Source organism: Archangium gephyra (assembly GCF_049060025.1).
Classification (GTDB): Bacteria; Myxococcota; Myxococcia; order Myxococcales; family Myxococcaceae; genus Archangium; species Archangium gephyra_A.
Genome location: NZ_JBMEQQ010000002.1, coordinates 8408245 through 8465730, shown reverse-complemented (window position 1 = coordinate 8465730; position 57486 = coordinate 8408245). Strand labels below are relative to the sequence as shown.

Below are 57486 nucleotides of genomic sequence, written 5' to 3'. Positions count from 1 at the left end.
GCGATGGCCGCGGGCGTGGGCGCATCCAGCAGCAGGCGCCACCCGCAGAGCGCGAGCGCCGCCACCACGGTGAGCGGACGCAGCGACGCGTCCGGCGGCGAGCGGAAGAAGGCCCACAGCGCGCCGGGGGTGTGGTGCGTGAGCAAACCGAGCGCCAGCAGCAGGACGATGGTGCCCAGGTGGAGCGGGAAGCAGAAGAGCAGCAGGCCCACCCCGAGCCCCACGCGCACCGAGGGCCTCGGCCCCGGCATCAGCACGAGGGAGGCCACGAGGGGCGCGAGGACCCAAGGCGCGGCCCTCGTCTCGGGCACCAGCACCACGCCCGCCAGCGTCAGCGCGCCCTGCATCCACATGGACAACTGGCGCGCCAGCGTCTCCTCGGACGTGCCGAGCAGGAGGTGACGGGCGGCCGGCAGGTGCTCCGCGGCGCGCACCACCCCGAGGGCGAGCAGCGGCAGCGCGGCGGCCCAGGGCATGGACAGGTCCGTCCGGAGGACGAGCAGGAGCGAGAGCAGCGGCGCGAGGCCCGCGAAGAAGGGCTGGCGGTTGGCCCGCGTCCACACCAGGGGCAGCAGCACCGTGCCCGCGAGCACCGCCAGGGACACGCCCCCCCGGGCATCCCCGCACGCGAGGCTCAGGAAGCCCAGGGCGCAGAGCGTCGCCGAGAGCGCGAAGCGGCGCTCCCCGGCGAGGAGGCGGAAGGCCGCGCGGTGCGACTCGAGGAGGGCCAGGAGGCTCAGCAGCGTGGCCAGCACCAGCGCGTGCCAGGCCTGGGTGGACTGGAAGACGAAGACGGCGGCCCACAGGGAGGCGGCGACGACACTGACGGACGCGTGCAGCGCGCGCGCGGTGAGGAGGGCCACGAGCGCGGCCCCGAGCGCGAGCGGGTACGGCTGCGCTCCCCGCGCCGCGGCCACCACCACCAGGGGGTAGAAGAGCGCGACGAGGCCCGCGGTGAGGGTGCTGACACCGCGCCCCCAGCGCGCGGCGGCCACCGAGGCCCCCAGGGCCCAGGGGACGAAGAAGGCCACGGACAGGGCCGGCGTCATCCACGGCCAGGCGGAGAAGGCGCCCACGCGGGGCAGCAGCGCGAAGCCGGCGAGGAGGACCGCGAGCGGACGGAACGCGGGCGTGGCGCGCGAGGCCACGGCCACGGCGGCGGCGGCCAGGAGCACGGTGACGCCGAACCAGGGCACCTGGAGGGAGAGGCCCCAGAGGAACGCCAGGAGGGCATAGGCGACGCCGGGCCAGCCGAGCAGCCGCGCCCGGCCCCCGAGCCCACCCAGGGCGGCGAGCCCCAGCGCGGAGACGGCGAGCGCCACGGGCACCCAGGAGGGGTTGGCGAGGCTGGCGAGCTTGGGCACCACGGCGGCGGCGCCGAAGGCCGCGACGGCGAGCAGGTAGGGGTTGGCGAGGTTCCACGCCACGAGGAGCGCGGCGGTGCCACAGAGCACCAGGCCCGTCAGCGCGGAGGCAGGGGCTCCCGCGCCGAGGCTGTACACGAAGCCGATGGACGAGAGCCACGCCACCGCGCCGCTGAAGGCGAGACACGTGCGGCGGGTGCAGACGAGCGACAGCGCGGCGAACGCGAGCGCCACCCCACCGCACACGAGCGAGGCTCCGGCGGTGCCGAAGAGGGAGGTGGCGGAGAACGCGAGGAAGAAGGTGAGCGCGGCGCCGACGGTGGACAGGTAGAGGCGCTCGAGGAGCAGCCCGCTGCCCACGCAGACGGCGATGAGCCCGAGCGCGGTCCAGAAGGCCGGGCGCTGGTCGGAGCCCGCGTGGCCGAGGAGGACGAAGAGCGGGCTGGCGACGGCGGTGGCGCGCAGGAGGACCTCGGAGCACTCCGCGTCACGCGGCGAGGAGGTCCGCTCGGCACGGGAGCGCAACCACCCGGCGAGGACGGCGCCCGCGAGGACGAACGGCACAGCCGAGAGCGCGCCGTAGTGGAACGGGAGCTTGCCGGCGACGGGGTAGCCGAGCGAGGCCTTGAGCGAGTCGAGCAGGACCCGCACGGCGCCGGGGACGAGCTGGCCGGCGGAGGCATACGAGAAGTACGCCCCGGCATAGGCGAGGTACACCCAGCGCACGCGGGGCAGCTCGCCGCGGGAGAGGCCGAAGACGGTCCAGGTGAAGACGGCGGCGGTGAGGAAGAAGGCCGGAGGCGAGCCCGTGGCGGCGAGCGCGAGGCAGCCCACCTGGAGCGAGGCGATGCCCACGGAGAGCGAGTCTGCGGCCTCGTCGGGAGGGAGGCGGCGGAAGCCGAGGCAGGTGGCGAAGAGGAAGGCGAGGAGCGGGGCGTAGCTGCCAAAGGAGGGGGCGACACCCGCGGCGGCGAGGGCCAGGTGCAGGCGGATGGCGTAGAGCAGCAGCAGGTAGAAGGGCGCGGCGAGGACGAAGGCGAGCGCCTTGGAGCTCCGGGGCTGGGGGACGGGCCTGCGCGAGAGGACGAAGAAGAGGGCGCAGGGCAGCACGTCCAACCAGAACGCGAAAGCGCCCCGGGCGAAGAGCGGCGCGAGCCCCATCATCAACGTGGTGCCGATCAACGCGAGCTGGACGAGGGGGCGAGAGGGCGCGTCGAAGGACTCGGCGGGCTTGCGGATGAGGGCGGCGGCGGCCACGGACCAGCCGAGAAGCACCGGCAGGAGGAGTGCGAGCGGCACGCCATCGAGGCTGAGACCGCCGAGGGGCCCGAGAGCGACACCGGCGAGGGGAGCCACGGCGGCGCCGATGAGACCGAGGATGCGGCCGGCGCTGGCGAGGGCCTCGCGGCGGGCGAGCAGGGCGCCGCAGATGGAGAAGGCGGCGGAGTAGCCCGCGGTCATCCCGAAGACGACGAGCGAGCGCGAGAAGGAGGTGAGACCGGCCCAACTATCGAAGGCGAGGTAGAGGGAACCGGCGACGATGAGGAAGGCGCCGATGAACCAGCCGATGCTCTCATAGAGGAAGGGGCGCCAGACGGTGTCCCAGGTAGAGGCTTCCTCGACGATGCGGGCGGTGACGGTGCGAACGGGAGGAGGCTCGAAGAGGGGCTCGGTGACAACGGGAGGAAGCCGCGCCTCCACTTCGTCGTCCACATCCTCGTCCGTGTCCTCGTCCTCGTGCCCCTCCACTCCCTCGCCCTCCGGGAGAGGGTCGGGGTGAGGGTGCCGGGCCTCCTGGGTTGCGTCGGTGCCAACTCCCTCTCCCTCTGGGAGAGGGCTGGGGTGAGGGTCTACCTGGGCCTGTGCCTGAACCGGAACCGGCTCCACCGCGAGCGAAGCGTCCACCACCGCCGGAGCGCTCACGGCCTCGGGAGTCCCCACGCCCTCGGCCACGGGCTGAGCGGGAGCGGCCTCCTGGGCGGAACCAGCGGGAGCCTCCGCGAGGACGGAGAGAAGAATCCGCGCCTGGCGCTCGTAGCGCTGGGTCAGATAGCTCCGGGCGCCCTTGGTGACGTAGGTGGCGTCCCAGTGCTGCAACTCACCGAGGAGGAACTGAACGTGGGCGAGCTCTTGCTCCAGGGCCTCGCGAGGGCGCGGAGTCATGGGCTTGCCGCACGCGGCGCAGCGCAGGCCGCCGAGGCGTTCCTGGCGGCAGGACGAGCAGTACATGGTGGGTCAACCCCTCTACAACGACCATGCCGGGCACGAAGCCCAGGGAAATGAGGAACTTGAGGCCTGGGGTGCCACCCGTCTGACGCAGTGCGCCCGTGCCGATGCGCAGCGTACTGCACAAAGGGACGCGAACGCACGGGGCCCCCCCGGCGCCCTCGGCGCTGCCAGGGCTCGGTCTGGAGCACACAGAGCGGGACCATCGACGGAGCGGCATGGCGTGAGCCTGGCCGCTCCCGGGTCCGCGTGCCCTCCCCTACCCGCGCAGGAACGCGGTGCCCTGACTGCCGGGCATCTCGGCCTCGCGCAGCACGGCGTCGTTGGGCGAGATGCCCACGATGTGGATGGCCTCGATGCCCTCCTCGAGCATCTCCAGGCTCTCCTCCACCTTGGGAATCATGCCGCCCTGGATGACGCCGGAGGCAATCTTCGCGCGGGCCTCGGCGGGGGTGAGGGTGGGCAGGCGGGTAGACGGGTCGTCCTTGTTGGCGAGCACGCCGGGCACGTTGGACACGAGGAACAGCTTGGCCGCCCCGAGCTTCGCGGCCACGCGGGTGGCCACGGTGTCCGCGTTGATGTTGAAGACGTTGCCCTGCGCGTCACCCGACAGCGAGCCGAGCACCGGCACGAAGCCCGCGTCGGCGACGCGCTGGAAGGCCTCGGTGTTCACGCCGGTGACGTCGCCCACCAGGCCGAGGTCCACCGGCTCCGGGCCCGCACCGCTCATGACCTTGGGAGGCCGGCGCTTCGCGTCGATGAGCCCGGCGGACATGCCGGTGGTGCACAGGGCGGGCACGCCCGCGATGCGGAAGGCCGAGGCCACGTCCACGGACACCTGGCCCGCGAGCGTCATCTTCATCACCTCGAGGGTGGCCTCGTCGGTGTAGCGGCGGCCGGCCACCATCTTCGGCTGCAGACCGAGCTTCTTCTGCAGGTCCGTGGCCTGGGGCCCGCCACCGTGGATGACGGCCACGCGGATGCCCGCGTCGAGGAAGGCGCGCACGGCGGCGCCCACGCTCGCGGCGAGCTTCGGCTTGTCCATGGCCAGCTCGCCGCCAATCTTCACGACGAACCAGCGCCCGCGGAAGCCGGAGAGCCCGCTCACGGCCACAGCCCCGGCTCGGCGAGGGTGAGGCGCTCGTCCCAGCCCATCATGATGTTGAAGCTCTGGATGGCCTGGCCGGCGCCGCCCTTCACCAGGTTGTCGAGCGCGGAGAAGCACACCACGCGGCGGGTGCTGCCCGTCACGGGGCCGAGCGTGAAGCCCACCTCCACGTAGTTGCTGCCGGACACGCCCACCACCTCGGGCTGGCGGCCACCGCTCACCATCCGGATGAAGGGCTCGTTGCCATACGCCGTCTTCCACGCGGCGGTGAGCTGCTCCTGCGTGACGGAGGCGGGCACCTCGGCGAACGAGGTGGAGAAGATGCCGCGCGGAAGCGGCGCGGACACGGGCACGAACTCCAGCGACATGTCCTCCTTGCCACCGGCGATGCGCAGCGTCTGGAGAATCTCCGGGATGTGCTGGTGCTCGAGCGGCTTGTAGGTGCGCAGGTTGGCGGCGCGCAGCGGGTGGTGCGTCGTGATCTGGGGGTTGGCGCCGCTGCCCGAGGAGCCGGTGGCGGCCACGGTGTGGATGGGGCCGGAGAGCAGGCCCGCCTTGGCGAGCGGCAGCAGGCCGAGCGCGATGGTGGTGGCGAAGCAGCCGGGGCTGGCGATGTAGCGCGCCTTGCGGATGGCCTCGCGGTTGATCTCCGGCATGCCGTAGGTGAAGGAGCCGTCGGTGAGCATCTGCGGCGCCGGGTGGTCCACGCCGTAGTATTTGGCGTAGGAGGCCGCGTCACGCAGGCGGAAGTCGCCGGACAGGTCCACGATGCGCACGCCCGAGCCGAGGATGTCCAGCACCACCTTGGCGGTGGTCTTGTGGGGCATGGCCAGGAAGACCACGTCCGCGCCGGCCACGGCCTGGGCGGGAGGCATCTCCTGGAAGGAGAGGTCCGTGAGCCCGGCGAGGTTGAAGTGGACGTCGCCCACCTTCTTGCCGATGTTGTCCACCGCCGTGACGCGGGTCACTTCCACGTTCGGGTTGAAGAGGAGCCGGCGGAGGATCTCGGCTCCGCCGTAACCGGTACCGCCGATGAGGACTGCCTTGACCTTGTTGGCCATGTGCGTTGTCTCCGTGAAGGACTTCCCGGGCGCGTGTATAGGGGCGCCCCGGCCGGGAAATCCACCCCACCGAACGGCTGACGCGGCGGGCCATGCGGAGCTGTCATCTCCCCTACTCCGCCCCGCGGGCGCTCACACCCGGGGTATGAGCCGGGCGGACCCCCGCTCGGTGCTGGCCTCGGGGCGGGCACTGTGGAACGTTGGACCTCCCATGAGCACTGAACTGAAGCTGCGCCCCATCGAGCCGCGGGACGACGCGGCGGTGGCGGCGGTCATCCGGAAGGTCATGCCCGAGTTCGGCGCGAGCGGGCCGGGCTTCGCCATCCACGATCCCGAAGTGAGCGGGATGAGCACGGCCTACGCGCGCCCGGGTTGCGCCTACTGGGTGGTGGAGGACGAGACAGGCCGCGTGCTGGGCGGAGGAGGCATCGCGCCGCTGGACGGCGGCGACCCCGGCGTCTGCGAGCTGCGCAAGATGTACTTCCTGCCCGAGGTGCGCGGGCGTGGCGTGGGCGAGCGGCTGTTGCGCCAGTGCCTCGCGTTCGCCCGGGAGGCGGGATACCGCACGTGCTACCTGGAGACGCTCGAGGGGATGAAGCAGGCGCAGAAGCTGTACCAGCGCCTGGGCTTCCAGGCGCTCTGCGCGCCCATGGGAGCCACGGGCCACTTCGGCTGCGACCGCTGGTACGCGCTCGAGCTGCGCTGAGACGCCTCAGCCCCGGGTCGCCGAGGCCCCCCGCATCCGGCGGCAGAGCGCGGAGGCCGCCAGGAAGCCGTGGCTGAAGCCCTTGCGGAAGACGTTCGTGTAGAACCGGCCCACCAGGGGAACGGCGGCGATCATGTCGCCCAGGCTCCACATCTCCTCATGCGCGTGGACCACGGGCTTGAGCTTCTCCCGCCGTGGAGCCCACGAGGGAGAAGTCGTAGACGAGGATCGTCCGGAGTGGATAGGTGTACAGCCAGCTGAACTGCCGCAGGTTCATCACCCCGTCGACGATGGCCCGGCCGCCCGTGTGGCCCTCCTCGAGCTGGACGTTGAGCTGGAAGATGTCGAAGTCGAACGAGAACATGCAGTGGAAGCCGGCCGCCCCCCGCCGGTAGTTCTCGCGGCCTTCGCCCCGCTGCCAGGGGTCCGTGAAGACGATGTCCTCCCCGATGAAGGGCAGGACCTCCTCTTCCAGAACCCGGGGAGGAACGCTCGTGTCGTAGAGCAGCACGGTCATCCGCCGGAAGCGCTCCTCCAGATTCTGGATGAGTTCCCGCTCCGCCTTGCCCATGGGCTTGCCTGCCCGCTCCCTGTCACCAACGCCGCCTTCGAGCACGCACACAGGGTAGGCATCGTGACAACCCCCGGGAAGCCGTGCTCCGGGTCCGGGCCCGGCCGTCTCAGAGGAACTGCCGCGACAGCTCGTCGATGCGGCGCAGCTCGTCGGGCGAGAGGGTGAACTCCCCTGCCCCGACGTTCTCCTCGGCGTGGCGCCGCTTCGTCGCTCCGGGAATGACCACCACCGAGTCCCCGTGGAAGTGGATCAACCAGTTGAGGGCCACCTGCGAGGGGGTGACGCCATGGGCGGCGGCGATCTTCCGGAGCTCCTCGATGAGCGGACGGCTGCGCTCGAGCCCCTTGGTGCGGAAGTTCGGCAGGAACTTGCGCGGGCCCACGCGGTTCTTGATGAGCGTCGGGTCCTCGTGGAACTTGCCGGAGAGCAGGCCCTGCGCGAGCGGTGAGTACGCGATGATCGTAATGCCCAGCTCCTTCGCGGCGGCGAGCACCCCGTTCGATTCGATCCGCCGGTCCAGCAGGCTGTACTGCATCTGGTTGGAGACGAGCGGAACTCCCCGGCGGGCGAGCACGTCGTGGAACGCGCGCATCCGCTTCGCGGAGAAGTTGCTGACGCCCACCGTGCGAGTCTTCCCCGCCTGGACCAGATCCGCCATCGCGTTGGCCTGGGCCGCGACCGTGGCGAGCGAGAAGGGCTGGTGGACCTGATGCAGATCGATCCCGAAGGGGCTCAGGTGCGTGAGCCGGTCGCCAATCGTCTTGCCGATGCTGGAGGCGAAGCGCGGGAAGGGAAACCACTTCGTGGCGACGACGACGTCACCGGGCTTCTTCCCCAGCCGGGTGAGGGCGTTGGAGAGAGCCCGCTCCGAGCGCCCATTCCCGTAGGCCTCGGCGGTGTCGAACCAGTTGATGCCACCGCGCAGGGACGCGTCGACGATCTCCTCGACCGTCTGGGTGGGCAGCGCCTCCCAGAAGCCACCCGCCAGACCGGAGCCCTCGGAGAACTGCCAGCACCCCAATCCAATGGCGGAGATCTCAATGTCCGACCGCCCCAGTCTTCGCTGTTTCAACGCTGTTCCTCCAGGTTCTCGTGTGCCGTGCAACACCAACAAGGCACCCATGTGACGTCACTGCAACAGAGGATCTTCGGATTGCACTTTCCCATCCACATTAGGTACCGGAAGCGTCACAACGCATGACTCCCATGGCTTCCTACCGCTCCGTCCTCCCAGCCCTATTGTCGGGCGCCACCCTCCTGGTTTCTCCCCTTGCGCTGGCCCAGCAAGAGCAGGCAACGCAGCCGCCAGCCTCCGAGGCCGCGCCCCCTCCCGAGGCCAAGAAGGAGGAGAAGGAGTCTGCCTGGTACGAGCGCATCAAGTTCCGGGGCTACACACAGGTCCGCTACAACCGGCTCCCGAGCTTCCGCCGGAACGATGACCTCATCAACGATCAGGGCGACCGCTTCCTCGGGAAGAACAACAACTTCGGCATCCGGCGGGCGCGGCTCGTCATCTCCGGCGACGTCCACGAGCACGTCTCCATCTACCTGCAGCCCGACTTCGCCTCAGTCATCGGCGAGCAGTTCAACGTGGCCATCATGCGCGACTGGTACGCCGACATCTTCTTCGACAAGAAGAAGGAGTTCCGGCTGCGCCTGGGCCAGTCGAAGGTGCCCTTCGGCTTCGAGAACCTCCAGTCGAGCTCGAACCGCGCCCCCCTCGACCGCAACGACGCCCTCAACAGCGCGTTCCGGGACGAGCGCGACCTGGGAGGCTTCTTCTACTGGGCGCCCGAGGAGATCCGCCAGCGGTTCGACCACCTGGCCAACAGCAAGCTGAAGGGCTCGGGCGACTACGGCGTGGTGGGCTTCGGCATCTTCAACGGCCAGGGCGCCAACCGCTCCGAGCGCAACGACAACGTGCACGTCGTGGGCCGCGTCACCTGGCCCTTCCTCTTCGGCAAGCAGTACGTCGAGGTCGGCGCGCAGGGTTACTACGGCCGCTTCAACGTCGCCACGGGCAGCGGGTACTCCATCCGGGGTGGGAACGACATGGTGGATGCCCGCGCGGCCGCCACCCTGGTCATCTACCCGCAGCCCATCGGCTTCATGGCCGAGTACAACGTGGGCCGGGGACCGTCCCTGGGCGAGGGAGACGAGCGCACCGTCGTCGCCAGCCGCGCGCTGCAGGGCGGTTATGCGCAGCTCATGTACCGGCTGGACAACGTGCTCGGCGTCTCGCTCGTGCCCTACGTGAGGGGCACCTACTACGAGGGCGGCAAGAAGGCCGAGACGAATGCCCCCCGTTACCGCGTGCGCGAAGCGGAGCTGGGCGTGGAGTGGCAGATCCTCAAGGCCCTCGAGGTCACGGGCGCCTACCTCATCGCGGATCGCACCTCCTCGCGTGCCCCCTACGAGCAGGAGCAGGGGCACGTGACGCGCATCCAGGTCCAGGTGAACTACTGACGTCGGAGCGCTCTCCGTCCTCCGTCAGGCCGCCCGGCGGGCATCCGGCCTTCCGGCGCCTGGCCGTCCGCCCGCCCGGCGGAGCGGCAGCACCCGGGAGCCAGCCCCGGCGGGCATCCCCATGTTCTCCGGGAACAGGAGGTGCCCGAATGGCACAGGACCAGGACAAGGGAAAGCTGCAGTCCAGCGAGGACAAGGAGAGGCTGAACCCGAAGGTGGACTCGGGAGACGTCTCGGGTCAGGGCCGCGAGCGCCGGGACGACGAGGAGTACCCCAAGCACCGCAACGCGGGCGAGTTCGGCACCCACGGCGGCCCCAACAAGGCGGGCAAGGAAGACAAGAGAACGGTGCATGCCCCCGGCAGCTCGAAAGCGGGCTCCCAGTAGTCTTCGGGCCCCGGCGAGCCGCAGCGGACGGACGGCCCGCGAAGCCCCGGAGGCTCCTTCCCGTTCGGACAAGGAGCCCTTCGACATCGGCGTGGTGCTCGCGCGCGTGCGCGAGTCCACCCGGGGTTTCGCGGACGCCGCCATGTTCGAGCTGGCGGAGCGCGGCCATGCGAGCCTCTTCGAGCAGCTCGTGGGCTGCATCCTGTCCATCCGCACGCGGGACGAGGTGACGCTGCCCGTGGCGCTGCGGCTGCTCGCCCAGGCCCGTACCCCGGAGGCCATGCGCCAGTTGAGGCCGGAGCGCATCGGCGCCCTCATCCGCCCGGTGACGTTCCCCGAGCCGAAGGCGGGGACGATCCACGCCATCGCCACACGCACCGTGGAGGAGTTCGGCGGCGAGCTGCCGTGCGACGCCCAGGTGCTGCAATCCTTCAAGGGCGTGGGGCCCAAGTGCGCGCACCTGGCGCTGGGCATTGCCTGCGGACAGGCCCGCATCAGCGTGGACATCCACGTGCACCGGGTGACGAACCGCTGGGGTTACGTGCGGGCGGGCACCCCCGAGCAGACGCTGGCCGCGCTGGAGGCGGTGCTGCCCCGGGCGCACTGGGTGGAGCTCAACCGGCTGCTGGTGCCGTTTGGCAAGCACGTGTGCACGGGCACGCAGCCGAAGTGCTCCACGTGCCCGGTGCTGTCCATGTGCCGGCAGGTGGGCGTGCGCAACCCGCGCTGAGACGGCCGGGCCGCCCGGGCGCTTCAGCGGTCCGCGGCGAGCAACTGCGTCACCCGCCGCGCGAACCGCCGCCACGGGTTGGTGCGCCCCCCCCGGGCGAGGGTGATCTCCTTCGAGTGCTCCAAGTCCCGCGCCCAGCACGTCTCCAGACCGGAGGCGAGCCTGCGGTCGGCCACCACCAACGAGCCCTCGCGCATGCGGTGCAGCGACAGCGCATCCAGGTTGGTGGAGCCCACCACGCTCAACCAGTCGTCCACGAGCACCGTCTTGGAGTGCATCATGGAGGGCTGGTATTCCCACATCCGCACCCCGCCCTTGAGCATCCGCTCGTAGGTGGCGCGCTGCGAGGCCCGGACGATGCGCCAGTCATGCACGGGCCCGGCCGCGAGCACCCGCACGTCCACGCCCTGCTTCCGCTTCTCCAGCAGCTGCTCGAGGATGGCCTTGGGCGGGGTGAAGTAGGCGTTGGCGATCCACAGCCGCTCGCGCGCCTTGGCGAACACCATGCGCAGCATGCGCTCGGCGTTGGAGATGCCGGAGACGCCGCTGCTCTCCACGAAACCCGCCCAGGCCTCGCCCTCGTCGTGGGACGGCTCGGGGAAGCAGCTCTCCGGAAGCAACGCGCCGCCACACTCCTGCCAGGAGCGCGCGAAGGCCAACTGCATCTGGTGCACCGTGGGGCCCACCACGCGCACGTTGGTGTCACGCCACTCCTCGGGACTGCACCCCTCGCCCTGCCACGACTTCCAGATGCCGAAGCCCCCGGTGAAACCCACCTTCCCGTCGATGAGGACGATCTTGTGGTGCGTCCGCCCGAAGAGCCGGCCGAGCCACCGGCCCGAGAGCGGCCGGAAGTAGTGCACCTCGACGCCCCCCTCGCGCAGCCGCTTCTCCACCTTCGGGTTGAAGTCGTGCTCGCCGCGGACCTCCTGGCTGCCCACCGGGTCCACGATGACGCGGCAGGCGACTCCCGCGCGCGCCCGCTCGCACAGCGCCTCCACGATACGGTCCGACGGCTCGCTGGGACGCCAGATGAAGACGAGGATGTGGACGGACTCGGTGGCCTGGCGGATGGCCTCGATGAGCGTGTCGAAGATGGCCCCGTTCTCCACGAGCTCCACGCTGTGACCCGGCTCGAGCCGGACACGGGTGGACTGGTAGAGCGCGTGGTTGAAGGCCCGCAGACCGGGCGGCAGCGCCACGGGACCCGTCATCTCGTGCTGGCTGTTGCGGTGGTCAGGCGCCTCCCAGCCCTCTACTTCCGTCGGTGGCGATTCCATGACCGGGGGAAGGTAGGGACGACGCCCGTTCCGGGAAGCCCTCGCGGAGAAAACCCGAGCCCGCCTGCCTGCTCCCCTCCTGTACCCGGGAGCACGTCCTGGAGGACTACTGAACGGAGGACGGGGCGCGGAACACCTCGCCGTCCTGGCCCTCGAGCACGAGGCTGGCGTCGTCCTTGGGAGACACGCGCAGCGCGGCGCGGGGCTGGCCCTTGCGGTCCACGAGCAGCAGCCCGGGGGCACCATGCTCGTCGGCACCGAGGATGGCGCGTGGGCGCCCGTTCTCATCCCCGAGCTTCCAGGCGCGAGGAACCATCGGGCATCAATCCCACGGAGAAGAACTCGGTGCCGCCGTTGTTGCCGAGCACGAGGCGGGGGGCCTCATCCGAGTACACGGTGAGCTCGGCGAGCATGGTGCCCTCGGCGGTGGCGAAGCGCAGCCGGGGCGAGCCGCTGGAATCCACACCCAGCAGGGCGCGGGCCCGGCCCTCGGTGTCGTGCAGCACCAGACCGCCCTCGCCGCCCTCCTGGGCCGAGAGCGTGGCGCGGGTGCGGCCCTGGCTGTCCATCAGGGTGAGGCGCGAGGCCACCAACTCCCCGCCGTCCGAGGCCCCCATCGGGCGCAGCAGGGCCACGCCCATGCCGAGCCCCCCGAGCGCGAGCGCGGCGAAGGTGACGAACCGCAGGCGGCGGTAACGGCGCTCCAGCAACTCCAGGCGTGAGTCCAGGCTATCCATCCCGTCGAGACCTCCTGTCCGGACCTGGAGGACGGCACCGGATGACCAGAGGCTAACCGAGCCAGGCCCTCCGATGCGCGTCTCTGTCCACCATCGACCTCCCGCCCCGGGTGGGACTGGTGGGAGCCGGGCGCCGGACGTATCCGCCCTGGAACATGTCCCGACGACTTCTCTTCCCGTGTCTGTTGCTCGCCCTGGCCGCGTGTGTGCGCAATCCCGTCACCGGCAAGCGCCAACTCTCCCTCCTGTCCACGAAGGACGAGATTGCCATAGGCCAACAAGGCGCCCAGGACGCGCGGCAGTCCATCGGGCTGCTGCCCAACCCCGCGGTGCAGGAGTACGTGGCCCGGGTGGGCCAGAGCCTGGCGGCGAAGTCGGAGCGGCCGGACCTGCCCTGGAGCTTCCAGGTGCTGGACGATCCCACGGTGAACGCCTTCGCCCTGCCGGGCGGCCCCATCTTCGTCACGCGCGGCATCCTCGCCCACATGAACTCCGAGGCGGAGCTCGCGGCGGTGCTGGGGCATGAGATCGGCCACGTCACCGCGCGGCACTCGGCCACGCAGATAACGCGGGCGCAGCTCTCGCAGCTCGGCTTGGGGCTGGGCACGGTGCTGGTGCCGGACCTGGCCCGCTTCGGAGGGCTCGCCTCGGCCGGGCTGCAACTGCTGCTGCTCAAGCATGGGCGCGACGCGGAGACCCAGGCCGACGAGCTGGGCCTGCGCTACATGCTCGACGCGCGCTACGACCCCCGCGAGATGGTCGACCTCTTCCAGATGCTCTCCCGCGTGAGCGGCACCGAGGGCAGCCGCCTCCCCACCTGGCTCGCCACGCACCCCAACCCGGAGGACCGGCTGAAGGAGACGCGGCAGCGCCTCGCCGCGCTCAACGTGGACTTCTCCACGCTCCAGGTGGAGCAGGCTCCCTTCCTGCGCCTGCTCCAGGACATGCCCTACGGGCAGAACCCGCGGCAGGGCTTCTTCCAGGGGACGCGCTTCCTCCACCCGGAGCTGCGCTTCCAGATGGAGTTCCCCCAGGGCTGGCAGACGGCGAACCAGACGCAGGCGGTGCTCGCCGTCAGCCCCCGGCAGGATGCCCTCGTGGGGCTGGGGGTGGTGGGCAACGTCCCTCCCGAGCAGGCCCTGCAACAGTTCTTCTCGAACCAGGCCGTGCAGCCGCTCCCCGTGGCCCCCACGGGCCTGCCCCCGCTCACCCGCTACTTCGAGGCCCGCACGGAGCAGGGGGCCCTCCAGGGCGTGACGTCCTTCGTCTCGCATGGCGGGAGCACCTACCAGCTCATCGGCTACACCGCCGCCGGCCAGCTCGCCACGCATGAGCCGGCCTTCCGCGCCACGCTCGCCAGCTTCCGCGAGCTGACGGACCCGGCGGTGCTCGGCGTGCAGCCGGCGCGCATCGACCTGGTGACGCTCGGCGAGCCGATGACGCTGGAGCAGTTCAACGCCCGCAACCCCTCCACCATCCCCCTGGAGGAGCTGGCCACCCTCAATGGCCTCACCCCGGGTGAAACGATGCCCGCCGGCCGGAGCGTGAAGCGCGTCGTGGGGGGCGTGCCGCCTCGCTCGCCGTGAAGCGTCCCGGGCAGCGGAACGCTGGAATTCCAGAAGAGTTGATAAAATCCAGATAGGCTTGACAGACCCAATCCCCTTGGTGTTCAATGAACTCATGAGTCGCTGGAAAGACGGCTCAGTCCTGTTTTCCAGTTTTGAGTCCGGGTTTGCCCTCGGAACGGAGGATGCGATGTCGCTCGAAGCATTCACGAAGGTGACCGAGGCCTCGAAGCTGCTGGTGGAGCATGGATTCTCTGGCCATGCGGTGATGTCGGCCATCGAGATGGTGGGCAAGGCGATCGGGGTGGACCGGGCGGTGGTGTACGAGAACAGCACGGCGACGATGCCGGGCAAGCGCCTGGCGCCGCTGCGGCACGCGTGGGGCTCGGCGCCGATGACGCCGCTCATCCAGACGTTCCCGTTGAAGGATCAGATGGCGGGCTGGGTGGAAGTGCTCTCGCGTGGGCAGCCGGTCTGGGACCTGGTGCGCAACATCCAGGGGCCGCTGCAGGTGAACCTGGAGGCGCAGGGGGTGCAGTCGGTGCTGCTGAGCCCCATCAACGTGGGCAACCTCAACGGCCAGTGGTGGGGCTTCCTGCGGCTGGACGACTGCACCAAGGAGCGCCGGTGGTCGTCGGAGGAGATGACGATCGTGCGGACGCTGTCGCGCTCGCTGTCGAACGCGCTGCGCCAGGACATGCGGCGCGAGCAGCTCGCGCAGACGCGCCAGGATCTGGAAAACCTGATGCTGCGCTGCGCGGCGACGGGCACGCGCTGAGCGCACGCTCAACCCCCCTTCCTCAGCGCTTCACGAGCCCGGCCTGGAACCGCTGTTTTTCAGCGGTCCAGGCCGCTTCTTTTCGCACGAACACGTCGAGCGCCTCGGGAGGCCCGCTCCGGGTCACGAGGGCACGGGCATACAGCTCGAGCCGCTCCGCATCGGGCGAGCCCGGAGGACTACCGCCGGTCGCGCTGCAGGTCGGCGAGAACGCGGCGGAGGTACCAGGCCTCGGACTTGCCGGGGTGCTTCTCCTGGAGGCGGGCCACGTGGCGCGTGAGGGACTCCTCGGCCTGGGCGCGCGGCAACTGGACGCTGCGGAAGTACGCGTCACGCAGGCGGCTGGCCTCGTTGCCACTCAGGAGCCAGTAGAGGACTCCGAGGCACAGCAACGCGCCGACCACCAGGATGACGATGTCCGTATCGACGGCTTCTTGGTTCACGCGCCGGACCCTACCGCGAGTCCCGGCTCAGAACAGCTTCCACCACTTCTTCTTGGGCGGCTCGGCGGGCTTCTGCCCGGTGTCCGGACTGGCGGTGGGAGCCGCGGGAGCAGCCGCCGGAGCCTGTGCGGCCGCCTTCGCGCGCGGAGGAGGTGAGGGCCGACGCCCGTAGCGGGCCTCCAGCGCGCGGGCCTTCTGCTGCAGCGCCCTGCCCTTCACCGGGTCCACCATGGCGACATAGTTGGCGTAGCCCACGGCCGAGGCGATGACATCCGTGCTGTTGCCCCAGCGCTTGCCCTCGGGCCCCGTCTTCTCGAGCTGGTGCAGCAGGGCGCGGAAGCGCTTGAGCGTGTCGCGGTCCACACCGGGCTTGTCGTTGACGACGACGCCCGTCACCTCCTGCTGGCGGCCCCGGCGCAGCACGCGCGTCTTCTCGGGGTGCGGAGTGAAGTCCTCCTCGCGCACCAGCCAGCGCACGAAGCGCAGCAGCTCGCCGGCATCGTGCGGCCCGGGACCGTGGGCGGAGAAGGTGAGGTCATCCGCGTAGCGCGTGTAGACGAAGCCCAGCTTGCGCGCCGCGCCCGAGAGCCTCCGGTCCAATCGTCGGCAGAGGATGTTCGTCAGCGCGGGCGAGGTGGGCGCGCCCTGGGGCAGCCGCCGCCCGCCCTGGGTGACGAAGAAGCGCTGCCCGTCCAGCTCCACCTCTTCCACGTCCGGCTCGGTGCACAGCAGCGCCAGCACCGTGGCGGCGGCCTCGCTGTAACCCAGCTTCGCGAAGACGCCCTTCACCCGCGGGTACAGCACCGAGGGAAAGAAGTCCTTCAAGTCCAGGTTCACCACCACGCCCGCGCCCACGTGGGGCCGGGCATTGGTGACGATGGAGCGCCCCGCGCGGAAGCCGTGGGCCGCGTCGTGCACGGGCACCTTCTCGAGGATGTTCTCCAGCACCCAGGCCTGTGCCGCCTTCAGACGCGGCAGGGGCGCGGAGATGAGCCGGGTGCCGCCCGTCTTCTTGAGCAGCCGGAAGCGCACGTAATTGCTGGTGGTGGACGCGGTGCGCGTGAAGCACAACGCCCGGAGCTTCCCCACGCTCAACCCCAGCGCCTGCGCCAGTGCCTCCGGGGTGGCCAGCACGGGCAGCCCCAGGCGCGCCAGCTTCGCCTCGTCCGGGGTGCGCTCGCTCAGGCCGCCGGACACGCCCCGGCCCAGGAAGAGCACCTCCTTGCCCTTGCGCTCCTTCCAGGCCTCGGCCCGCGCCAGCCGCTCGCGCTCGCGCCGCTCCTTCGTCTCCTGCTGCTTGCGCCGGCTCTCCTCCAGCCGCCGCTTGCGCAGCTCGCGCTTCATCGCCTCCAGGTTGCCCAGGCGGCTCTGCTCGGTGGTGAGCGCGCGCAGCTCCGCCTGCAACTCGTTGCGGCGGTGCACGACGTCCACCGGGTCCCCGGGGCGCTCGCTGCGCGCCGGCCAGAAACCCAGGCGCACCATCTCCTCCAGGACGACCTCGTCCTTGGAGCCGGCGCGGATGCGGTCGTACAGCTCCTGTCGGCTACGCGGAGGCTGGGAGGACATGGCGGGCCTGGTGAGAAAGGGAGAGTCCGTCCACGCGGCGGTCAGAGAGCACCTTCGTACTGCTCTCGGGACTGGACCGTCTCAACTCAAGCGGTACCCCCTCCTGGTGGCGCGCAGGACCGACGAGGTCGACAGCGCTGCCGCCACCAGGAGGGAGGTACCGCACAGTGAAGAGCGGGCCAGTGATGCATGACAGGCCATGAGGCATGGACGGCGAAACACCGTCCGGGTTGCAAGGTACTGCCCCCTGACCGCCGCGTGCGCGGACCCTCCCCCTACTCATGTGCGAAACAGCCGTGAGTGCTCGAGCCGCAGCGCGAGCAGGTGCTCGCACGGCCCCCGGAACAACTTGTTCTGCTGGAAGAAGTTGCACGTGCACTCGCCGAAAACCATACGCTGGTCCGCGTCGAGCCGCAAAGTGGGACGAAGCACCTTCGCGCCCTCCCTCACCGAGCCGCTCAGCTCCAGCGAGCCATCCGCCCCGGGCCGCGCCTTCAGGTCCACCGCCCGTGCGTCCAGAAAGCGCGTGGCCTGTGCCTCGCGCTCGTTGGAGAAGCGCAACGCGTCCAGGGGCAGGGGCTCGCGGCTCAGCTCGCGCGCCCGGTACACGCCCTTGTTCAAGTCCCAGATGGCCCGCCCCGCCTGCGTCCAGGCCGACAGCGCGCCGAGCACCGCGCCCCGCTCCAGCCCCAGCTTCGAGGCCAGCGCCTCGGGCGTGGCGGACCACGTCTCCTTGAGCGCATCGAAGACGCGGCGGCGGGTGAACTCGTCCACCTGCCCGCGCGGGGCCAGCAGATCGAAGTTGCCCGCGGTGGCCCAGTCATTGGCCGTCCACCCGGACAGGCCCAGGGTGAAGGACAGGTCCCCCAGGTCCGCCACATAGAAGGAGGGCAACCCCGTGCCCAGCAGGTGCACGGTGAAGCGCTTCGCCACGGGGATGAGCCGCTCCAGTACGCCGAGGCGCCGGCGGCCCCACACGCGGATGTCGTGCGTGCCCTCGCCCTCGTACACCGAGCGCCGGCACACCACCTCCGTGCCCCACGGCTCGAACACCACCTTCACCGGCTGCCCCGGCGCCAGCACGTAGCGCATGGAGCGCGGCCCCTTCTTCTCCTTGTGCCGCTTGAGGATGAAGAGGAAGTTGTGCACGTCCATGGGGTGCAGCGTGAAGCGCACCGCTGGCAGCGCCATCGCCGAGTTCACCTGCAGGAAGCCGCGCACCCACGAGTCCGGGAGGTCGATCTTCACCTCCTTGTATGCCGTGTCCGTGCCCGTCTGCGTGGTGAAGCCGCTCGGGTCCACCTCGAAGCGCGTGCGCTTGTAGGACCTTATCTTCTGGAACTCGTCGTACAGCGGCGACGAGTAGTCGATGTTGGTGGTGCCGCAGGAGAACTCGCCGACGTTCTGGAACACCTCGTAGCTGGCGCCGAGCCGGCCGTAGCTGGACTCGTCCTGGCTGAAGCACTCGAAGAAGCACTCGTCCGGGTGGACGGTGATGACCGGGTCCAACACGAACCAGAAGTCGCGGTTCTTGTCGTAGAGGTAGCGGAAGTAACGCGCGCGGGCCTCGTAGAAGGAGCCCATGCGGCGCAAGCTCTCCTGCTCCAGCGCGGTGAGCTCCTCGCGCAGGGCCTTGAGACGGCTGGCCACCGACTGGCGCTGCGCGGCGATGGCCACCAGGTCCACCTCCTCCTGCTGCGCCGCCCAGAGCTTGTAGGCCGTCTTGTCCTTGGGCTTGAAGCGCAGGTCCGACACCACCACGTCATGGAGGGCGGAGATGGCCTCGCGGAAGGCCACGTTCTGGCGCAGCTCGCCGGAGAAGAAGGTGGGCGGCCGCTTGACGTCCGGCGCGAAGGACAGCGCGGTGCTGTCCCCCTGGTTCCGCACCGTGCTGCTGCCCGCGTAGGAGTACTCAAACTGCACGGCGGACCTCCACCGGGCGGACGACGAAGGGAATGGGGAGAGACGGCTGCGCCTTGACGATGGAGAGCATCGCCTCCAGCGCCGCGGCCCGATGCTCTATAGCAATGGTGGCTGACATCCGGTGCAACACCTCCAGGGCCACGCGGCCACTGGCCTCCGTGCTCCGGCCCTCGCGCTGGAGGAAGCCCAGCACACGCTGGCGCGCGATACGGCCCTTGTTCACCTGACTCAGCACGCGGATGAAGTACGGCGCGAGCTGCTCCGCCAGCTCCGGCTTGCCGCTGGCGAAGCGGTCCAGGTACGTGGTGGCGAAGAGCTGCACGGCGGGCGCGGGGTGCTCGGACAGCCGCAGGAGCAGCGCGGGCCCGTCCTCCTCGCGAAAGGAGCGCGTGAGCATCTCCCGCCCGAAGGCCTGCACGTCCTTGCGCACGCTGTCCGCCACCGAGACGAGCACCTCCAGGGAGAAGTCCTCCGGGGTGAAGCGCTCGCGGAAGTAGCGGAAGCCGAAGGCGCGGGCATCGTCCCAGCGCGAGTCCAACAGGCCCACCGCCGTGGCCAGCTCCGCGCGCACCTCGGGGACATGGGCCTCCAGCCAGCGCCACGCCCACTCGCGCACCGCCAGCACGTCATGCCCGGCGAGCCTCACCGCGCGCGGCACGTCCACCGTCAGCACCGCGCCATGGCGGGCGAGCAGCGCCGCGCCCACCGTCTGCGCGTCACCGTCCTCGGACTCGAGCAACCGCCACGCCGTCTCCGCCGGCAGGGCGGCGAGCGCGGGCGCCAGCTCTCCGGAGAGGAGCGCGGCGATGTGGGCGGGAATGCCCTCCGGCAGGCGGCGGCGCAGCAGGGCGGCCAGCAGGGACTCCACGGCCCGGGCCCCGGCAGAGGAGCTCGCGGCCACGAGCCTCCCGAGCAGCGGGCGCACCGCGGCGCGCACGTCCGGCACGGGGCTGGTGGCCAGCCGGATGAGGAGCTCCTCCTGGGCGAGCAGCGTGGCCTCGGACTCGGCGAGGAGCGCGAGCAGCCGCAGGCCCAGGGCCCGGAGCGGCGCGTGCTCGGACTGCACGAGGAGGAGCAGCAGCGCGTCCGGCACGGGCTCGGTGCGCAGGTCGCGGCGCAGGAGCAGCTCGCCGCCCAGCTCCTGCACCTCGGGCATGGGGTGGGCGAGCAGGTCGCGCACCACGTCCAGCCCCACCACGCGGGAAGAAGGTCCCACCGCGGCGAGCACCACCCGGGCCACGTCCGAGGCGATGGGGCCGTCCTCCTTCGTCTTCAGTTGCAGCAACGCCGCCACCAATCGGCCGACGAGCGTGCGTGCCGTCTGCTCGGAGAGCACGGAGCCGCGCACCAGGTTGGCGGCATAGGCGCGGGTGTCCGCCTGCCGCGCGGTGGCCAGTCCGGCGATGAAGCCGGAATCCTCGATGAGGACGTGGCGCAGCTCGTCCATCCAGCGGAAGGCCTGCTGGCGGGCGGGGGCGTACGAGGAGCGCGCCACCGCGAGCAACAGGGCCCGGGGCTCGCGCCGCGCATCCAGCCGCTGCAACGCCAGCTCAAAACCGAGGCGCGCGGTGGACTCGTAGGGGCGCTCCAGCAGCATGGCCACCGCGTCCACGTCCAGCCGCGCGAGGAAGTCCGGGCAGGCGCGCAGCGCGCGGGAGGCGAAGTCGTGCACCGGGGCGCAGACACTCTCGTCCAGCAGGTGCAGCAGGCCCGCGGGGGTGCGCTCCCACAGCTTGGGGAAGGATTCCTCGCGAGCCTCGGGCGCCCGCTCTCCGGGGCGGTAGGCGCCCTTGCAGCGGAAGGCGAGCGAGTTGTCCACGGGCTCGTAGCGCGGGCTCTCGCGGAACAGAAGCTGGTTGAAGGCCCAATAGGGCCACCAGGTGTCCCAGTGCTGCTGGTGACGGCCCCAGCCGGTGGTGCGAGGGCCGGCGGTGTCCTCGTCACTGAAGGCGAGCAGCACGCCCACCGCCATCCTCACGAAGTCCGGGCTCTCCAGCTCGCCCAGGCGGCGCAGCGTGCGCCACACCCGGCGCCGGAGGAACTTGCGCGTCTCCCAGGTGTAGGCACGCGGCCGGCTGGACCCGAGCGTGCGCTCCTTCTCGTAGCGCCAGGCGATGAGGCCGAAGACCTCGCCGTCATAGCGGTACTCGGCCGCCTTGAAGAGGTGGCGCAGCACCTTCACCGACTGCACGGAGAAGGGCACGGTGCGCAGCACACGCAGCAGGGCGGGGCGCACCGCTTCCGAGTCCACCAGGTAGAGGGGCTCGAGGACCTCGAGCGCGTCCGCCTTCCCGGAGGCGAGGTGCGCATCGAGCGCCTTGCCGAAGGCCTCCGCGTCCCCGGCCCGGGCGGGCTCGCGCACCGCGGGAGGCAGCTTCTCCAGCACGTCCCGGCGGAAGTCGGCGCGGGTGGCCTCGTCGGAGAGTTGCAGCAGGGCCTCGGTGGCCATGCGGCGCACCATGTCCGGTGCCCGGGCGTCACCGTAGAGCCGCCCGAGCGCGGACACGGACTTCTCCGAGCCCAGGCGCCCCAGGGCGGCGGCAACGGTGTAGGCCCGCAGGGGCGTGGCCCGATCCAGCAGGGGCAACAGCAGGGGCTCGGCGGCGCGCAGCCGCAGCTCGCCCGCGCGCCAGATGACGCGCTCCAGGGCGCGGGGCTGGGCACGCACGTCGGCGCGGCGGAACCACCGCCTGGCACTGGTCTCCTGTTGGAGCTGCGCCAGGAGAGCACTCTCCCGGGGCGACATACCGGCCGGGGCCTCCACCGTCGGAGGCGGGGCCGCGGGAGCCCGAGGAGCGGGCGGCGACACGGGCGTCCCGGGCGCGCCACCGCGCACGTAGCCCGAGTCCAGCTTGGACTGGACGAGCTTGTCGAAGACGCGCTTCGCCTCGGCCTGGGGCACGGGCACGGGCGTCTTCGAGCCGTCCTTGAGCGGGGTGCCCCTCCGCCCATAGCGGAAGTTGACCACGCACTGGCCCGGGGAGACTTCCAGGAGGTCCACCTCGTACACCTTGTCGCTCTTCCCCTCTTGGAAGAGCAGCGCCACCTGCTCGAGCAGTTTCACGTCAGCTCACCAGCCTGCGGATGTCGCCATAGGCGCGGTAGAAGCCACCGCGCGCGGACTCACGGACACCCTCCACGACGTAGCGGCCGCCCGCATCGCGGATGTCCTTGGGGAACTGCACGTGCCAGTCGGAGTGGTAGCCGGGGGACACCACGCGCACGCGCAGGTTGGGCCCGTCCTGGTAGCACTCCACGACGACGCCGGTGCCCGCCTCGCGCGTCGTCTCCACGGTTCCGGAGGGGACAGCGGCCACGGGCTTGGGGGCCTGGATGCTGCGCGCCTGCGGCACCGAGCCGGACTGGGCGGACTGGATGGCCTTCTCGCTCGCGTCGATGCAGGCGAGCACGCCCTCGGTGGTGACGAGGTAGAGCCGGTCCTGGAAGAACTGCATGGAGAAGGCCGAGCCGCAGCCGGTGGACAGCTTCCAGAGCCGCTGGCCCTTGTCGTTGAAGCAGTAGACGCTGGACATGTTGTCGCCAGCGAAGACGTAGCGGCCGTCATCCACCGCGGCGCAGGAGAACACCGCCGCGTCGCACTGCATGACGGGCCCCACGTCCCCCTTCTTGGTGAAGCGGTGCACGAAACCCAGGTTGGTGCAGGCGTAGAGCGAGGACTCCTCCTGCCAGCCGAACAGGACGTTGCCCTGGGTGGAGCGGTGCCAGATTTCGCGGCCGTCCTCCCAGTCGTACATGGTCAGACCGCGCCCGTGGCCGTGGTACATGCCCAGCTCGTCGCAGCGCACCATCCACCCGTGGGTGCCGACGCTCTGCTTCGCCCACTGGGACTCGTCCTCGTGGTTGATGGCGGTGAGCTTGCCGCCCGCGTCGGACACGCCCAGGACACCGTCCTTGATGTCCAGCCAGTAGATGTCCAGGTCGTCGGAGATGTTGTAGGCGACGCGCGGCACCTTGCCGCCGAGGTCATAGACGCGGCCGTCGTCGCACCCGGCGTAGATCCAGCGGTCATCGGCGACGATGCACTTCACCCCATCGGGGAGGCGGAACTGGGAGAGCGTGCGGCCCTCGTGGTCCACCGAGTAGATGGAGCCGCTCTCGTTGCCCACCCAGCAGCGCGAATCGTCCACGAAGACGCCGAAGGCCCGGTCGCCCGAGTTGAACTTCCAGAGGAGCGGAGCCAGGTTCGCGTTGGAGCGGCCGCTGGTGATTTCGCGGCGGGTGATGGAGCGCTTCTGGCGCTGGCCCATGACGGCGGGGGCATAGCCCTTGCGGACCTTCTCGTTGATCTTCTTCCGGGCTTCGGCGATCGCCTTGTCCTCGGAGGGGAACTGGGAGACCTGCGTCTGGCCCTTGTCGCCGATGCGGCCGTAGCGGACGGTGAGGGAGTTGCCCTCGACCTTCACCTCGTAGAACTTGTGCGACCCGCCCCCCGCCTCCGACAGCTCCAGGTACGTCCGTTCCTCGGCCATGCTCAGGTCTCCCTGCTGATGCGGTACGTGCAGAGTAGTCCGAGGAACTGACAGCACGGAAGCATTCCAGCGAGCGGCGCCACATCGTCAGCGCCCACTACGCCCAGGTCATCGAGCACCTGTTCGAGCGCGCGGGCGCTGGCGACTGAGCGTCCCTCACGCGATGACGTCGGGGGGAGAGCCCATCGGCGCCCCGCCCGGGTCCGGGGCCTCGTGGATGCCCGGAGGATTGAACTCCGGCTCGGTCTGACGGCCCGGCTCTTCCATGGGCGGCTCGCGCCGGGAGGGAGGCTCTATCTCCGGCGGCTGGCGCGAGGGCGGATCGATCTCCGGCTGGTGCCTCCGGGTGGGCGGTTCGATCTCCGGTGAGGGCTGCGGCCCCGGCTCCCGCTGCGGGGGCTGCTGGGGATTGGGCTCCTTCGTCGGTGCTCCGGGAGTCGTCGGCGTCTTCTCTGGCATGTCTCCCCTCCTTGGGTCTCCTGGCCTCCGGGCCAGCGTCACCAATCTGCTCATCCGGGTGGGTACAGGTATGAGGCGGCCAGGGAGGGAACCCCTCGCCCGCTTGCTGTCGCGCACGCCCGCCAGCCCCACGTTGGGGACTCGGGAGTTCCAAGGAGGGCAGGAAATGAGAGTTCCGATGGGAGTTCTAGGGTCGCTCGTGGGAGGCATCGGAGTGGGCGCGGGGCTCATGTACCTGGGAGACCCGCGCAGTGGCCGGCGCCGCCGGGCCGGGGTGCACGACAAGGCCCTTCACGCCGTACACGAAACCCAGGAGGCCGCCCGCGTGGTGGTGCGCGACATCGCCCACCGCACGCGCGGCTTCTTCTTCGAGACCCTCCACCGGATGCGCCGTGAGGAAGTGGACGACCGGACCATCGAGGCCCGCATCCGCTCGGCGCTCGGCCGGGTGTGCTCGCATACGCACGCCATCCACGTGAGTGTCGAGCAGGGCCGGGTCCGGCTCGACGGCGTCGTCCTCGCGGCCGAGCACCCGCGCATTCTCTCCCGCATCGCGCACGTGCGCGGTGTCCTGGACCTGACGGACAACCTCCAGGTGTTCAAGGAGCCGGACCGCCATCCGGACCTACAGGGCGGCTCGGTCCGTCCCGGGGACCGGCCCGAGTTCTTCCAGCACAACTGGTCGCCCGCGGCGCGCTTCGTGGCGGGGCTCGGGGGCGCGAGCCTGCTGACGTGGGGCCTCACCCGCCGCGGCGTGGGGGGCATGGGCTCGGCCTTCCTGGGCTCGCTGCTCACCCTGCGCAGCATCACCAACATCGAGCTCAAGCGCCTCACCGGCCTGGGCGGCGAGCGGCTGGCCATCGAGGTCCACAAGAACATCATCGTCCACGCCCCGGTGGAGGAGGTGTTCGGCTTCTGGCGGGCCATGGAGAACTTCCCGCGCTTCATGAGCCACGTGGAGGAGGTGCGCACCAGCGGGGAGGACCGCTCGCACTGGCGGGTGCGGGGCCCGGCCGGCACCGTCTTCGAGTGGGATGCCATCGTCACCCGGCTCATCCCCCACCAGGTGCTCGCCTGGAAGAGCGTGGAGGGCTCCACGGTGGAGAACGCGGGCATCATCCACTTCGGCCCGTCCCACGACGGCCGCTCCACGCGGTTGGACATCCGCATGTCCTACAAACCGCCCGCGGGCGCGCTGGGCCACGCCTTCGCCCGGCTGCTGGGCGCCGACCCCCGGAAGCAGATGGATGACGACCTGATGCAGCTCAAGTCGCTCATCGAGACGGGCAAGGCCCCGGGGCGTGAGAGCGTCTCGCGCGAGCGGACCTCCCCCTCCACGCCGGAGCGGCGCGGGCCCCGGCCGGTGCACTGACGGCATGCGCGAGGCAACGGGACGTGTAGAGATAGGAGCCACCGCATGCGCTCCATCTCTACCCGCTTCCCGCTCCAGCCCCTGCTGCTCGCCGCCGCGCTGCTGCTGTCCTGTGCGCACCCCGGCGGAGGACCCGCGCGTGCCCGCCCCCGCACGGTGTCCGTCCAGGTGCTGGCCCTCAATGACTTCCACGGCCACCTCGCACCGCCCTCGGACACCTCGGGGGAGATTCGCACGGGCAGCAACCCCGACGGCAGCCCCGTCCGGGTGAAGACGGGGGGCATGAGCCACCTCGCCCACCACCTCGCCCGGCTGCGCGCCCTCGAGCCGAGGAACACCCTCATCGTGTCCGCGGGAGACCTCATCGGCGCGAGCCCGCTCGTCTCCGCGCTCTTCCACGACGAGCCCACCATCGAGGCGATGAACCTCGCGGGGCTGGCGCTCAACGGCGTGGGCAATCACGAATTCGACGAAGGGGCCGCCGAGCTCCGGCGCATGCAGAGCGGAGGTTGCCACCCGGTGGATGGGTGCCAGGACGGCACGCCCTTCGAGGGTGCGCGGTTCCAGTTCCTCGCCGCCAACGTGACGGACGCCCAGGGCGCTCCCCTCTTCCCGGCCCACGCCGTGCGTGAGTTCGACGGCGTGAAGGTGGCCTTCATCGGCATGACGCTCGAGGGCACGCCGGAGATCGTCGACGCTGCCGGCATCCGGGGGCTCCAGTTCCGCGACGAGGCCGAGACGGTCAACGCGCTGGTGCCCGGGCTGAGGAAGCAGGGCGTGCGGGCCATCGTGGTGCTGCTGCACGAGGGCGGCGTCCAGACGGGCACGTATGACGGATGCGAGGGCATCTCCGGGCCCATCGTGGACATCGTCCGGCGCATGGACGCGGAGGTGGACGCCGTCATCACCGGCCACACCCACCAGCCCTACAACTGCGTCATCGCCGGCAAGCGCGTCACCAGCGCGGCCTCCTATGGACGGCTCATCACGGACCTGGACCTCGTGCTGGACGCGGCCACCGGGGACGTGGTGGAGAGCACCGCGCGCAACGTGCTCGTCACCCGCGACACGGAGGGCGTCCCCGAGGTGCAAGCGCTCGTCGAGCGCTATGACGCCCTGGCCGCCCCCCGGCGCAACCGTGTCCTCGGCCAGGTGACGGAAACCCTGCGGCCGCCGGATCCCCAGCGGTGGCCCTCGGGCGAGTCCCCCCTGGGCAACACCCTCGCCGATTCGCAGCTCGCCGCGACGAAGGACGCGGGGGCCCAGGTGGCCTTCATGAACCCCGGCGGCATCCGGGCGGACCTCGAAGCGGGCGACGTCACCTATGGCGAGGCCTTCGACGTGCAGCCCTTCGGCAACACCCTGGTGACGATGACGCTCACCGGCGCGCAGCTCCACACCCTGCTGGAGCAGCAATGGGAGGGGAGCCTCGTGCGCGTCCTCCAACCGTCTCGGGGCTTCGGCTACACGTGGAAGGCCTCGGCGCCCGTGGGCCAGAAGGTGGACCCGGCCAGCCTGCGGCTCCACGGCGCCCCCGTGGACCCGGCGGGCCGCTACCGCGTGACGGTGAACAGCTTCCTCGCCCAGGGCGGAGACAACTTCCGCGTGCTCCCCACGGGCACCGAGCGGCGCGGCGGCCCGTTGGACCTGGACGCACTGGAAGCGTGGCTGAAGGCCCGCTCGCCCCTGTCCCCGCCCGGGACGAACCGCCTCCAGCGGGTGGAATAGCCGGCAGACGACACTCGCGCCGGACAGCGGGCGACATTTTCCGCTCGGGACACGGGCAACCCGCGAGGGGAGACACCACATAGGGGCCATGCGTTTCCCGCGTCTTGGACTTCTGGCTTGTGCCGTCGTGTGCGCCCTGGTGACCGCCTGTGCGCACCACGCGCCCCGCTCCGACACCCATCCCGGGCCCCCGCTGGCCCCGGGCGAACACCAGCGCATCGTCAACGGCGTGCGCCTGTACTACCGCATCGCCGGAGAGGCACCGGAGCAGCGCGCCCCGGTGCTCTTCCTCCATGGAGGCCCCGGCCACAACAGCTACAGCTTCGCCCGGCTGATGGGGCCCCACCTGGAGAAGGGCCGGCGCATGGTGTACCTGGACCAGCGCGGCTGCGGCCGCTCCGAGCGCCCGTGGGACACCCGCTACTCGCTGGAGGTGCTGGTGGCGGACCTGGAGGCGCTGCGCCAGGAGCTGGGCGTGGAGCGCTGGGTGCTGCTGAGCCACTCCTTCGGCGGGACGCTCGCGCTGGAGTACGCGGCGCGCCACCCCGGGCGCGTGGCGGGCCTCGTGGTGGTGAGCGGCTTCTCGGACGCGGAGAGCACCTTCGCCACCTGGAAGCGGGAGCTCGAGCGCCTCCACCCCGAGCGGATGACGGCGCCCGCGAGCGCCTCGGGAGACACCTCGGACTACGCGCAGGTGATGCGAGCCCTGCGGGGCATGGACGCGCAGCGCTTCTTCCACCAGCTCCAGTTCCGCAGCCCCATGTACCAGCAGCTGCAGGAGGCGGTGGACGCGGAGAGCGGCCTGCGCAACACGGGCGAGCTGTCCCGCACCCTCTTCGCCACCGAGCTGCTGAACTACCGCTTCTCGTCCGCCGCGCGCGTCACCGCGCCGGTGCTCGTCATCGGCGGCAAGTACGACCGCTCCATCGGCGTGGAGAGCATGCGGGCCCTCGCGCAGTCCCTGCCCCACGCCACCTTCCTCGAGTACGAGCAGAGCGCGCATTACCCGTACCTGGAGGAGTCGGAGCGCTTCGCCTACGACGTGAACCAGTTCCTGTCGTCCCTGCCGTAGGCGCCTTTTCCCTCGCCCTCCGGGTGAGGGGATGGGGCCTCTCTAGGGAGCCGGCGTCCCACGGCCCGCCGCGCCACCCACCTCGGTAGTGCCCACGACCTGGCGCTGGGCCTGGTCGAACTCGACCTCCAGCAGCCTGCCCGAGCCCCGAGGAGCCAGGCCGAAGCGGATGCGCCAGTAGTTGGGACGTGTCTGTACGGCCTCGGCGACCTCGACGACCTCATAGCCGGAGGAGGCGGCGTATTCCTGGCCGATGCGGATGACGTCGTTGTAGCCCAGCTCCTGCTGCACGGTGTTGGGCGGCTCCGGGTACATCCGGCGCTCCTGGGTCGGTCCGGCACAACCGATGCCGAGGAGGGTCGCGGAGAGAAACAGGGCAATGGCGGGACGGAGAGGGACCATGACAGTCCAAAGGTGAGCATGGTCCGTGCCACGGGAGGCTCCCTCGCGACGCGACGAGAGCCCCCGCGCCCGGCACGCAAGCGTTGCGGCCCGGGGAATCCCAGGCCGCAGCCGTTGCGCCCACCGTCCGCGCCGGGGTGAGGCTACTTGTCCTTGTTGGTATTGACCGCGGGCGAGAGCACCTGCTTGCTCACCACCTCGTCGAGGATGCCGTACTGCCGGGCCTCCTCGGCGCTCATGAAGTAGTCGCGCTCGGTGTCCTTCTCGATGCGCTCGATGGTGTGGCCCGTGTGCTTCACGATGAGGCCGTTGATGTAGGAGCGCAGGCGGAGGATTTCCTTGGCCTGGATGTCGATGTCCGAGGCCTGGCCCTGCGCACCACCGAGCGGCTGGTGGATCATGATGCGCGAGTTGGGCAGGGAGTACCGCTTGCCCGGCGCCCCGGCGAGCAGGAGCAGGGCGCCCATCGAGGCCGCCTGCCCGACGCAGATGGTGGACACCGGACACTTGACGTACTGCATCGTGTCATAGATGGCCAGGCCCGCCGTCACCGAGCCTCCGGGCGAGTTGATGTAGAGGCTGATGCCCTTGTCGGGGTCCTCGGACTCGAGGAAGAGGAGCTGGGCGACGATGATGTTGGCCACATCATCGTTCACCGGCGTGCCGAGCATGACGATGCGGTCCTTGAGGAGCCGGCTGTAGAGGTCGTATGCGCGCTCACCCCGATGGGTGGTCTCGATGACGAAGGGGATGTTCATGGCTCCCCAACACTAATCCGCCTTCCCGCCGGGCGCCCGTCCGTTCTTCATGGACCGTGCTCCAGGTTACGCTCGGGGCCCACCCCAGGGGACTGCCATGAACGCCTCCGACATCGATGCCATCCTCGCCGCCACGCTGGAGGACCGGACGCTCACCCGCACCGAGCGGCAGGCGCTCCAGGCCGTCCTGGACGACCGCAAGGCGGGCGAGGCGGTGCTGGCGCTCTTCCGCTCGCGGGCATTCGAGCTGGCCCGCGACTCGGTGAGCGACCCCCGGGCCCGCGAGGTGATTGGTTGGCTGGAGGACACGGTGAAGGCCCTGCAGCCCTCGCGCGAGCTGCGGGAGACGAGCCGGATGGATGTGCACTTCAGCCCCGGGGAGGCCCCCCTGCGGGCCATCGTGCGGCTCATCGGCGAGGCGCGGGGAAGCGCGGACGTGTGCGTCTTCACCATCACGGACGACCGCATCACCCGGGCGCTGCTGGAGGCCCATGAGCGGGGCGTGCGGCTGCGGGTGGTGACGGACGACGACAAGGCGATGGATGCCGGCTCGGACATCCACCGGCTGCTGCGCTCCGGGGTGCCCGTGCGGGTGGACCGGACGGAAGCGCACATGCACCACAAGTTCGCCGTGTTCGACCGGATGCGGCTGCTCACCGGCAGCTACAACTGGACCCGCTCGGCCGCGGCCGAGAACCACGAGAACGTGCTCGTCTCGGATGACCCCCGGCTGGTGGTCCCCTTCTGCCGGGCCTTCGACGACCTCTGGACGGCCCTGGGCTGAGCTATACCTCGGTGAAGCGGATCCCCCCCACCTGCTCGTCTTCCAGGGCGTCTTTGAGACGCTCGGAGACCAGGAGGACAGAGTTCCACCCCCTGGGCCGGAAGATGTCGGAATCGCCTGCTCGGGAAGGGTCGATGCGCAGGCCCCTGACGAGGCGGTAGTCCCCCACTCTGTCAGGCGCCCCATCTTCGGGCCGCCAATATTCCACCCGCTCGCACCGGGCATCGTCGATGCAGGGGAGGACTCGGAGGACGTTGACGAGGAAGTAGGGCTCCGTCCGCCCTGTCACCTCGACCGGGAGGAGTTGTACTTGTTGCCCCAGACCCAGGCGCTCGAAGAGCGGGGCGAGCCGCGCGTGGACGATGGGGATGCTGAGCGTCGTGAAGCTGAAGTCGAGTGCACGTCCAGGAGCATCCACGGGTATTCGAGGCGTCCCCGACAGAGCGATGGGGCGTCCGCTGAAGAACTGCCAGGGGTCTATCTCCTCGCCCTGTCCGTCGATGGGCTCCGCCAGGACCCACTGCTCCCGGATGCGCGAGTCGAAGAACAGCTCATGAAATCGCATGTTCGCCCATCTCAGTTCCTGGGTTTCGTCGTCAGACCGTGGAGCCGTGTGCCAGGAGTGCAGACCTCGTCCGCAATCCGCTTGAGCTCCTCCAACAGTCTGGCCCTGCATTGCTGTTGCGGTCTACAGAACCTGATGGCGTCTTCGAGACGCCTGAAGATCTCTCCGTGGTACTCCTCGGGGTGCGGTCCGAAGTGGCCCAGCAGGTTCACCTTGTTCGCATCGTCGTCGAGGTCCACACCCGCCTTGGCGAAGATCTTCTCGAAACGCGGCGTCCATGGGCCGCCCCGCACTTCGGAGTTGTCGTTCTTGTTGGTGGCAAGGTGGTGGCGCGAGTAACCGGGTGCCCTGGCCGAGAGTTCCTTGCAAGCACTGCGCAGGGCGGAACTGGCTGTACCAGCGGCGACTCCCGCGACGAGGAGGGAGCCCTCTGCCGAGCTGGCCTGGGCCAAGGTGACGTTGCTCCAGTTGAAGCCCCCTGGCAGGGCCAGGCGGCGGGGCCACAGCCTCCCCAGACCCCCCTGAGGAACCTGCGCGTTCTTCCCAACACCCCGCATCGCCACGAAAGCGAGGATGCGGACCCCGGCGCCGCCCAGGTACCTGCCGAAGTGCTCGGCCGCGGCCTCGACTTCTTTCAGGCTCCGGGCGTCGCGGGTGCCCTGGTAGAGGCGGAATGTCACCATGCCGAAGTGGGTGAGCTCCGCGACGGAGAAGACGGTGAGAAGCACCACGGAGACAGAGGCGGCGAACGCCTTGGTGAAGAGCGGCTCGGGCGCCGCCCAGGCGAGGCCGTACACGACGAGGGCCGTGGCCATGCTCGCGAGGAAGGCTGGATCCTTCACGAGAGTCTCGAACCCCTCCTGCATCCCCCGAGGCATGTACCGGGGCGACAAGCGCAGCGCCATGAGAAGCGGACTTCCCTCCAGACAAGGCGGCAGGGGGAAAAGCGCTTCGCCATAGCGCGCGGAGAATTGCTCGCGCAGCGTGCGCTCCAGGGGTGAGGACTGAGGGGAAACAGGGAAGGAAGCAAGCCGGACACCCGAGGCGCAGAGCCCGCCCCCTGCTCCTCGAAGAAGAGCAGGCTCCAGGCTCGCGAGATCCTCATGGAATCGAGCGAGCACCCGGCGTGCGTCCTCCGCCGAGAAACGTTGGAAGGTGGGCTCCTCGGGCAGAAGAGGAAAAGTGAGCAGGAGCCTGCCATCCGGCAGCGGGGTGACGCGGATGGTGCCGGCCGGCGCAGGACCTCGAGGACCGTCAGGGAGTGGCTCGTCGAGGGTGGCACACGCGGAGGCGAAAAGCAGGCCCAGGGCTACAGGCAGGTGCAGAGGCAGAGGACCCTTCCTCATCTCGAGCATGGGGTGTCCACGATAGCCTCAGGACGAGCCCCCCTGCCTGCTCTCCGTCCAGGCATGGGACGGGGATTGGCCGGACCCCCCACCCCACCCCACCGTGTGCTGCCGGGGGAGGTGCGCATGGGAATGTTGGGTGAAACGGTGGGGCAGACGGTGGGAGCCCTGTTGTCGCCGCAATTCCGAGCCATCTCGGGGCTGCGCCACGCGCGGGCCGTTCATGCCGAGGGCATCTGCCTCCAGGCCGAGGTCGTCCCCGTGAGGACCGATCCGCCCTTCCTGGCCGTGGCCTCGCGCCTCGCGGGCCCCGCCTTCGTGCGGCTCTCCACGGCTACCTGGCGGGGCGGACGCGAATGGCCGGACATCCTCGGGGCCTCGGTGCGCTTCCGGCGCGACACGACCCTCACCGAGGAAGCTTCCCCCGGCGACCAGGACGTCCTCTTCGCCACCCTGCGCCACGTCTGGACGCTGGCCCCCGCCTTCCTCACCACCCGCGTGCACGACTGGCTCCAGAACGACTACTACGGCCTCGCGCCCTTCACGGTGCAGGGACTCGGAAAGACGAAGCTGCGGCTCACCTCGCCACGAGGCCCCCGGCGGCAGGGCTCACGCGTGGCGAGGCTGCGTGACGCCATGCACGACGGCAACGCCCTGCTCACCTTCGAGGTGCTTCCCCTCGAGCACGGGCTGCCCCGCACCTGGACGCCCCTCGCCGACATCTTCCTGCGGCAGGAGGTGGTGCTGGACCCGGCGCGCCTGCGCTTCAACCCCTTCCGCGATGGGCTCGGCATCCGCCCTCGCGGCTTCCTGCACGCCATGCGGCTCCCCGTCTACCGGCAGAGCCAGAAGGGCCGTGTCGAGCACTGAGCGGCGCGCTACTTCACGTCCAGGATCATGAAGCGCTGGACGTGGACGAGCTTGTCTCCGTGCTTGACCTCGAGCCGGTACTGGCCGATCGGCCAACCCACGGACGGCCGCGGCAGCGTGAAAGTCGCCGCCATCTTGTCCTGGGCCGTCACGGTGGCGGAGGCGATGACGATGTTCTTCTCCGAGCCCTTCTTCGCCAGTTCCTCGGCGATGAAGGTTCCCGTGAGCTTCGTTCCCCCCGGCGCCCGGAAGTAGAAGGTGACCTTGGGCAGGCTGGTGGGCAGGACCATACCCATGGGGTCGATGACCGCGGGCGGCTCGGCGCGCGACGAAGACGGAGCCAGAACAGCCACGGCAACACCAAGGGCGAGAACGGCGAACACGGACAGCTTCTGCGTCTTCATGGGGGCTCCCTTTCGTGGAGGCCAGAGCAGGCGCCCCACTATAGAGGCAGACACCAGGGACGGAGGCACTACGCCGGTCCCCGGCCCCGCCCCGTCACGTCCCAGCGGCCCACCACCTGCCCACCGCGCACGGCCCACAGCTCGTCCTGCAGGTTCACCGAGACGCAGACGTGGTTGGGCACCACCCGCACCCGCTCGCCCACGCGTGGCCTCCACGGGGTCCGCGACAGGTCCAGCATTCCGTGCTCCTCGGACAGCGCGTGCACCACCACCTCCGGCCGCTCCAACAGCGCGCCGTAACCGCCCACCGGCAGCTCCTCCTTCGCCAGGGCCTTGGAGCCCGCGTCGATGACGGCCTGTCCCGGTACCGCCGTGCTCACCACCGTCGCCAGCACCGAGTAGGCCACCTCGTCCCAGCCACACACGCCCATCCACGCGCTCGCCCGGTCGAAGAAGGGCGTGATGCCCGGGCGGATCTCATTCATCCCCACCACCTCGTGCGAGCGCCAGAGCGTGGGCGTGGAGCCGCCGCTCACCACGCCCGGCTTCAACCCCGCGGCCCCGAGCGCCTCCAGGAACGTGCCCAGCCGCCGCGACACCTCCACGAGCGCCGGGCCCTGCTCGGCCAGCGGCAGGCGGATGTGCCCCGGGTAGAACATCACGCCCTGGTACTCGAGCCCCTCCGCCCCGGCCACCTCGCGCGCCAGCGCCACCGCCTCCTCCGGCACCGGCACGCCCACGCGGCGCATCCCCAGGTCCAGCTCCACCAGCACGCCCACGCGCCGCCCCGCCCCGCGAGCGGCCTCGGCCAGCCCCGCCAACACCTCCCGCGAGTCCACCGCCACCGAGAGCCGCACCCGCCCGGGCAGCGCCATCAACCGCGCCAGCTTCGAGGCCCCCACCGGCGAGTAGGCCAGGAGCACGTCCTCCGCCACCGTGCCCATCACCTCCGCCTCGCGCGGCGTGGCCACCGTGACGCCCGATGCCCCGGCCTGGAGCTGCCTCGCCGCCAGCTCCGGCACCTTGTGGGTCTTCGTGTGGGGCCGCCACCGCAGCCCGTGCTCGCGCACGTACGCCGCCGCCTTCTGGAGGTTCGTCTCCAGGCGGTCCTCATCCACCAACGCGGCCGGGGTCTCGATGCTGGCCAAGGATCTGTCCAAAGAGGGAAGGCTCATACGGGCTCCGGACGGTACTCCTGGACCCATACCGTCTCGAAGCCCCACGTGAAGAGCATCCGGTGGGTGGACAGGGTGACGAAGCCCCGGCCCTCGATGGGCCGCGTCACCACGATGAAGCGCGTGCCCGGACGGCAGGCCCGGAAGCGCTCGACGAGGCGGGCCTTCGTCTCGGGACCCAGCGCCGTCCAGTTGGAGAAGACGTGGCTGGCATCCCCCAGCTCCTCGCGCGTCGCGTCCCCCACCGTGAGCGTGATGCCCGCGGGCCGCAACTGCCCCGCCACGCTCGCCACATGGTCCACCAGCAGCTCCACGCCCCGCGCCTCCGCGCCCAGCCACCGCGCCGCGAGCAGCACCCTCCCCCGCCCCGCCCCCACGTCCACCACCCGGCTGCCCCGGCCCACCCCGGCCCTCCGGAACAGCCGCACCGCCGTGAACAGCGGCGTCTCCCCGTAGATGAGCTCGCGAAACCCCTGCCCGCTCTCCCGCAGCACCCGCGTCACCTCGAAGGTCCGCCGCGGCCGGTAGGGCGAGTGCATCCACTCCGCCAGCCAGATGCCCAGGTAGGGCCGCAGCAGCCACGGGCGCACGCACAGCACCAGCACATCCAGGAGGCGCGTGAAGAGCGCGATGGCCAACACGGACACCTGCAGCGCCACGGCCTGGAGCAACGGCAGGTCCAGGTCCTCCAGCGAGTCGTCCTTCTCCCTCCCGGGTGGGGGCACCGGCTCCTTCATTGTGCCTCCCAGGGTCTCCGGAACCCGGGCCACACGCAACGATCACCAGTGGGCAGTGCCGGACGGGGCCGTTTTGCCTGGAGGTGCCGGGGTTCCTCAGAATCCCCCCATTCGCCGAAGGGGGACAGCCATGAAGACGATGCATCGGGTCCGGCCACGCCGTGGGGCGCAGCGCAACTCCGCTCCACCCACGAGCCCACGAGGGGAACCGGTGGGCATGCGCCGCCGGACATTCATGAAGTCGGTGATGCTCGGGAAGCTCCGCGCTCGCGCTCGCGGCCTGCCGGCAGGAGCCGGTGCCCTATACGCCGCAGCCCGGCCCACCCCCTCCCGGCGTCTACATCCCCTCGGTGAATGAAGGGGAGAGCCTCTTCGCCTACCTGGAGCGCACGCGGGGCGGTTTCGACCCGACGCTCTACCGGCAGCTCATCGGCGCGGCCAACGAGTACAAGGAGGGCGACGAGGCCGCGAGCCTGGCCGCCGCGGACGACACCTCCCGCGCCAACGCGCGCCTCCTCCTCTCCAACACGCGCATCGGAGAGCTGCGCGCCCACCCGCTCTTCGAGGACGGCCTCTTCACGCTCATCGAGCAGGGGGTGGACGCCTCGGCGGCGGACGCCGTGAAGGGCTGGACGATGGGCCAGCTCAAGCGCTTCCTCCTCGATGGGAGCGAGGCGGACATCAAGGCCCTCATGCCCGGGCTGAGCAGCGACGTCATCGGCTGCATCGTGAAGCTGATGAGCAACACGGAGCTCATCGCCGTGGGGAGCAAGGTCTTCAACCCGCTGCCCGGCAGCAAGATCGGCTCCAGGGGCTACCTGGGCGCGCGCCTCCAACCCAACTCGCCCACGGACCACCCGGACGACATCCGCTGGCAGGTCTTCAACGGCTGGGCCTATGCCGTGGGCGACGTGCTGCTCGGCACCAACCCCGTCTCCAGCGAGGTGGCCTCGGTGCGGACGGTGCAGAACACGCTGCGGGACGTCCTGGAGACGTTCGGCATCGCGGACGTGATGCCCCACTGCGTGCTGTCCCATATCGACATCCAGGCCGAGGTGGAGAAGCTCGAGCCCGGCTCCACCGCGCTCTGGTTCCAGAGCCTCGGCGGCACCGAGGGCGCCAACCAGACGTTCGACGTCACCCTTCCCAAGATGCTGGCGCACGCGGCCGAGCGCACCGGCAAGTACGGCCTCTACTTCGAGACGGGCCAGGGCGCCGACGGCACCAACGGCCACGGCAACGGCTTCGACATGGTGGTGCACGAGTCGCGCAAGTACGGCTTCGCGCGCGTGCTCCAGGAGCGCGTGGCCCAGGCCCAGCTCGGCGCGGGCAGGCCCGCCGCTCCCTGGGTGCACCTCAATGACGTGGCCGGCTTCATCGGCCCCGAGGTGTTCCGCACCCGCGAGCAACTCGTGCGCTGCTGCCTCGAGGACATCGTCATGGGCAAGCTGCACGGGCTCACGCTCGGCCTGGACGTCTGCTCCACGCTGCACATGGAGGTCAACCTGGATGACCTCGACTGGTGCCTGGAGCAGATCATGCCCGCCAACCCCGCCTACCTCATGGCGCTGCCCACCAAGAACGATCCGATGCTCAGCTACCTGACCACGGCGTTCCAGGACCACGTCCGCCTGCGCGAGAAGTTCGGCTACAAGGTGGATGACCGGATGTGGGCCTTCTTCATGGAGCTCGGCATCCTCGACGATCAGGGCAGGCCCACCGCGCACTTCGGGGACCCCACCTGGGTGTACCTGCAATACCAGCGGCGCAAGGGCGACACGCGCCCGGACGGGGAAATCCTCGCGGAAGCGCGCACGCAGATGGCCGAGGTGCGCAAGCGCGGCGTGTGGCTCGCCGAGGGCCACGGCGTCAACCGGTGGGACCTGAACCCCGTGCTGGACCGGGAGATCCGCTACCTCTACGACGACGCGAAGAAGAGCATCCACGCCGAGCTGCCCACGTCCTTCGCGAGCACGCTGCCCGGCGCCATCTCCGTGGCCACCGGCTCCAAGAACCGCGAGGACTACATCCTCCACCCGCCCACGGGAGAGCAGCTCTCCGACAAGGCGCTGGAGGCCCTGCGAGTCCTGCGGGAAGCGCATGCGGGCCAGTACGACGTGCAGCTCGTCATCTCCGACGGGCTCAACGCCTATGCGCTCACGGACGAGGGGCACCTCGCGCCGTACCTGGAGCGGGTGCGCTCGGAGCTGGCGTCCGCGGGCTACAAGGTGGCGCCCCACCCCATCGTGGTCAGGTCGGGACGCGTGCGCGCCGGCTACCACATCGGCGAGGTGATGTACGGCTCACTGCCGGACAAGGACTCGCACCGGGCCATCCTGCACATCATCGGCGAGCGGCCGGGCTCGGGGCACCACGCCTACTCCGTCTACATCACCGCGCCCAAGGTGAGCGCCTGGGCCCGGGAGGGAGAGGTGGACCACGACATCACCCGCGTGGTGTCCGGTATCGCCGACACGGCCCTCTCCCCCTCCACCGCCGCGATGGACACGGTGAGGATCCTCCAGGGGCTCACCTCGCCCTGAAGTGACACCCGGCGCCGGCGCCGGTAGGCCCCGGGGACCGCGAGCGCCGTCGGCCCGGGTCTTGCGAAGAAGCCACCGTGGACGGAGGAACGGATGGGCATTCGCACAGGCGCGGTGGGAGCGGGTCTCGCGGTCATCTCATTGCTCACCGGGGGTTGTGATGACCGGACCCGGACAGTCGACCCTCCGGTGAACCAGGAGACGGGTCCATCGGAGGGAACCGAAGTTCCCCCGGACCCACCTCCCCTTCCATCAGAGGATGCCGGCATACCCACGCCGGATGAGGATGGAGGGACGCCGCCCGATACCGGCGAACCTCCGGATGCGGGGACTCCGCCCGATACCGGCGAGCCTCCGGATGCGGGGCCGTGGCCGGTGGACGCGGTGCTCGACTACACGCGGTCGTTTGGCGTCGGCACCCCGCAGAGCGTTGGGCTCGATGAAGGGCTGAACCTGTGGCTCCTCGATGGCAACCGCATCGGCGTGATCCGTCCGGGCGACACGGCGCCGAAGTGGACCACGGGCGTGGGCCAGGCGCGCCTGCCGTTCGGTTCGGATTCGCTCGCGGTCGGCTCGACGGTCATCTGCGGCGGTGAGGCGGGGCGCGCGTACGTGGGGTATCGCGCTCGCGAGATGCAGCGGGCGCCGGGGATCTCCCAGCGCACGTACATCCCCGGACCGGGGGAAGCGAACTACACCCCCGAGCGCTACGCCGAGTACCAGAAGGGAGATCTCGACGCGGTCCGCCTCCAGGAGGATGGGACCGTCGCGCTCGAGGAGCACATCTGGCGCACCACCGGCTCGTCGAACGCGGGCAAGCAGCTCGGCATCCACAACACGAACGACTTCCACTACGAGGAGGATCGCAGCGTCCTCAACTGCGCCCGCGTGACGCGCGGCCCGTACCGCGGCGACCTCTACATCACGACGAACCACGGAGTGACCCGCATCCAGGGGCTCACGTACAACAGCCACCGGCATCCGGGCTGGTACCTCATCACCACGAACCCGGACGGCTCGAAGGACGAGTCGCTCCAATGCCCGCCGATGCACGGGCTCGGCATCGCGCCGAACGGAGACGTCCTCGTCGCGAACGAGCAGATGCTCGGAGTCCTCATCCCGAGTGCGAAGCTCGAGGAGTGGGACCGCGAGTACACCTGGGCAGGCCCCACGCCCTGGCGGTTCAAGGGCTTCAACGAACAGCTCAACGGGCAGGCCTCCGATGATTACTGGCGCGCCTTCGAGCAGACCACCTCGGGCCGCTACTACCTGGGGAGCGCGGAGTTCGGCGTCTGGGCGATGACGCCGAAGTCACGCTCCGCGGGCAACTGGTCGAAGCTCGCCGGGCTGCCGACGAATCAGATCCTCGCGCTCAAGGCGACGGACGATGGCGCGCTCTACATCGGCACGAATGGCGCGGGCCTCTGGCGGCTGGAGCCGGACGGCACGACGCTGACCCAGGTGCGGCAGGTGCCGGGCCAACGCGTCCTGCAGCTCGTCTACGAGCCCACCGTGACCCCGAGCATGCTGCTCGTGCTCACCGACCGGGGACTGACCGTGCTCCGGGGGCCATAGTCCGCCCCACCTGACAGGCTCGAAAGAATCTTCCAGCCACTGCGAGCGCACCGGCTGTCCCGTCACCCATCCACTGCGGCACAGGGGGGAGCATGAGCCCCCCGGGTGTGTGTTGGTTACTCAAGGGTTGAAACCCATGTCCCCCCCATGCGAGGGAGTGGCCCCTTGAATGCCCGGGGAGGAGTCACGAAAACACCCCGGCGGCACACCTTCCACGGGAACGGGCACCATGACGCAACGTACGGAGGGTCCCGGGTGGCTCGCGGGTGGCGGCCGGATGGCGCAGGACATCCGCGCCATCGACTGGTCGCAGACGCCCCTGGGGCCCATCGACTCCTGGCCGCAGAGCCTCCGGACGACGGTGAGCCTGTGTCTCGCGTCCAACTTCCCCATCTCCATCGCCTGGGGTCCCCAGCACACCCAGCTCTACAACGACGGTTACTGGCCCATCTGTGGCGCGAAGCACCCGCGCTCCATGGGCCAGGACTTCAAGGAGTGCTGGGCCTCCGCCTGGCCCGTGGTCGGCCCGGCCTTCGAGCGGGCCCTGGCCGGAGAGACGACGTTCCTCGAGAACCAGCGGATGTTCCTGGACCGCAACGGCTACCTCGAGGAGGCCTTCTTCACCTTCTCCTTCAGCCCCATCCGGGATGAGTCGGGGGGCGTGGGCGGCCTGTTCCACCCCGTGACGGAGACGACCGCGAAGATGTTGAGCGAGCGCCGCTCACGGGTGCTGCGCGACGTCGCGGCGCGTGCGGGCAAGGCGCAGACCGTGGACGAGGCCTGCGCGCTCACCATCAAGACGCTCGCCGACAACGAGTTGGATCTGCCGTTCGTGCTGCTCTACCTGCTCGAGGAGGGAGGCACACGGGCGCGCCTGGCGCAGAGCACGGGTCTCTCCCCTGGAGGTCCGGCCAGCCCCACCGAGGTGGACCTGAGCCAGGAGACGTCCCAGGGTTGGCCCCTCGCGCACGTGGTGGAGTCGGGCCGCGCCGTGCACGTGAAGGACGTGAGCGAGCGGTTCGGTCCCGTGCGGTGCGGGCCGTACGAGGAGCCCCTGAAGTCGGCCCTGGTGCTCCCGTTGACCCTGCCCGGGCTCGCGCGTCCCACCGGGGTGCTCGTCGCCGGGGTCAGCACCCGGCTGCCCCTGGATGACGTGTACCGCGTGTTCTACGAGATGCTGGCGGGCGCCATCTCGGTGGCGCTCAACAACGCACGCGCCTACCAGGACGAGCACAAGCGCGCCGAGGAGCTGCACGGAGCTGGATCGCGCCAAGACGGCCTTCTTCAGCAACGTCAGCCACGAGTTCCGCACTCCGCTCACGCTGATGCTCGGACCGCTCGAGGATCTCCTCGCGTCACGCGGGTTGGGCGAGGCCGAACGCCAGGAGCTGGCGGTGGTGCACCGCAACGCGGGCCGGCTGCTGCGGCTGGTCAACACCCTGCTCGACTTCTCGCGGCTGGAGGCGGACCGGGCCGATGCGAGCTTCGAGCCGACGGACCTCGCCGTCCTCACGAGGGATCTCTCGAGCACCTTCCGCTCGTCCGTGGAGCGCGCCGGCCTCACCTTCACGGTGGACTGCCCGCCCCTGAGCCAGCCCGTCTACGTGGACCGGGAGATGTGGGAGAAGATCGTCCTCAATCTCCTCTCCAACGCGTTCAAGTTCACCCTGCGCGGGGGCATCACGCTGCGCCTCCGGGAGAGCGAGGGACAGGCGGTCCTCGAGGTGAGCGACACCGGCACCGGCATCCCGGCGGAGGAGCTGCCCCAGCTCTTCGCGCGCTTCCATCGGGTGAAGGGCGCCCAGGGCCGGACGCACGAGGGGACCGGCATCGGGCTCGCGCTCGTGCAGGAGCTGACGAAGCTCCACCGCGGCGAGGTCCGGGTGACGAGCACGGAGGGCCAGGGCACGGCCTTCACCGTGTCCCTGCCGCTGGGGAAGGAGCATCTCCCCGCGGAGCGGCTCCAGGCACCGCGGGCGCTCGCCTCCACCCGCCTCGGAGTGAACCCGTTCGTCGCCGAGGCGGAGTTGTGGAGGGCCACGCCTCCGTGCGCGCAGGGAGCCGTGCCCCCGGCAGCGGAGCTCCGAGCGGCGGGGACGCCCACGGGCCGCGTGCTGCTCGCGGACGACAACACCGACATGCGGGAGTACGTGGCCCGGGTGCTGTCCTCCGCCTTCGAGGTCGAGGCGGTCGCCGATGGCCAGGCGGCGCTGGAGGCGGCGCGGGCCCGGCCGCCCGACCTGGTGCTCACGGACGTGATGATGCCCCGGTTGAACGGTTTCGGCCTGCTCGAGGCGCTCCGGAAGGAGGAGCGGACACGCGCCATTCCGGTCGTGATGCTGTCCGCCCGGGCCGGGGAAGAGGCGTCCATCGAGGGGCTGGAGGCGGGTGCCGACGACTACCTGGTGAAGCCCTTCAACGCGCGGGAGCTGGTAGCCCGCGTGCGCTCCAATCTGGAGCTGGCGAGGATGCGGCGGGAGATCGCCCGCCAGGAAGCCCTCACCGGGCATCTGCGCGAGGCGGTGCAGCTACGCGATGACTTCCTCTCGGTCGCCAGCCACGAACTCAAGACGCCGCTCGCCGCGTTCGGCCTGAGCCTGGAGTTGCTGGAGCGCGAACTGCCCGCCGAGTCGCGGCTCCGGGTCCGGGACAGGCTGCTCTCGGCGGGACGCCAGGTGAAGCGGCTGCATTCCCTGGTGGAGACGCTGCTCGACGTCTCGCAGCTCTCCTCCGGACGGCTGGTGCTGCACCTCGAGGGCGTCGAGCTCTCCTCGGTGGTGGCGGAGATCGTCTCCCGGCTGGAAGCGGAGCTGCAGCGTGCCGGCGTGTCCGTCCGGATGGAGCTCGGCGGGAGCGTTCGCGGCCAGTTCGACCGGGTCCGCATCGCGCAGGTGGTGACGAATCTCCTCCAGAACGCGGCCCGGTACGGCCAGGGCAGGCCCGTCGATGTGCGCGTGGAGGACGCCAGCGGCGTGGGCTGCATCACCGTGATGGACCACGGCATGGGCATCGCCGCCGAGGACCGGGTGCGCATCTTCGAGAAGTTCGAGCGCGCGGTCTCGGCGCGTCAGTTCGGCGGGCTGGGTCTGGGCCTCTGGATTACCCGGCAGATCATCGAAGCCCACGGTGGGCGCATCACCGTGGGGGAGACCCCGGGCGGGGGTGCCACCTTCAAGGTCGAGCTTCCCCTGGCCCGGTGACGGAACGACGGCGCTACAGGTTGCCGGTCATCTTCTCCGGGCGCACCCACTGGTCGAACTGCTCGGCGGTGAGCAGGCCCAGCTCCACCGCGGCCTCCTTGAGCGTCTTGCCCTCCTTGTGCGCCTTCTTGGCGATCTTCGCCGCGTTGTCGTAGCCGATGTGCGGGTTGAGCGCGGTGACGAGCATCAGCGAGCGCTCCAGGTTCTCCTTCAAGCGCCCCAGGTTCGGCTCGATTCCCACCGCGGCGTGGAGCCGGAAGCTGCGCATGCCATCCGCCAGCAGCCGGCAGCTCTGCAGGAAGTTGTGGATGATCAGCGGCTTGAAGACGTTCAGCTCGAAGTTGCCGGACGCGCCGCCCAGGGAGATGGCCACGTCGTTGCCCATCACCTGCGCGCACAGCATGGTGAGCGCCTCGGACTGCGTGGGGTTCACCTTGCCCGGCATGATGGAGCTGCCCGGCTCGTTCTCGGGGAGGGAGAGCTCCCCGATGCCCGAGCGCGGCCCCGACGCCAGCCAGCGCACGTCGTTGGCGATCTTGAAGAGCGCGGCCGCCAGCCCCTTGAGCGCACCGTGGGCGTGCACCAGCGCGTCATTGGCCGCGAGCGCCTCGAACTTGTTGGGCGCGGTGACGAAGGGATGGCCCGTGAGGCGGGCGAGCTCCTGGGCCACGCGCTCGGCGAAGCCCTTGGGCGCGTTGAGGCCCGTGCCCACCGCGGTGCCTCCGAGCGCCAGCTCGGACAGGTGCGGCAGGGAGAAGCTCGAGGTGCTTGCGCGCATGCTCGAGCTGCGCCACGTAGCCGCTGAACTCCTGGCCCAACGTCAGGGGCGTGGCGTCCTGCAGGTGCGTGCGGCCAATCTTCACGATGTCCCGGAACTTCTCCGAGCGCTCGGCGAGCACGTCGCGCAGCGCCAGCAGCTCGGGCAGGACGTTGCGCACCACGGCCTCGGCCGCGGCCACGCTCATGGCGGTGGGGAAGACGTCGTTGGAGCTCTGGCCCTTGTTGACGTCGTCGTTGGGGTGCACCTTGCGCCCCTCGCCGCGCTCGCCGCCCAGCAGCTCCGAGGCGCGGTTGGCCAGCACCTCGTTGACGTTCATGTTCGTCTGGGTGCCGCTGCCCGTCTGCCACACCAGCAGCGGGAACTCCTCGTCATGCTGGCCGTCGAGCACCTCGTTGGCGGCCTTCACGATGGCCTCGCCCTTCTCCCCGGGCAGGGTGCCATTCTCCATGTTGACGAGGGCCGCCGCCTTCTTCACCAGCACCAGGGCGTGGATGAGGGCCGGCGGCATGCGCTCGGTGGAGATGGCGAAGTTGTGCCGGCTGCGCTGCGTCTGCGCGCCCCACAGGCGATCGGCTGGGACCTCGATGGGACCGAACGTGTCCTTCTCGATGCGGACGTTCTGGTTGCTCACGTGGCTGCCTCCTCGAAGGGAGCCGGTGCGATAACAGCATCCGCCCCTCGGTGGGACGAGGCCCTGGCCCGGATTCTGGAATCGGACACTCCGTCGCACCGTCCCGCTCACTGGAAGTGCGATTGACGCGGGAGGGCCGTGGAGGCATCTGCTGGAGGCATGTCCGAAAACACCCCCGCCCGCCCGGTGGACGTCTCCGAGCGGGTGACCCTGCTGGACGTGCTGCGAGGCTTCGCGCTGTGCGGCGTCTTCGTCTCCAACAGCTTCATGTGGTTCAGCGGCCGCGTCCTCCTGCCGCGCGAGCAGGCCCGGGCCCTGGCCGCCCCGCCGCTCGAGACCGTCGTCACCTCCCTCTACAACTTCTTCGTGAACCAGAAGTTCGTCACCCTCTTCGCCTTCCTCTTCGGGCTGGGCTTCTCCATCCAGCTCGCACGCGCCGGGGCCCGGGGGGTGTCCGTCGTCCCGGTGTACTCGCGGCGGCTGCTGGTGCTGCTGGGCATCGGCCTGACGCACATGTTCGCGATCTGGGTGGGGGACGTCCTCTCCACCTACGCGCTGGTGGGCTTCGCGCTGCTGCTCTTCCACCGGTGCTCGGACCGGACGGTGCTGGTGTGGGTGCTGGTGCTGATGGTGGGGGTACCGCTGCTGGTGCCCGCCCTCCAGCACTTCGGCCCCATCCTGCTGCACGGCGCCCAGGCGGCGGCCGAGGCGGCGAAGGCCAGTGATGCCCAGGAGGCCCAGGCACGGGCGCGGCTCCTGGCGGGGCTCTCCAGCGGCTCCTTCTGGACGACCCAGGAGGCCAACGCACGCTACGTCACGTTCATGCTCCCGCAGACCAAACGGCTGCTCTGGATGAGCGTCATCCTGGGCCGATTCCTGCTGGGCCTGCTCGCGGGGCGGCACCTGCTGCTGCAGGACGTGGAGCGCCACCGCCCCACGCACCGCCGGCTGCTCGTCTGGGGGCTGGTGCTGGGCCTGCTGGGCAACGGCACGTGGCTGGTGGTGCAACGCCTGCGCCTCGCGGGGCTGGTGGACCCGGCGAAGGACTCCTGGATGGTCGTCCTGTCCGCCATCCAGGAGCTGGGCTACCTGGGCCTGGCCGCGGTGTACGTGGCCGCCTTCGCCCTGCTCTTCCAGCGCGAGCGGTGGCGCAGGGTGATGCAGGTGCTGGCCCCGGTGGGCCGCATGGCGCTCACCCACTACCTGCTGCAGTCCGTGGTGAGCCTCTGCGTCTATGACGGCTGGGGACTGGGCCTCATCGGCAAGCTGCCGCCGTCGCGCGTCGTGGCGCTCTCGCTGGCCATCTTCGCGCTCCAGGTGCCCCTCAGCCATTGGTGGCTGTCGCGCTTCCGCTTCGGCCCTGCCGAGTGGCTGTGGCGCTCGCTCACCTACGGCCGGGCGCAGCCCATGCGCCTGCTGCCCAGGAGTGCGGCAGAGCCGGCGGCGAGCTGATGGCTTGCGGCGGCACGAGGCCCCACGCAGGATTCAGCGCGTGGACACTCCCACCGGCACCATCCGCGCATTGCTGCTTGCCCAGGAGCGGGGAACCCCCATGAAGCGTGTCCCCGAGGCCCAGGCCCTGGAGGGCCGTGGCTTCGTGGGGGACCGCCATGGGAAGAAGAAGCCGAACGGCAAGCGGCAGCTCCTGCTGCTGGACGAGGCCTCCCATGGCGCGCTGCGGCTCGGGCCAGGAGAGCTGAAGGAGAACGTGGTCATCTCCGGAGTGCCACTGGAGTCCCTGCCACCGGGGCAGCGCCTGGCCCTGGGCACCGAGGTGGTGGTGGAGCTGACCGAGCCCTGCGTACCCTGCTCGAAGCTCGAGCGGCTCCGCCCGGGCCTGCTCAAGGAGTCGTGGGGCCAGCGGGGCCAACTGGCCCGGGTGCTGCGCGGAGGCACGGTGCGCGAGGGGGACGGTGTGCGCCTGCTCGACGTCAACCCGGACGTGCCCCGCCCCATCCGTCCCAAGCTGCCCTGATCAGCGCTCCCAGAGCGCGCCCAGCTCCAGGGCCAGCGCCTCGAAGGGCTCCACGTGCACCGTCACCGTTCCGGCGTGCGTGCCCAACAGCGACCAGCGGCCGCTCTCCAGCCGGTAGACCTCCAGCGTCCGCAGCACGGGGTCCACGAGCCAGAAGTGCTTCACGCCCTCGCGCGCATACACCGCCATCTTCCGCGTCCGGTCGAGCGTGGCTGTGGAGGGAGAGAGCACCTCACAAGTCCAGTCCGGAGCCAGCAAGAGGCCTACCGTGGGCGGTATCTCCGGCATCCGCTCCCGGCGCCAGCCGGCCAGATCGGGCACCAGCACGTCCTCTCCCAGGTGCAGCTCCGGCTCGTCCAGGATGACCCAGCCACCAGGCCCGCCCCGCCCCCGGTCGAACGGCCCCGCGAGCTCTCCTCCAAGCCGCGAAGCCGCCCGGGTGTGCGGCAAGGCGGGCCTCGGGCTCACATACAGCTCGCCCCCAACAATCTCACCTACGACGTTGGATGGGAGCTTCTCCAGCTCCGCGTACAGCACATCCCGGTGCGACCGCTCGCCACTCATACCCACAGGATGCAGTTCCACCTCGGCGGCCGCAAGCCGCTCTCCCCACTCCCCACCGGTTTCCGGATTCATGCGGCCAGGATGAACCTGACCTCTGACATCCTGTCGCGGCACGGGCAGGGGGAAGACCCTCACCCCCACCCTCTCCCAGAGGGAGAGGGGGCGCACACTTTCAGACCCGGCGCTCCATCCGGGGCTCCTCCACGGGGGTGTTCGCCACCCGGCCCACCCACCCCATCACCCGCTGCACCGGCGCCCGCCCCAGCGCCGACGCCGGCGTGAGCACCCACAGCAGCAGGTAGAACCCCAGCGCCGTCCCGCCCGTCACCACCAACGCGAGCACGAAGGCCACCCGCACCAGCGCCACGTCCAGGCTCAGCAGCCTCGCCAGCGCCGTGCACACCCCCGCCACCACCCGTCCCGGCCCGCCCCGGTGCATCGGCTCCGCTCCCCCCTGCCGCTCCCGGCAGTGCGGGCACTTCGAGGCATCCCCCCGGATGTCCATCCTGCACGCCACGCACTGCTTCGTCTCTTCCATGGCTCCGCTCCTCCTGGAGGCCCTTGCCTCACCGGCCTCATCCCTCCCTACGCGCCAGGTCCGCCCCCATTGCATCGCCCCTCACCCACTGTTTTCAGGTCAGTGAATTTACAAATTTAATCCCGGTCATGTTGACATCCTTACATAGCTGTCGACTTCTGAGCGTGAGGACTTCACACTTCCTCGGGACGGACACAGATTGGAGCCCGTTGGGGGCTTTTACAACGCACCCCGTCAAGGAGCTTTGCATGGACGCGGCCGTCCCCTCCTCGTCGTCGCCGCAACGTACTGAAGGGCATGAGACTCCAGGACAGGGGGTCAGCCTCCGGGGGCCCTGGCATGCGGATTACGCCGCTGTCCTGACGCCCGAAGCCCTGGAATTCGTGGCCAGGCTGGCGCGCACCTTCGGGGCCCGGCGCGAGGCCCTGCTGGAGCGGCGCAAGGCCGTGCAGGCCGCCTACGACCAGGGCGAGCGTCCCCACTTCCTCCCCGAGACGAAGGACATCCGGGAATCGGACTGGACGGTCGCTCCCCTGCCCCAGGACCTGCTCGACCGGCGCGTGGAGATCACCGGCCCGGTGGACCGGAAGATGATCATCAACGCGCTCAACTCGGGCGCCAACGTCTTCATGGCGGACTTCGAGGACGCCAACAGCCCCACCTGGGACAACGTGGTGCGCGGGCAGCTCAACCTGCGGGACGCGGTGCGCGGCACCATCAGCTACACCGCCGAGAACGGCAAGCACTACGCGCTGCACGAGAAGACGGCCGTGCTCCTGGCCCGGCCGCGCGGCTGGCACCTGCTGGAGCGCCACCTGGAGGTGGACGGCAAGCCGGTGTCCGCCTCGCTCTTCGACTTCGGCCTCTACTTCTTCCACAACGCGCGCGCCCTGCTGGAGAAGGGCAGCGGCCCCTACTTCTACCTGCCCAAGATGGAGAGCCACCTGGAGGCCCGGCTGTGGAACGACGTGTTCCACCAGGCCCAGAGCGAGCTGGGCATCGCCCGCGGCTCCATCAAGGCCACCGTCCTCATCGAGACGCTGCCCGCCGCCTTCGAGATGGATGAAATCCTCTACGAGCTGCGCGAGCACTCGGCGGGGCTCAACTGCGGCCGCTGGGACTACATCTTCAGCTTCATCAAGAAGCTCCAGGCCGACCCGAAGTTCGTCCTGCCCGACCGCGGGCAGGTGACGATGGACAAGGCCTTCCTGCACAACTACTCGCTGCGTCTCATCCAGGTGTGCCACCGCCGCAACGTGCACGCCATGGGCGGCATGGCGGCCTTCATCCCCATCAAGGGAGACCCGGCCGCCAACGACGCGGTGATGGCCAAGGTGCGCGCGGACAAGGAGCGCGAGGTGCGCGACGGCCACGACGGCACCTGGGTGGCCCACCCGGGCCTCATCCCGGTGGCCCGCGCCATCTTCGACCAGCACATGCCCGGGCCCAACCAGCTCACCCGGCAGCGCCCCGACGTGCGCATCTCCGAGGCGGACCTCATCGCCATGCCCGAGGGCACGCGCACCGAGGAGGGCCTGCGCCACAACATCCGCGTGGGCGTGCAGTACATGGCCGCCTGGCTCGGGGGCCTGGGCTGCGTGCCGCTCTACAACCTCATGGAGGACGCGGCCACCGCGGAAATCTCGCGCGCCCAGGTGTGGCAGTGGATCCACCACCGCGTGCCGCTCGCCGACGGCAAGCCCGTCACCGTGGAGCGCTTCCGCCAGGTGCTCGCCGAGGAGATGAAGAAGGTGGAGGCCGAGGGCGCCAACGAGCGCTACGGCGCCGACCGCATGAAAGAGGCGCGCGAGCTCTTCGAGAAGCTCTCCACCGCACCGCGGTTCGAGGACTTCCTCACCCTGCCCGCCTACGAAGCACTGATGTCGCACGGCTGAGCGGCCGTGCCCGCGCGACACGAGGTCCCTTTCGCTTTCAGACCCTGATTCATATCTCTGGTTCGAGGAGCCGAACATGTACGACGCCGTGACGACCACGAATGACGCCTCGCCCCACGCCAAGCTGCACTCCCAGCGTTTCGAGGGCATCACCCGCAACTACTCGGAGGCGGATGTCGAGAAGCTGCGCGGCTCCATCCGCATCAGCTACACGCTGGCCGAGATGGGCTCCAAGCGGCTGTGGGAGCTGCTGCACACCAAGGACTATGTCCACGCGCTCGGCGCCCTCACCGGCAACCAGGCCGTGCAGATGGTGCGCGCGGGCCTCGAGGCCATCTACCTCTCCGGTTGGCAGGTCGCCGCCGACGCCAACACCGCCGGGCAGATGTACCCGGACCAGAGCCTCTATCCGGTGGACAGCGTCCCCAACGTGGTGCGCCGCATCAACGCCTCCCTGCGCCGCGCGGATCAGATCGACCACGCCGAGGGCAAGCGCGACCGCTACTGGTTCGCCCCCATCATGGCGGACGCGGAGGCCGGCTTCGGCGGCCCGCTCAACGCCTACGAGCTGATGAAGTCCATGATCGAGGCCGGCGCCGCGGGCGTGCACTTCGAGGACCAGCTCGCCAGCGAGAAGAAGTGCGGCCACATGGGCGGCAAGGTGCTGGTGCCCACCAACAACTTCATCCGTACGCTGACGGCCGCGCGTCTGGCCGCGGACGTCATGGGCGTGCCCACCCTGCTGGTGGCCCGCACCGACGCCGACAGCGCCAAGCTGCTCATGAGCGACGCGGACGAGTACGACCACGCCTTCATCGACCGCAAGGCGGGCCGCTCGGCCGAGGGCTTCTACCGCATCAAGGGCGGCCTGGAGTGCGCCATCGCCCGCGGCCTGGCCTACGCGCCCTACGCGGACCTCGTCTGGTGCGAGACCAGCACCCCGGACCTCGACCAGGCCAAGAAGTTCGCCGAGGGCATCCGCAAGAAGTTCCCCAACAAGCTGCTGGCCTACAACTGCTCGCCCTCGTTCAACTGGAAGAAGAACCTGGACGACAAGACCATCGCCAAGTTCCAGCGTGCAGCTCGGCGCCATGGGCTACAAGTTCCAGTTCGTCACCCTCGCCGGCTTCCACGCGCTCAACTACTCGATGTACGAGCTGGCCCGGACCTACAAGGACCGCGGCATGGCGGCCTACTCGGAGATGCAGCAGAAGGAGTTCGCCTCCGAGAAGGACGGCTACACCGCCACCCGCCACCAGCGCGAGGTGGGTACCGGCTACTTCGACAAGGTCGCCGAGGTCATCTCCGGCGGCTGCTCCAGCACCCTGGCCCTCAACGACTCCACCGAGGCCCACCAGTTCTGACACGGTGCGGGGTTCAACCCGGGTGAGCGGATACCCTCACCCCGTCCCTCTCCCGGTGGGCGAGGGGAAATTGGCCACGGCTCCCATTCCGGGGGCCGTGGTCTCTGTTTTCGTGGACCCGAGCTCCACCACCCTCGCTCCCTCGGCCTCGAAGCACTCGCGCATCCACGGGTGGCAGGTGAAGGCGATGACCTGGTGGTGCTCGGACAAGCGCGACAGCAGCTTCAACGTACCTCGCGTCCGCTCCAGGTCGAAGTTCACCAGGATGTCGTCCACGATGAGCGGCAGCGCTCCTCGCGTCTCCCCGAAGTCCTGGATGACCGCCAGCCGGAACGCCAGGTAGAGCTGCTCCCGCGTGCCTCGCGAGAGCTGCTCCGCGCTCCAGTCCCTCCGTGCATCGCTCACCCGGAGGCTCGCGCTTGCCTCCCGCGGGCAGGAACACCCGCCGGTACCGGCCCGCCGTGAGCGCCGCGAAGTGCTCCGAGGCCAGTTGGATGACCCGAGGCTGCTGCTCCTCCTCGAAGCGCCTCCTCGCCCGCGCCAGCAGCGCCAGCGCCAGCCGATCCGTCGCGTACCGCGCCGCCAGCTCCGCCGCCCTCGCCCTCAGCCGCTCCTCCTCGATGCGCAGCGCCGCCACCTCCTCGTCCTTCTCCCAGCGCTCGAGCTGGCTCCGCGTGGAGCCGTATTCGGTGTGCAGCACCTTGAGCTGCCCGGCGCACGCGGGCTCCTGCATCCGCAGTTGCGCCAGCTTCTCCTTCAGCCGCTCCTCGCCGCCCACCTCCAGGATGGCCTCGCGCGCCGCGGGCTCCTCCAGCCCCGTGGCGGCCTCGATGCGCCAGGTCAGCTCGCGCACGCGCCCGGTGAGTGTCTCGAAGCGCTCCGCCTGCCGCGCCCGCTGGCGGAAGGTCTCCTCGGTGGTGCAGCCGCCCCGCGCCAGCAGCGCCGCCAGGGCCTGCTCCTCGGACTCCCGGAGCCGTGAGAACCGCGCCCTGTCCCCGGCCCACTCGTCCATGCGCGCTCGCAGGGTCCGTGCTTCCGCGTCCCGGGTCTTCAGCTCCTCCAGCGCCGAGCCCACCCGGGCCGCCACCGCCTCCACCGGCCCCGCCGCGAGCCCCGCCTCCCGGGCCTCCTCCAGCAACCGCGAGACGGCCGCTTCACAGGTGGCCTCGTCCGCGGCCAGGGCCCGCTCGTCCGCGCCCAGGTCCGCCAGCCGCTGCCGCTGCTCGGCCACGTCACGCCACAGCGCCAACGCGCGCTGCGGAGAGAGCCTCCGGGGAAAGCCCCGCGCCTCCAACAGCGCGGCCAGCTCCGCCCGGAGCGTCCGCACCTGCATGTCCGCCCGGCGTCCCGCCAGCTCCGCCGCCTGCGCCTCGCGCACCACGCCGTCCCGCTCCGCCTCGCGGGCCTCGCGCTCGCGCCCGAGGTGCTCCACACGCTCGGCCTGCCGCAGCGCCTCCGCCAGTGCCGCGTCCGCCCCGGCGAGCCCGGCCGTGGACGCCTCGGGAGTCACGCCCGCCTCACTCGTGGCCGCCGTCAGTTCCCGCTCCAGCCCCAGCAGCCGTCCCGTCAGGGTGTCCAGCGCCGACTGCAGCCGGGCCAGCTCCTGCGCTCGCTGCCGCTGGCGCGCGGTGTGGGCCTCCACGTTCCCCTGGTGGCTCCTCACCGAGCGCACGTAGCCGAGCACCAGCGGCACGATGAGCAGCAACGCGCCCAGCAGGGCCACGGCGCCCTCCTTCGCTCCCGCGTGGAGCGCCAGCGCCCCCACCCACACCACCGCCACACCCGCGCCGAGCAGCACCAGCCAGGGCGCGGGGGCCGCTCCGGGCTCCGGCTCGGCCTGGGCGCGCAGGGACTGGAGCCGCTGTTGCTGCTCGGCCCGCTGCGCCGCGACCTGGTCCCGCTCCACGCGCAGCAGCCTCGAACGGCTCAGCGCCGCCTGCCGCTGGCGCAGCTCCGCCGCCGACACGTCCGGGAGCTTCGTCCGCTCCGCCTGGAGCCTCGCCAGCGAGGCCTCGATGCGCTCCCGCTCCACGCGCGCCCGCCCGAGCGCCACCTCCGCCTCGCGCCGCTCCGCCTCCGCCTTCGCCAGCCGGTCCGCCAGGGACTCCAGCGTGCCTCGTGCCGCCGCGCCCAGCTCCAGCGCCAGCAGGCCCGCGGCGTCCACCGCCAACCCCAGTCCCCCCAACGCCTGTGCCACCTCGCGGCGCCTCGCCTCGAGCGCCGCGCGGCGGCCCGGCAACGCGCGCAGCAGCTCCGCCCTCGCGGTGAAGGCCCCCAGCGCCAGGCGCAGCCCCTCCTCCCGCTCCCGCACCGCCGACGCCACCGACAGCCGGGCCAGCTCGGCTCCGCCCGAGGACAACAGCTCCTCCACCCGGGACTGCTCGGCCCGGGCCTTCGTCAGTCTCTGGAGCAATTCCTCCAGCCGCGCCTCCCCTCCCGGCGGGAAGGCCGACAGGTCCGGCAGCACGGCCAGCTCCGTCCTCAGCCTCGTCAGCTCCCCCAGCTCTCCGAGCGCCGCCTCCAGCCGGGACAGCCGCCCCAGCTCCCGCGCAATCTGCTCCTGGCGGGCCGTCGCCTCCTCCTGCTGCCGCCCCAGGGAGGCCAGACGCTCGCGCTCCTGGAAGTACTGCTCCGGCCGGTCCTTCAGCGCGTCCAGCTTCCCCCGCACCTCCTCCAACTGCCGGAGGACCTGGTTGAGCTCGGGGTTCTTCCCGCTCACCTTGAAGAGCTCTCCGGCGCGCTTCTCCAGGTGCTTCTCCACCTCCGGCAGCCTGCGCGCGCCCCGCAGTCCGGCGGCGAAGAGCGCCCGGGAGACACCATCCTCCTCCACGAGCTGCTCGAAGCTGGAGAGCTCGTCCAGGCTGAAGGCGAACACCTCGCAGAACAGCTCGCGCGACACGTGCGCCAGCGCCTCGTCCAGCCGCGAGGCGGGCAGCTCGTGCCCCTCCGGGCTGAACACCGTCACCGCCGCCTTCCCCTTCCTGTCCGCCACCCGGCGCACCACCAGCGGGCCCGCCCCCGAGCTCACGCACAGCTCGCCCCCGAAGGCTCCCGCCTCCGGCTCGTACCGGGACTCCGCGCGGCCCCGCTTCTCGAAGCCGAACAACATGCCGCGGAGGAACGCGAGCAGCGTGCTCTTGCCCGCCTCGTTCGGCCCGTACAGCAGGTTGAGCCCCGGCCCCAGCTCCAGCTCATAGCCGGAGAAGTGGCCGAAGCCGTGCACCTTCAACACGTCGATGCGCAGGGCCCCACTCACGACGCGTCCTCCTCGTGCAACTGCTCCACCACCTGCCATCCCGCCTGCTCCACCAGCTCCGGCCGGGGCGTCTCCAGGGCATCCACGCCCAGCCGCCGCAACCGCTGGCCGAGCGCGCGCAGCTCCGCGTCCTCCGCCCACAGGGCCTTCAGCATCTCCGGGTCCGCCACCAGCGCCTCGGCCTCGGCCAGCAGCGTCCCGGAGAAGCCGCCTGACAGGCGCACCGTCTCGAGGTCCAGCTCGGGCCGGCTCGCGTCGCGCAGGGACTCCAGCAGCACCGGCGGGTGGCGCAGGGCGAGCTGCTCGCGCAGGTCCGCCTCCAACTGGCCGAGTGCCTCCGGCCGGGACAGCTCGCGGTGCAGCGGCCCCCGGCCCGTGAGCGTGAGGCGCACCGCGTGGCCCTCCAGCTCGTCCGGACAGCTCGCGTCCACCCGCTCCGTCACCGCGGCCACCAGCCCATCCAACGAGCCGAGCCCCGTGAGCCCCACCTCCAGCCGGTGCCAGCGCACCCGGTCCACCGGGACGAAGCGGCGCCGCGTCCTCCCCTCCTCCACCTCCACCAGCATGCAGCCGCGCTCGCCCGGCTCGTTCACGTGCCGCCCCTGCGGGTTGCCCGGGTACACGGCCACCGCGCCCCCCGCGAGCGTGTACTCGGCCCGCGTGTGCACGTGGCCCAGCGCCCAGTAGTCCAGGCCCCGCGCGCCCAGCTCCTCCACGGTGCAGGGCGCGTAGTTGGCGTGCCCCTCCACTCCGCCCAGGTTCGCGTGCAGCAGTCCCACCGTGAAGTCCGGCGCCGTGCGGCGGAAGCGCGCCGACAGGTTCTCGCGCATCTCCGCCTCCGGATAGGAGACGCCCTGCACCCGGCACAGCACCCGCCCCTCGCGGCGCACCTCCACCTCCTCCCAGTCCGCGCCGAACACCTTCACCGAGTCCGGCAGCCCGAGCGCGCCCGTGTCCCCGCTCAGCGGATCATGGTTGCCGTGCACGATGAAGGTCTGGATGCCGGCCACGTCCAGCCGATCCAGCTCGCGCCGCAGCGCCAGCCGCGCACGCACCGAGCGATCCTTCGCATCGAAGAGGTCTCCCGCCAGCAGCAGGAAGGCCACGTGCTCGCGCAGGCACACGTCCACGATGCGCGAGAAGGCCCGGAAGGTGGCCTGCTGGAAGGTGCCCGTCAGTCCCGAGCCGGCGGGCACGCCGCGGAAGGGAGTATCCAGGTGCAGATCGGCGGCATGGACGAACTTGAAGCGCATCGCGGCTGGCACAGTAGCCGCCCTGGAAGCGCGCACCAGAAACCCGAGTTCCCGGCTCGGCCAGGATTTCCGAGGAGGGTTTTCACGAGTTCACCCGGCTGTCACGTCCCCGAGACGCACGGGCCGTGGGCCCGCGGGCCGGCAACTTGCGACGAAGTGTCAGCCAGTGGAAGGCTTCGCGCGCTTTCCTCATCCGCCCCCGGAGTATCGATGACCCCCATCTCTTCCTGGTCGAGCCGGCTCGTCCTGGCCCTGCTCGCGCTTCAGCTCGCGAGCGCGTGTGACCCGACTCCCCCACCGCCGCCTCCGCCGCCCGCGGATACGACGCCGCCGTCGACGCGTGCCACCCCGCAGGGTGGAACCTTCAAGGAGAACGTCTCCGTGACGCTGCTGTGCGAGGACGGCACGGGCAGCGGCTGCGACGCCACGTACTACACCACCGACGGATCCACGCCCTCGGCGAGCTCGCCGCGCTATTCGGCGCCGGTGGTCCTCACCCAGAACACCACGCTGAAGTTCTTTTCCACGGACCAGGCGGGCAACGCGGAGAGCGCCCAGAGCCTGACCTTCGTGGTGGACACGACGGCGCCCACCACCACCGCCACCCCGGCGGGCAGCATCTACAACGCCGATCAGAGCGTCGTACTCACGTGCGATGACGGCACCGGCACCGGCTGTGCGGCCACCCACTACACCACCGATGGCTCCGAGCCCACCACGGGCTCGCCGCGCTACACCGAGGCCCTCTCCATCACCGCCAACACCACGCTGAAGTACTTCTCCGTGGACACCGCCGGCAATGCGGAGACCGTCAATACCTCGACGTACGTCATCGACACGGTGGCGCCCACGACCACGGCCACCCCGGCGGCGGGGACGTACGGCGAGGCCCAGAGCGTGACGCTGGCCTGCGACGACGGCTCGGGCACCGGCTGCGCGGCCACCCACTACACCACCGACGGCTCCGAGCCCACCACGAGCTCGCCGAGCTACAGCGCGCCCCTCTCCATCGCCGCCAACACCACGCTGAAGTTCTTCTCCGTGGACATGGCCGGCAACGCCGAGGCGGTGCGCACCGCGGCGTATGTCATCGACACGGTGGCGCCCATGACCACGGCCACTCCGGCGGCGGGGACGTATGACGAGGCCCAGAGCGTGACGCTGGCCTGCAACGACGGCGCGGGCACCGGCTGCGCGGCCACCCACTACACCCTCGACGGCTCCGAGCCCACCACGGGCTCGCCGCGCTACAGCGCGCCCCTCTCCATCGCCGCCAGCGCCACGCTGAAGTTCTTCTCCGTGGACATGGCCGGCAACCCCGAGTCCGTGAAGACGGCGGACTACGTCATCAACACGTCGATTCCCACGGTGTCCGCCTCGCCCGCGGGCGGCCTGTACCGCGCCGCGCAGAGCGTCACCCTCACCTGCAACCCGGGCGCTACCGGCGGCACCTGCGTCGCCATCTACTACACCACCGATGGGAGCACGCCCTCCACGAGCTCGGCCACGTACTCCACGCCCATCCCCGTGACCGTCACCACCACGATCAAGTTCTTCGCGGAGAACTCGGTGGGCAACTCGAGCACCCTCCACACCGAGACCTACCGGATCGACGAGGTGGCGCCCACGACGACGGCCATCCCCTTGGGCCGCTCCTACAAGGACGCGCAGTCCGTCACGCTGATGTGCGAGGACGCCTCGGGCAGCGGCTGCACCGCCACGTACTACACGCTGGATGGCAGCACGCCCACGCGCTCCTCCAGCACGTACTCCACCCCGCTCTCCATCACCGCCAACACCACGCTGAAGTTCTTCTCCGTGGACGCGGCGGGCAATGAGGAGACCGTGCGGAGCGAGTCGTACGTCATCGACGCGGTGAAGCCCACGGTCGCCGCGGCCCCCGCGGGCGGCTTCTACAACAGCGCGCGTGACGTCACCCTCACCTGCACCGACAACGCCTCGGGCAGCGGGTGCGACGCCATCCACTACACCACCGATGGCAGCACGCCGGACACGAGCTCGGCCACGTACTCCGCGCCGATCACCATCTCCGCCGACACCACGCTCAAGTTCATGGCGGTGGACACGGTCGGCAACGTGAGCACCGTGCAGACGGAGGTGTACACCTTCGACACGGAGGCGCCCGCCACCACCGCCACCCCGGCGGGCGGCACGTACCGCACCCGGCAGAACATCACCCTGGCCTGCGCCGACACCGGCGCCAGCGGGTGCGCGGCCACGTACTACACGCTCGACGGCAGCACGCCGACCACGGGCTCGACGCGCTACACCGCCGCCATCTCCCTCTCCGCCGACACCACGCTGAAGTTCTTCTCCGTGGACACGGCCGGCAACGCGGAGGCCGCGCGGACCGAGACGTACGTCATCGACCTCGACCTCACGGCGCCCACCACCACCGCCACCCCGGCGGGCGGGCTGTACACCTCCGTGCAGAGCGTCACCCTGGCCTGCGCCGATGACGCCCGCGGCGTCGGGTGCGATGCCACGTACTACACCCTCAACGGCAGCACGCCCACCACGGGCTCGACGCGCTACACCGGCACCGCCATCTCCCTCACCGCCAACACCACGCTGAAGTTCTTCTCCGTGGACAAGGTCAACAACGCGGAGAGCGTGCGGACCGAGACGTACACCATCGCCACCCCGGCCAACGTCTCGGCGCAGATTGCCACCATCCGCTCCAGGGCGAACGGGGCCATCAGCGAGTTCATCGACTACGCGCTCGTCACCTACACGAAGCCGAACACGGGTGCCACGACGGGTACCAGTTCCGACCCGGCGGGCTTCTTCCTCCAGTCGGAGAAGAACGGTCCGG

At 70.4% G+C, this 57486-nt stretch carries 45 protein-coding genes and 3 pseudogenes (2 of these 48 cut by a window edge); 20 read left to right on the top strand and 28 right to left on the bottom strand.

Features of this window, described 5'->3' with window-relative positions:
- The 3 genes from ACN28I_RS37075 to argC form a co-directional block, all read right to left on the bottom strand.
- On the bottom strand, positions 1–3593 hold the 5' portion of the coding sequence (locus ACN28I_RS37075) for a hypothetical protein (RefSeq protein ID WP_420946618.1). Its footprint begins 1873 nt before the window's first position; 3593 of the gene's 5466 nt are visible here — the first part of the coding sequence; the start codon lies at positions 3591–3593; the stop codon falls past the left edge of the window.
- Between the two features lie 256 nt (positions 3594–3849).
- Positions 3850–4698 (bottom strand): acetylglutamate kinase, encoded by an 849-nt coding sequence (gene argB / locus ACN28I_RS37070; RefSeq protein WP_420946617.1) that lies wholly within the window; start codon positions 4696–4698, stop codon positions 3850–3852.
- Entirely contained in the window at positions 4695–5759 is a 1065-nt protein-coding gene (argC, locus tag ACN28I_RS37065; RefSeq protein WP_420946616.1) for an N-acetyl-gamma-glutamyl-phosphate reductase, read from the bottom strand. Before argC ends, argB begins: the two co-directional genes overlap by 4 nt.
- Before the next feature lie 211 nt (positions 5760–5970).
- Here argC and ACN28I_RS37060 point away from each other — a divergent pair, with 211 nt between their 5' ends.
- The gene (locus ACN28I_RS37060; RefSeq protein WP_420946615.1) at positions 5971–6465 is read left to right on the top strand and encodes a GNAT family N-acetyltransferase; all 495 of its coding nucleotides are present in this window, start codon (positions 5971–5973) and stop codon (positions 6463–6465) included.
- 6 nt (positions 6466–6471) lie between these two features.
- On the opposite strand, the gene ACN28I_RS37055 is transcribed toward ACN28I_RS37060, so the two are convergent.
- The 3 genes from ACN28I_RS37055 to ACN28I_RS37045 all read right to left on the bottom strand — a co-directional run bounded on the left by ACN28I_RS37055 (position 6472) and on the right by ACN28I_RS37045 (position 8111).
- Entirely contained in the window at positions 6472–6639 is a 168-nt protein-coding gene (locus tag ACN28I_RS37055; protein WP_420946614.1) for a hypothetical protein, read from the bottom strand.
- Positions 6623–7036, bottom strand: a complete 414-nt coding sequence (locus ACN28I_RS37050) for a hypothetical protein (RefSeq protein ID WP_420946613.1) — start codon at positions 7034–7036, stop codon at positions 6623–6625. The genes ACN28I_RS37055 and ACN28I_RS37050 overlap by 17 nt, the downstream gene beginning before the upstream one ends.
- Positions 7037–7145: 109 nt before the next feature.
- Positions 7146–8111, bottom strand: a complete 966-nt coding sequence (locus ACN28I_RS37045; RefSeq protein WP_420946612.1) for an aldo/keto reductase — start codon at positions 8109–8111, stop codon at positions 7146–7148.
- Between the two features lie 125 nt (positions 8112–8236).
- On the opposite strand from ACN28I_RS37045, the gene ACN28I_RS37040 reads away from it, so the two are divergent.
- The 3 genes from ACN28I_RS37040 (at position 8237) to ACN28I_RS37030 (ending at position 10621) form a co-directional block, all read left to right on the top strand.
- Complete coding sequence (locus ACN28I_RS37040; RefSeq protein WP_420946611.1) at positions 8237–9505, top strand: porin; 1269 nt, start codon at positions 8237–8239, stop codon at positions 9503–9505.
- A 149-nt stretch (positions 9506–9654) separates the two neighbouring features.
- On the top strand, positions 9655–9891 hold the full coding sequence (locus ACN28I_RS37035) for a hypothetical protein (protein WP_420946610.1): 237 nt from the start codon (positions 9655–9657) through the stop codon (positions 9889–9891).
- Positions 9892–9982: 91 nt separating this feature from the next.
- Complete coding sequence (locus ACN28I_RS37030) at positions 9983–10621, top strand: endonuclease III domain-containing protein (protein ID WP_420946609.1); 639 nt, start codon at positions 9983–9985, stop codon at positions 10619–10621.
- Positions 10622–10644: 23 nt separating this feature from the next.
- On the opposite strand, the gene ACN28I_RS37025 is transcribed toward ACN28I_RS37030, so the two are convergent.
- From ACN28I_RS37025 to ACN28I_RS37015, 3 genes are all read right to left on the bottom strand, one after another.
- Positions 10645–11835, bottom strand: a complete 1191-nt coding sequence (locus tag ACN28I_RS37025; RefSeq protein ID WP_420946608.1) for a phospholipase D-like domain-containing protein — start codon at positions 11833–11835, stop codon at positions 10645–10647.
- Positions 11836–12007: 172 nt separating this feature from the next.
- Positions 12008–12217 carry a hypothetical protein gene (locus ACN28I_RS37020; RefSeq protein ID WP_420946607.1) on the bottom strand — a complete coding sequence of 70 codons (210 nt, stop codon included), beginning with the start codon at positions 12215–12217 and terminating at the stop codon, positions 12008–12010.
- The gene (locus ACN28I_RS37015) at positions 12186–12638 is read right to left on the bottom strand and encodes a hypothetical protein (RefSeq protein ID WP_420946606.1); all 453 of its coding nucleotides are present in this window, start codon (positions 12636–12638) and stop codon (positions 12186–12188) included. The genes ACN28I_RS37020 and ACN28I_RS37015 overlap by 32 nt, the downstream gene beginning before the upstream one ends.
- A 155-nt stretch (positions 12639–12793) precedes the next feature.
- Between ACN28I_RS37015 and ACN28I_RS37010 the strand changes: the two genes are divergently transcribed.
- Both ACN28I_RS37010 and ACN28I_RS37005 read left to right on the top strand, forming a co-directional pair.
- Positions 12794–14224 carry a M48 family metalloprotease gene (locus ACN28I_RS37010; RefSeq protein ID WP_420946605.1) on the top strand — a complete coding sequence of 477 codons (1431 nt, stop codon included), beginning with the start codon at positions 12794–12796 and terminating at the stop codon, positions 14222–14224.
- A gap of 169 nt (positions 14225–14393) precedes the next feature.
- The gene (locus ACN28I_RS37005) at positions 14394–14981 is read left to right on the top strand and encodes a GAF domain-containing protein (protein WP_420946604.1); all 588 of its coding nucleotides are present in this window, start codon (positions 14394–14396) and stop codon (positions 14979–14981) included.
- Positions 14982–15160: 179 nt separating this feature from the next.
- Here ACN28I_RS37005 and ACN28I_RS37000 read toward each other — a convergent pair whose 3' ends face one another.
- The 6 genes from ACN28I_RS37000 to ACN28I_RS36975 form a co-directional block, all read right to left on the bottom strand.
- Entirely contained in the window at positions 15161–15424 is a 264-nt protein-coding gene (locus ACN28I_RS37000; RefSeq protein WP_420946603.1) for a hypothetical protein, read from the bottom strand.
- Between the two features lie 27 nt (positions 15425–15451).
- The gene (locus ACN28I_RS36995) at positions 15452–16990 is read right to left on the bottom strand and encodes a reverse transcriptase family protein (protein ID WP_420946602.1); all 1539 of its coding nucleotides are present in this window, start codon (positions 16988–16990) and stop codon (positions 15452–15454) included.
- Between the two features lie 279 nt (positions 16991–17269).
- On the bottom strand, positions 17270–18913 hold the full coding sequence (locus ACN28I_RS36990; protein ID WP_420946601.1) for an SWIM zinc finger family protein: 1644 nt from the start codon (positions 18911–18913) through the stop codon (positions 17270–17272).
- A complete protein-coding gene (locus ACN28I_RS36985; RefSeq protein ID WP_420946600.1) occupies positions 18903–21977 on the bottom strand; it encodes a hypothetical protein in 3075 nt (1024 codons plus the stop codon). The genes ACN28I_RS36990 and ACN28I_RS36985 overlap by 11 nt, the downstream gene beginning before the upstream one ends.
- Before the next feature lies 1 nt (position 21978).
- A complete protein-coding gene (locus tag ACN28I_RS36980) occupies positions 21979–23403 on the bottom strand; it encodes a WGR domain-containing protein (protein ID WP_420946599.1) in 1425 nt (474 codons plus the stop codon).
- A 156-nt stretch (positions 23404–23559) separates the two neighbouring features.
- Positions 23560–23862 carry a hypothetical protein gene (locus ACN28I_RS36975; protein WP_420946598.1) on the bottom strand — a complete coding sequence of 101 codons (303 nt, stop codon included), beginning with the start codon at positions 23860–23862 and terminating at the stop codon, positions 23560–23562.
- A 166-nt stretch (positions 23863–24028) separates the two neighbouring features.
- Between ACN28I_RS36975 and ACN28I_RS36970 the strand changes: the two genes are divergently transcribed.
- The 3 genes from ACN28I_RS36970 to ACN28I_RS36960 all read left to right on the top strand — a co-directional run bounded on the left by ACN28I_RS36970 (position 24029) and on the right by ACN28I_RS36960 (position 28034).
- Entirely contained in the window at positions 24029–25234 is a 1206-nt protein-coding gene (locus tag ACN28I_RS36970) for an SRPBCC family protein (RefSeq protein WP_420946597.1), read from the top strand.
- A 45-nt stretch (positions 25235–25279) separates the two neighbouring features.
- Positions 25280–26962 (top strand): bifunctional metallophosphatase/5'-nucleotidase, encoded by a 1683-nt coding sequence (locus ACN28I_RS36965; protein WP_420946596.1) that lies wholly within the window; start codon positions 25280–25282, stop codon positions 26960–26962.
- Between the two features lie 127 nt (positions 26963–27089).
- Positions 27090–28034: an alpha/beta fold hydrolase gene (locus ACN28I_RS36960; protein ID WP_420946595.1), complete on the top strand. Its 945-nt coding sequence runs from the start codon at positions 27090–27092 to the stop codon at positions 28032–28034.
- Positions 28035–28076: 42 nt separating this feature from the next.
- On the opposite strand, the gene ACN28I_RS36955 is transcribed toward ACN28I_RS36960, so the two are convergent.
- The gene (locus tag ACN28I_RS36955) at positions 28077–28349 is read right to left on the bottom strand and encodes a hypothetical protein (RefSeq protein ID WP_420946594.1); all 273 of its coding nucleotides are present in this window, start codon (positions 28347–28349) and stop codon (positions 28077–28079) included.
- Positions 28350–28579: 230 nt separating this feature from the next.
- Positions 28580–29194: an ATP-dependent Clp endopeptidase proteolytic subunit ClpP gene (gene clpP / locus ACN28I_RS36950; RefSeq protein ID WP_420946593.1), complete on the bottom strand. Its 615-nt coding sequence runs from the start codon at positions 29192–29194 to the stop codon at positions 28580–28582.
- 97 nt (positions 29195–29291) lie between these two features.
- On the opposite strand from clpP, the gene ACN28I_RS36945 reads away from it, so the two are divergent.
- Positions 29292–29978, top strand: coding sequence for a phospholipase D-like domain-containing protein (locus ACN28I_RS36945; protein WP_420946592.1), 687 nt, complete (start codon positions 29292–29294; stop codon positions 29976–29978).
- 1 nt (position 29979) lies between these two features.
- Here the strand turns inward: ACN28I_RS36945 and ACN28I_RS36940 are convergent, their stop codons facing one another.
- Both ACN28I_RS36940 and ACN28I_RS36935 read right to left on the bottom strand, forming a co-directional pair.
- Positions 29980–30543 (bottom strand): imm11 family protein, encoded by a 564-nt coding sequence (locus ACN28I_RS36940; protein ID WP_420946591.1) that lies wholly within the window; start codon positions 30541–30543, stop codon positions 29980–29982.
- Positions 30544–30554: 11 nt separating this feature from the next.
- A complete protein-coding gene (locus ACN28I_RS36935; RefSeq protein ID WP_420946590.1) occupies positions 30555–31448 on the bottom strand; it encodes an AHH domain-containing protein in 894 nt (297 codons plus the stop codon).
- A 567-nt stretch (positions 31449–32015) separates the two neighbouring features.
- Between ACN28I_RS36935 and ACN28I_RS36930 the strand changes: the two genes are divergently transcribed.
- Positions 32016–32759, top strand: coding sequence for a hypothetical protein (locus tag ACN28I_RS36930; protein ID WP_420946589.1), 744 nt, complete (start codon positions 32016–32018; stop codon positions 32757–32759).
- 8 nt (positions 32760–32767) lie between these two features.
- Here the strand turns inward: ACN28I_RS36930 and ACN28I_RS36925 are convergent, their stop codons facing one another.
- The 3 genes from ACN28I_RS36925 to ACN28I_RS36915 form a co-directional block, all read right to left on the bottom strand.
- Positions 32768–33163 (bottom strand): hypothetical protein, encoded by a 396-nt coding sequence (locus ACN28I_RS36925; RefSeq protein WP_420946588.1) that lies wholly within the window; start codon positions 33161–33163, stop codon positions 32768–32770.
- 68 nt (positions 33164–33231) lie between these two features.
- Positions 33232–34311, bottom strand: a complete 1080-nt coding sequence (locus ACN28I_RS36920) for a D-TA family PLP-dependent enzyme (protein ID WP_420946587.1) — start codon at positions 34309–34311, stop codon at positions 33232–33234.
- 23 nt (positions 34312–34334) lie between these two features.
- Positions 34335–35075, bottom strand: a complete 741-nt coding sequence (locus ACN28I_RS36915) for a class I SAM-dependent methyltransferase (RefSeq protein ID WP_420946586.1) — start codon at positions 35073–35075, stop codon at positions 34335–34337.
- 296 nt (positions 35076–35371) lie between these two features.
- Here ACN28I_RS36915 and eutB point away from each other — a divergent pair, with 296 nt between their 5' ends.
- Both eutB and ACN28I_RS36905 read left to right on the top strand, forming a co-directional pair.
- Complete coding sequence (gene eutB, locus ACN28I_RS36910; RefSeq protein ID WP_420946585.1) at positions 35372–37618, top strand: ethanolamine ammonia-lyase subunit EutB; 2247 nt, start codon at positions 35372–35374, stop codon at positions 37616–37618.
- Positions 37619–37993: 375 nt separating this feature from the next.
- Positions 37994–39193 carry a hypothetical protein gene (locus ACN28I_RS36905; RefSeq protein ID WP_420946584.1) on the top strand — a complete coding sequence of 400 codons (1200 nt, stop codon included), beginning with the start codon at positions 37994–37996 and terminating at the stop codon, positions 39191–39193.
- A 600-nt stretch (positions 39194–39793) separates the two neighbouring features.
- Here the strand turns inward: ACN28I_RS36905 and ACN28I_RS36900 are convergent.
- The gene (locus ACN28I_RS36900; RefSeq protein ID WP_420946583.1) at positions 39794–40006 is read right to left on the bottom strand and encodes a hypothetical protein; all 213 of its coding nucleotides are present in this window, start codon (positions 40004–40006) and stop codon (positions 39794–39796) included.
- Between ACN28I_RS36900 and ACN28I_RS36895 the strand changes: the two are divergent.
- Both ACN28I_RS36895 and ACN28I_RS36890 read left to right on the top strand, forming a co-directional pair.
- Positions 39921–40337 (top strand): annotated as a pseudogene (locus tag ACN28I_RS36895) (GAF domain-containing protein); the annotation flags it as partial. The gene ACN28I_RS36900 and the pseudogene ACN28I_RS36895 overlap by 86 nt on opposite strands.
- A 181-nt stretch (positions 40338–40518) precedes the next feature.
- Positions 40519–42393, top strand: coding sequence for an ATP-binding protein (locus ACN28I_RS36890; RefSeq protein WP_420946582.1), 1875 nt, complete (start codon positions 40519–40521; stop codon positions 42391–42393).
- 13 nt (positions 42394–42406) lie between these two features.
- On the opposite strand, the pseudogene fumC reads toward ACN28I_RS36890, so the two are convergent.
- Positions 42407–43805, bottom strand: a pseudogene (gene fumC / locus ACN28I_RS36885) (class II fumarate hydratase).
- Positions 43806–43964: 159 nt separating this feature from the next.
- Here fumC and ACN28I_RS36880 point away from each other — a divergent pair.
- On the top strand, positions 43965–45257 hold the full coding sequence (locus tag ACN28I_RS36880; protein ID WP_420946581.1) for a DUF418 domain-containing protein: 1293 nt from the start codon (positions 43965–43967) through the stop codon (positions 45255–45257).
- A 40-nt stretch (positions 45258–45297) separates the two neighbouring features.
- On the top strand, positions 45298–45780 hold the full coding sequence (locus ACN28I_RS36875; protein WP_420946580.1) for an MOSC domain-containing protein: 483 nt from the start codon (positions 45298–45300) through the stop codon (positions 45778–45780).
- Here ACN28I_RS36875 and ACN28I_RS36870 read toward each other — a convergent pair whose 3' ends face one another.
- Together ACN28I_RS36870 and ACN28I_RS36865 are read right to left on the bottom strand one after the other, a co-directional pair.
- The gene (locus ACN28I_RS36870; RefSeq protein WP_420946579.1) at positions 45781–46344 is read right to left on the bottom strand and encodes a Uma2 family endonuclease; all 564 of its coding nucleotides are present in this window, start codon (positions 46342–46344) and stop codon (positions 45781–45783) included.
- A gap of 172 nt (positions 46345–46516) precedes the next feature.
- A complete protein-coding gene (locus ACN28I_RS36865; RefSeq protein WP_420946578.1) occupies positions 46517–46882 on the bottom strand; it encodes a PspC domain-containing protein in 366 nt (121 codons plus the stop codon).
- A 248-nt stretch (positions 46883–47130) separates the two neighbouring features.
- Between ACN28I_RS36865 and aceB the strand changes: the two genes are divergently transcribed.
- Together aceB and aceA are read left to right on the top strand one after the other, a co-directional pair.
- Entirely contained in the window at positions 47131–48777 is a 1647-nt protein-coding gene (aceB, locus tag ACN28I_RS36860) for a malate synthase A (protein ID WP_420946577.1), read from the top strand.
- Between the two features lie 76 nt (positions 48778–48853).
- Positions 48854–50141 (top strand): annotated as a pseudogene (aceA, locus tag ACN28I_RS36855) (isocitrate lyase).
- Positions 50142–50154: 13 nt separating this feature from the next.
- On the opposite strand, the gene ACN28I_RS36850 reads toward aceA, so the two are convergent.
- Together ACN28I_RS36850 and ACN28I_RS36845 are read right to left on the bottom strand one after the other, a co-directional pair.
- Complete coding sequence (locus ACN28I_RS36850; protein WP_420946576.1) at positions 50155–53397, bottom strand: AAA family ATPase; 3243 nt, start codon at positions 53395–53397, stop codon at positions 50155–50157.
- On the bottom strand, positions 53394–54650 hold the full coding sequence (locus ACN28I_RS36845; RefSeq protein ID WP_420946575.1) for a metallophosphoesterase family protein: 1257 nt from the start codon (positions 54648–54650) through the stop codon (positions 53394–53396). Before ACN28I_RS36845 ends, ACN28I_RS36850 begins: the two co-directional genes overlap by 4 nt.
- Positions 54651–54860: 210 nt before the next feature.
- Here ACN28I_RS36845 and ACN28I_RS36840 point away from each other — a divergent pair, with 210 nt between their 5' ends.
- Positions 54861–57486, top strand: the 5' portion of a protein-coding gene (locus tag ACN28I_RS36840; protein WP_420946574.1) for a chitobiase/beta-hexosaminidase C-terminal domain-containing protein. It continues 1409 nt past the right edge of the window; only the first 2626 of its 4035 coding nucleotides appear in the window; its start codon is at positions 54861–54863; its stop codon lies off the right edge, out of view.

What these genes read in the sequence shown, in the direction of transcription:
- ACN28I_RS36980 (WP_420946599.1), bottom strand. Translation starts at nt 23,403, where the DNA reads ATGGCCGAGGAACGGACGTACCTGGAGCTGTCGGAGGCGGGGGGCGGG.
- ACN28I_RS36915 (WP_420946586.1), bottom strand. Translation starts at nt 35,075, where the DNA reads ATGAAGGAGCCGGTGCCCCCACCCGGGAGGGAGAAGGACGACTCGCTG.
- ACN28I_RS36995 (WP_420946602.1), bottom strand. Translation starts at nt 16,990, where the DNA reads ATGTCCTCCCAGCCTCCGCGTAGCCGACAGGAGCTGTACGACCGCATC.
- ACN28I_RS36845 (WP_420946575.1), bottom strand. Translation starts at nt 54,650, where the DNA reads ATGCGCTTCAAGTTCGTCCATGCCGCCGATCTGCACCTGGATACTCCC.
- ACN28I_RS36880 (WP_420946581.1), top strand. Translation starts at nt 43,965, where the DNA reads ATGTCCGAAAACACCCCCGCCCGCCCGGTGGACGTCTCCGAGCGGGTG.
- ACN28I_RS37005 (WP_420946604.1), top strand. Translation starts at nt 14,394, where the DNA reads ATGTCGCTCGAAGCATTCACGAAGGTGACCGAGGCCTCGAAGCTGCTG.
- aceB (WP_420946577.1), top strand. Translation starts at nt 47,131, where the DNA reads ATGGACGCGGCCGTCCCCTCCTCGTCGTCGCCGCAACGTACTGAAGGG.
- ACN28I_RS37035 (WP_420946610.1), top strand. Translation starts at nt 9,655, where the DNA reads ATGGCACAGGACCAGGACAAGGGAAAGCTGCAGTCCAGCGAGGACAAG.
- ACN28I_RS36970 (WP_420946597.1), top strand. Translation starts at nt 24,029, where the DNA reads ATGAGAGTTCCGATGGGAGTTCTAGGGTCGCTCGTGGGAGGCATCGGA.
- ACN28I_RS36945 (WP_420946592.1), top strand. Translation starts at nt 29,292, where the DNA reads ATGAACGCCTCCGACATCGATGCCATCCTCGCCGCCACGCTGGAGGAC.
- ACN28I_RS36955 (WP_420946594.1), bottom strand. Translation starts at nt 28,349, where the DNA reads ATGTACCCGGAGCCGCCCAACACCGTGCAGCAGGAGCTGGGCTACAAC.
- ACN28I_RS37040 (WP_420946611.1), top strand. Translation starts at nt 8,237, where the DNA reads ATGACTCCCATGGCTTCCTACCGCTCCGTCCTCCCAGCCCTATTGTCG.
- ACN28I_RS37050 (WP_420946613.1), bottom strand. Translation starts at nt 7,036, where the DNA reads ATGGGCAAGGCGGAGCGGGAACTCATCCAGAATCTGGAGGAGCGCTTC.
- ACN28I_RS37025 (WP_420946608.1), bottom strand. Translation starts at nt 11,835, where the DNA reads ATGACGGGTCCCGTGGCGCTGCCGCCCGGTCTGCGGGCCTTCAACCAC.
- ACN28I_RS36870 (WP_420946579.1), bottom strand. Translation starts at nt 46,344, where the DNA reads ATGAGTGGCGAGCGGTCGCACCGGGATGTGCTGTACGCGGAGCTGGAG.
- ACN28I_RS37010 (WP_420946605.1), top strand. Translation starts at nt 12,794, where the DNA reads ATGTCCCGACGACTTCTCTTCCCGTGTCTGTTGCTCGCCCTGGCCGCG.
- argC (WP_420946616.1), bottom strand. Translation starts at nt 5,759, where the DNA reads ATGGCCAACAAGGTCAAGGCAGTCCTCATCGGCGGTACCGGTTACGGC.
- ACN28I_RS36935 (WP_420946590.1), bottom strand. Translation starts at nt 31,448, where the DNA reads ATGGCGCTGCGCTTGTCGCCCCGGTACATGCCTCGGGGGATGCAGGAG.
- ACN28I_RS36890 (WP_420946582.1), top strand. Translation starts at nt 40,519, where the DNA reads ATGCTCGGACCGCTCGAGGATCTCCTCGCGTCACGCGGGTTGGGCGAG.
- ACN28I_RS37015 (WP_420946606.1), bottom strand. Translation starts at nt 12,638, where the DNA reads ATGGATAGCCTGGACTCACGCCTGGAGTTGCTGGAGCGCCGTTACCGC.
- ACN28I_RS36975 (WP_420946598.1), bottom strand. Translation starts at nt 23,862, where the DNA reads ATGCCAGAGAAGACGCCGACGACTCCCGGAGCACCGACGAAGGAGCCC.
- ACN28I_RS36930 (WP_420946589.1), top strand. Translation starts at nt 32,016, where the DNA reads ATGGGAATGTTGGGTGAAACGGTGGGGCAGACGGTGGGAGCCCTGTTG.
- ACN28I_RS36965 (WP_420946596.1), top strand. Translation starts at nt 25,280, where the DNA reads ATGCGCTCCATCTCTACCCGCTTCCCGCTCCAGCCCCTGCTGCTCGCC.
- ACN28I_RS37020 (WP_420946607.1), bottom strand. Translation starts at nt 12,217, where the DNA reads ATGGTTCCTCGCGCCTGGAAGCTCGGGGATGAGAACGGGCGCCCACGC.
- ACN28I_RS36925 (WP_420946588.1), bottom strand. Translation starts at nt 33,163, where the DNA reads ATGAAGACGCAGAAGCTGTCCGTGTTCGCCGTTCTCGCCCTTGGTGTT.
- ACN28I_RS37060 (WP_420946615.1), top strand. Translation starts at nt 5,971, where the DNA reads ATGAGCACTGAACTGAAGCTGCGCCCCATCGAGCCGCGGGACGACGCG.
- clpP (WP_420946593.1), bottom strand. Translation starts at nt 29,194, where the DNA reads ATGAACATCCCCTTCGTCATCGAGACCACCCATCGGGGTGAGCGCGCA.
- ACN28I_RS36940 (WP_420946591.1), bottom strand. Translation starts at nt 30,543, where the DNA reads ATGCGATTTCATGAGCTGTTCTTCGACTCGCGCATCCGGGAGCAGTGG.
- ACN28I_RS36865 (WP_420946578.1), bottom strand. Translation starts at nt 46,882, where the DNA reads ATGGAAGAGACGAAGCAGTGCGTGGCGTGCAGGATGGACATCCGGGGG.